Annotated in this window: 49 protein-coding genes (1 of these 49 running past the window's edge); 33 read left to right on the top strand and 16 right to left on the bottom strand. The window is 69.7% G+C overall.

Going from position 1 to position 57,671, the window contains the following annotated elements; translation table 11 throughout:
• The 4 genes from IF11_RS0128505 to IF11_RS0128490 form a co-directional block, all read right to left on the bottom strand.
• A protein-coding gene (locus tag IF11_RS0128505; protein WP_030354623.1) for a glycerol-3-phosphate dehydrogenase/oxidase crosses the window boundary here: on the bottom strand, positions 1 to 609 show its start. It extends 1,002 nt beyond the left edge of the window; the window shows 609 of its 1,611 coding nt (coding positions 1-609); it begins with the start codon at positions 607 to 609; the stop codon falls past the left edge of the window.
• A gap of 77 nt (positions 610 to 686) precedes the next feature.
• Complete coding sequence (gene glpK, locus IF11_RS0128500; protein ID WP_030354622.1) at positions 687 to 2,237, bottom strand: glycerol kinase GlpK; 1,551 nt, start codon at positions 2,235 to 2,237, stop codon at positions 687 to 689.
• Between the two features lie 36 nt (positions 2,238 to 2,273).
• Positions 2,274 to 3,065 (bottom strand): MIP/aquaporin family protein, encoded by a 792-nt coding sequence (locus IF11_RS0128495; protein ID WP_030354621.1) that lies wholly within the window; start codon positions 3,063 to 3,065, stop codon positions 2,274 to 2,276.
• A 223-nt stretch (positions 3,066 to 3,288) separates the two neighbouring features.
• Positions 3,289 to 4,053, bottom strand: coding sequence for an IclR family transcriptional regulator (locus IF11_RS0128490; protein ID WP_030354620.1), 765 nt, complete (start codon positions 4,051 to 4,053; stop codon positions 3,289 to 3,291).
• A gap of 236 nt (positions 4,054 to 4,289) precedes the next feature.
• Here IF11_RS0128490 and metH point away from each other — a divergent pair, with 236 nt between their 5' ends.
• The 3 genes from metH to IF11_RS0128475 all read left to right on the top strand — a co-directional run bounded on the left by metH (position 4,290) and on the right by IF11_RS0128475 (position 10,815).
• The gene (gene metH, locus IF11_RS0128485) at positions 4,290 to 7,799 is read left to right on the top strand and encodes a methionine synthase (protein WP_030354619.1); all 3,510 of its coding nucleotides are present in this window, start codon (positions 4,290 to 4,292) and stop codon (positions 7,797 to 7,799) included.
• 202 nt (positions 7,800 to 8,001) lie between these two features.
• A complete protein-coding gene (locus IF11_RS0128480) occupies positions 8,002 to 8,703 on the top strand; it encodes an HAD family hydrolase (protein WP_030354618.1) in 702 nt (233 codons plus the stop codon).
• Between the two features lie 507 nt (positions 8,704 to 9,210).
• Complete coding sequence (locus IF11_RS0128475) at positions 9,211 to 10,815, top strand: ABC transporter substrate-binding protein (RefSeq protein ID WP_030354617.1); 1,605 nt, start codon at positions 9,211 to 9,213, stop codon at positions 10,813 to 10,815.
• A gap of 94 nt (positions 10,816 to 10,909) precedes the next feature.
• Here the strand turns inward: IF11_RS0128475 and IF11_RS0128470 are convergent, their stop codons facing one another.
• Both IF11_RS0128470 and IF11_RS0128465 read right to left on the bottom strand, forming a co-directional pair.
• Complete coding sequence (locus tag IF11_RS0128470) at positions 10,910 to 11,581, bottom strand: response regulator (RefSeq protein WP_030354616.1); 672 nt, start codon at positions 11,579 to 11,581, stop codon at positions 10,910 to 10,912.
• 87 nt (positions 11,582 to 11,668) lie between these two features.
• The gene (locus IF11_RS0128465) at positions 11,669 to 12,544 is read right to left on the bottom strand and encodes a RecB family exonuclease (RefSeq protein ID WP_244888260.1); all 876 of its coding nucleotides are present in this window, start codon (positions 12,542 to 12,544) and stop codon (positions 11,669 to 11,671) included.
• Positions 12,545 to 12,650: 106 nt separating this feature from the next.
• Between IF11_RS0128465 and IF11_RS0128455 the strand changes: the two genes are divergently transcribed.
• From IF11_RS0128455 to IF11_RS0128445, 3 genes are all read left to right on the top strand, one after another.
• Entirely contained in the window at positions 12,651 to 13,898 is a 1,248-nt protein-coding gene (locus IF11_RS0128455) for a site-2 protease family protein (RefSeq protein WP_030354614.1), read from the top strand.
• A gap of 61 nt (positions 13,899 to 13,959) precedes the next feature.
• Positions 13,960 to 14,862: a tRNA (adenine-N1)-methyltransferase gene (locus IF11_RS0128450; protein WP_030354613.1), complete on the top strand. Its 903-nt coding sequence runs from the start codon at positions 13,960 to 13,962 to the stop codon at positions 14,860 to 14,862.
• A gap of 177 nt (positions 14,863 to 15,039) precedes the next feature.
• A complete protein-coding gene (locus IF11_RS0128445) occupies positions 15,040 to 15,633 on the top strand; it encodes a hypothetical protein (protein ID WP_030354612.1) in 594 nt (197 codons plus the stop codon).
• A 43-nt stretch (positions 15,634 to 15,676) separates the two neighbouring features.
• Here IF11_RS0128445 and IF11_RS0128440 read toward each other — a convergent pair whose 3' ends face one another.
• Positions 15,677 to 15,997, bottom strand: a complete 321-nt coding sequence (locus IF11_RS0128440) for a ferredoxin (protein ID WP_030354611.1) — start codon at positions 15,995 to 15,997, stop codon at positions 15,677 to 15,679.
• Positions 15,998 to 16,250: 253 nt separating this feature from the next.
• On the opposite strand from IF11_RS0128440, the gene arc reads away from it, so the two are divergent.
• The 5 genes from arc to prcA all read left to right on the top strand — a co-directional run bounded on the left by arc (position 16,251) and on the right by prcA (position 22,047).
• Entirely contained in the window at positions 16,251 to 18,017 is a 1,767-nt protein-coding gene (gene arc, locus IF11_RS0128435; protein ID WP_030354610.1) for a proteasome ATPase, read from the top strand.
• 242 nt (positions 18,018 to 18,259) lie between these two features.
• The gene (gene dop / locus IF11_RS0128430; protein ID WP_338119880.1) at positions 18,260 to 19,771 is read left to right on the top strand and encodes a depupylase/deamidase Dop; all 1,512 of its coding nucleotides are present in this window, start codon (positions 18,260 to 18,262) and stop codon (positions 19,769 to 19,771) included.
• A 134-nt stretch (positions 19,772 to 19,905) separates the two neighbouring features.
• Positions 19,906 to 20,124, top strand: coding sequence for a ubiquitin-like protein Pup (locus IF11_RS0128425; RefSeq protein WP_030354608.1), 219 nt, complete (start codon positions 19,906 to 19,908; stop codon positions 20,122 to 20,124).
• Positions 20,125 to 20,267: 143 nt separating this feature from the next.
• Positions 20,268 to 21,113, top strand: a complete 846-nt coding sequence (gene prcB, locus IF11_RS0128420) for a proteasome subunit beta (protein WP_030354607.1) — start codon at positions 20,268 to 20,270, stop codon at positions 21,111 to 21,113.
• Between the two features lie 52 nt (positions 21,114 to 21,165).
• Positions 21,166 to 22,047, top strand: coding sequence for a proteasome subunit alpha (gene prcA / locus IF11_RS0128415; RefSeq protein ID WP_240627575.1), 882 nt, complete (start codon positions 21,166 to 21,168; stop codon positions 22,045 to 22,047).
• An 84-nt stretch (positions 22,048 to 22,131) separates the two neighbouring features.
• Here prcA and IF11_RS0128410 read toward each other — a convergent pair whose 3' ends face one another.
• Complete coding sequence (locus IF11_RS0128410) at positions 22,132 to 23,169, bottom strand: LacI family DNA-binding transcriptional regulator (RefSeq protein WP_030354605.1); 1,038 nt, start codon at positions 23,167 to 23,169, stop codon at positions 22,132 to 22,134.
• A gap of 147 nt (positions 23,170 to 23,316) precedes the next feature.
• Here IF11_RS0128410 and IF11_RS0128405 point away from each other — a divergent pair, with 147 nt between their 5' ends.
• From IF11_RS0128405 to IF11_RS0128350, 12 genes are all read left to right on the top strand, one after another.
• Positions 23,317 to 24,576: an MFS transporter gene (locus IF11_RS0128405; protein WP_030354604.1), complete on the top strand. Its 1,260-nt coding sequence runs from the start codon at positions 23,317 to 23,319 to the stop codon at positions 24,574 to 24,576.
• 9 nt (positions 24,577 to 24,585) lie between these two features.
• Positions 24,586 to 25,947 (top strand): Pup--protein ligase, encoded by a 1,362-nt coding sequence (pafA, locus tag IF11_RS0128400; protein ID WP_030354603.1) that lies wholly within the window; start codon positions 24,586 to 24,588, stop codon positions 25,945 to 25,947.
• 121 nt (positions 25,948 to 26,068) lie between these two features.
• A complete protein-coding gene (locus IF11_RS0128395; RefSeq protein ID WP_030354602.1) occupies positions 26,069 to 27,004 on the top strand; it encodes an FKBP-type peptidyl-prolyl cis-trans isomerase in 936 nt (311 codons plus the stop codon).
• 43 nt (positions 27,005 to 27,047) lie between these two features.
• Positions 27,048 to 27,422: an FKBP-type peptidyl-prolyl cis-trans isomerase gene (locus tag IF11_RS0128390; RefSeq protein ID WP_030354601.1), complete on the top strand. Its 375-nt coding sequence runs from the start codon at positions 27,048 to 27,050 to the stop codon at positions 27,420 to 27,422.
• Between the two features lie 122 nt (positions 27,423 to 27,544).
• Complete coding sequence (locus tag IF11_RS0128385) at positions 27,545 to 28,501, top strand: helix-turn-helix transcriptional regulator (RefSeq protein ID WP_030354600.1); 957 nt, start codon at positions 27,545 to 27,547, stop codon at positions 28,499 to 28,501.
• A gap of 17 nt (positions 28,502 to 28,518) precedes the next feature.
• Complete coding sequence (locus IF11_RS0128380) at positions 28,519 to 29,475, top strand: helix-turn-helix transcriptional regulator (RefSeq protein WP_030354599.1); 957 nt, start codon at positions 28,519 to 28,521, stop codon at positions 29,473 to 29,475.
• Between the two features lie 41 nt (positions 29,476 to 29,516).
• A complete protein-coding gene (locus IF11_RS0128375) occupies positions 29,517 to 29,777 on the top strand; it encodes a hypothetical protein (RefSeq protein WP_030354598.1) in 261 nt (86 codons plus the stop codon).
• A 65-nt stretch (positions 29,778 to 29,842) separates the two neighbouring features.
• Complete coding sequence (locus IF11_RS0128370) at positions 29,843 to 30,040, top strand: hypothetical protein (RefSeq protein WP_030354597.1); 198 nt, start codon at positions 29,843 to 29,845, stop codon at positions 30,038 to 30,040.
• A 209-nt stretch (positions 30,041 to 30,249) separates the two neighbouring features.
• Positions 30,250 to 30,543 carry a Sec-independent protein translocase subunit TatA gene (gene tatA, locus IF11_RS0128365; RefSeq protein ID WP_030354596.1) on the top strand — a complete coding sequence of 98 codons (294 nt, stop codon included), beginning with the start codon at positions 30,250 to 30,252 and terminating at the stop codon, positions 30,541 to 30,543.
• A gap of 62 nt (positions 30,544 to 30,605) precedes the next feature.
• The gene (gene tatC, locus IF11_RS0128360) at positions 30,606 to 31,559 is read left to right on the top strand and encodes a twin-arginine translocase subunit TatC (RefSeq protein WP_030354595.1); all 954 of its coding nucleotides are present in this window, start codon (positions 30,606 to 30,608) and stop codon (positions 31,557 to 31,559) included.
• An 18-nt stretch (positions 31,560 to 31,577) separates the two neighbouring features.
• Positions 31,578 to 32,492, top strand: coding sequence for a diacylglycerol kinase (locus IF11_RS0128355; RefSeq protein WP_030354594.1), 915 nt, complete (start codon positions 31,578 to 31,580; stop codon positions 32,490 to 32,492).
• A 45-nt stretch (positions 32,493 to 32,537) separates the two neighbouring features.
• On the top strand, positions 32,538 to 35,366 hold the full coding sequence (locus IF11_RS0128350; RefSeq protein WP_030354593.1) for a DEAD/DEAH box helicase: 2,829 nt from the start codon (positions 32,538 to 32,540) through the stop codon (positions 35,364 to 35,366).
• Positions 35,367 to 35,509: 143 nt separating this feature from the next.
• Here IF11_RS0128350 and IF11_RS0128345 read toward each other — a convergent pair whose 3' ends face one another.
• Together IF11_RS0128345 and IF11_RS0128340 are read right to left on the bottom strand one after the other, a co-directional pair.
• Positions 35,510 to 37,090 (bottom strand): molybdopterin-dependent oxidoreductase, encoded by a 1,581-nt coding sequence (locus IF11_RS0128345; RefSeq protein WP_030354592.1) that lies wholly within the window; start codon positions 37,088 to 37,090, stop codon positions 35,510 to 35,512.
• A gap of 125 nt (positions 37,091 to 37,215) precedes the next feature.
• Positions 37,216 to 38,586: a cryptochrome/photolyase family protein gene (locus tag IF11_RS0128340; RefSeq protein ID WP_030354591.1), complete on the bottom strand. Its 1,371-nt coding sequence runs from the start codon at positions 38,584 to 38,586 to the stop codon at positions 37,216 to 37,218.
• A 244-nt stretch (positions 38,587 to 38,830) separates the two neighbouring features.
• On the opposite strand from IF11_RS0128340, the gene IF11_RS0128335 reads away from it, so the two are divergent.
• From IF11_RS0128335 to IF11_RS0128325, 3 genes are all read left to right on the top strand, one after another.
• On the top strand, positions 38,831 to 39,511 hold the full coding sequence (locus tag IF11_RS0128335; protein ID WP_051746328.1) for a PadR family transcriptional regulator: 681 nt from the start codon (positions 38,831 to 38,833) through the stop codon (positions 39,509 to 39,511).
• Between the two features lie 287 nt (positions 39,512 to 39,798).
• A complete protein-coding gene (locus IF11_RS0128330) occupies positions 39,799 to 40,842 on the top strand; it encodes a daunorubicin resistance protein DrrA family ABC transporter ATP-binding protein (protein ID WP_030354589.1) in 1,044 nt (347 codons plus the stop codon).
• A complete protein-coding gene (locus tag IF11_RS0128325) occupies positions 40,839 to 41,618 on the top strand; it encodes an ABC transporter permease (RefSeq protein ID WP_030354588.1) in 780 nt (259 codons plus the stop codon). Before IF11_RS0128330 ends, IF11_RS0128325 begins: the two co-directional genes overlap by 4 nt.
• Positions 41,619 to 41,690: 72 nt before the next feature.
• On the opposite strand, the gene IF11_RS0128320 is transcribed toward IF11_RS0128325, so the two are convergent.
• Both IF11_RS0128320 and IF11_RS0128315 read right to left on the bottom strand, forming a co-directional pair.
• A complete protein-coding gene (locus IF11_RS0128320; protein ID WP_030354587.1) occupies positions 41,691 to 42,536 on the bottom strand; it encodes a siderophore-interacting protein in 846 nt (281 codons plus the stop codon).
• A gap of 48 nt (positions 42,537 to 42,584) precedes the next feature.
• Entirely contained in the window at positions 42,585 to 43,490 is a 906-nt protein-coding gene (locus IF11_RS0128315) for a 5'-3' exonuclease (protein ID WP_030354586.1), read from the bottom strand.
• 309 nt (positions 43,491 to 43,799) lie between these two features.
• Here IF11_RS0128315 and IF11_RS0128310 point away from each other — a divergent pair, with 309 nt between their 5' ends.
• From IF11_RS0128310 to IF11_RS0128300, 3 genes are all read left to right on the top strand, one after another.
• Complete coding sequence (locus tag IF11_RS0128310) at positions 43,800 to 44,945, top strand: quaternary amine ABC transporter ATP-binding protein (protein WP_030354585.1); 1,146 nt, start codon at positions 43,800 to 43,802, stop codon at positions 44,943 to 44,945.
• Positions 44,938 to 47,574 carry an ABC transporter permease/substrate binding protein gene (locus tag IF11_RS0128305; protein WP_030354584.1) on the top strand — a complete coding sequence of 879 codons (2,637 nt, stop codon included), beginning with the start codon at positions 44,938 to 44,940 and terminating at the stop codon, positions 47,572 to 47,574. The genes IF11_RS0128310 and IF11_RS0128305 overlap by 8 nt, the downstream gene beginning before the upstream one ends.
• Positions 47,575 to 47,843: 269 nt before the next feature.
• The gene (locus IF11_RS0128300; RefSeq protein ID WP_030354583.1) at positions 47,844 to 48,389 is read left to right on the top strand and encodes a helix-turn-helix domain-containing protein; all 546 of its coding nucleotides are present in this window, start codon (positions 47,844 to 47,846) and stop codon (positions 48,387 to 48,389) included.
• A 56-nt stretch (positions 48,390 to 48,445) separates the two neighbouring features.
• Here the strand turns inward: IF11_RS0128300 and IF11_RS0128295 are convergent, their stop codons facing one another.
• Positions 48,446 to 49,597: a TDT family transporter gene (locus IF11_RS0128295; protein WP_051746319.1), complete on the bottom strand. Its 1,152-nt coding sequence runs from the start codon at positions 49,595 to 49,597 to the stop codon at positions 48,446 to 48,448.
• Between the two features lie 71 nt (positions 49,598 to 49,668).
• Between IF11_RS0128295 and IF11_RS0128290 the strand changes: the two genes are divergently transcribed.
• The gene (locus IF11_RS0128290) at positions 49,669 to 50,598 is read left to right on the top strand and encodes a LysR family transcriptional regulator (protein ID WP_030354581.1); all 930 of its coding nucleotides are present in this window, start codon (positions 49,669 to 49,671) and stop codon (positions 50,596 to 50,598) included.
• A 48-nt stretch (positions 50,599 to 50,646) separates the two neighbouring features.
• Here the strand turns inward: IF11_RS0128290 and IF11_RS0128285 are convergent, their stop codons facing one another.
• From IF11_RS0128285 to IF11_RS0128275, 3 genes are all read right to left on the bottom strand, one after another.
• On the bottom strand, positions 50,647 to 51,351 hold the full coding sequence (locus IF11_RS0128285; RefSeq protein ID WP_030354580.1) for a gamma-glutamyl-gamma-aminobutyrate hydrolase family protein: 705 nt from the start codon (positions 51,349 to 51,351) through the stop codon (positions 50,647 to 50,649).
• A gap of 66 nt (positions 51,352 to 51,417) precedes the next feature.
• On the bottom strand, positions 51,418 to 52,902 hold the full coding sequence (gene eat, locus IF11_RS0128280) for an ethanolamine permease (RefSeq protein ID WP_030354579.1): 1,485 nt from the start codon (positions 52,900 to 52,902) through the stop codon (positions 51,418 to 51,420).
• Positions 52,903 to 53,076: 174 nt separating this feature from the next.
• A complete protein-coding gene (locus IF11_RS0128275; RefSeq protein WP_030354578.1) occupies positions 53,077 to 53,808 on the bottom strand; it encodes a FadR/GntR family transcriptional regulator in 732 nt (243 codons plus the stop codon).
• A 99-nt stretch (positions 53,809 to 53,907) separates the two neighbouring features.
• Between IF11_RS0128275 and IF11_RS0128270 the strand changes: the two genes are divergently transcribed.
• The 3 genes from IF11_RS0128270 to IF11_RS0128260 are packed head-to-tail and all read left to right on the top strand — an operon-like array spanning position 53,908 to position 57,455.
• Positions 53,908 to 55,272 (top strand): glutamine synthetase family protein, encoded by a 1,365-nt coding sequence (locus IF11_RS0128270; RefSeq protein ID WP_030354577.1) that lies wholly within the window; start codon positions 53,908 to 53,910, stop codon positions 55,270 to 55,272.
• Between the two features lie 8 nt (positions 55,273 to 55,280).
• Positions 55,281 to 56,657 carry an aldehyde dehydrogenase family protein gene (locus IF11_RS0128265; RefSeq protein ID WP_030354576.1) on the top strand — a complete coding sequence of 459 codons (1,377 nt, stop codon included), beginning with the start codon at positions 55,281 to 55,283 and terminating at the stop codon, positions 56,655 to 56,657.
• A gap of 6 nt (positions 56,658 to 56,663) precedes the next feature.
• Positions 56,664 to 57,455, top strand: a complete 792-nt coding sequence (locus IF11_RS0128260; protein ID WP_030354575.1) for a 3-oxoacyl-ACP reductase — start codon at positions 56,664 to 56,666, stop codon at positions 57,453 to 57,455.
• Positions 57,456 to 57,671 lie beyond the last annotated feature (216 nt).

The raw sequence follows: 57,671 nt of genomic DNA, 5'->3' as shown, positions 1-57,671 counted from the left end.
GAGGACGGTGGCGCCCGAGTCGACGGCCGCGCGGACCGTCATCAGCGCCATCCGCGCGTCGTTCATCTGGTCGTCGCCGTAGACGGCCACGGCCTTCAGATTGTCCGTACGCAGCTCGGGCACGGCCTGCCGCGCCTTGGCCGGGCTGATCACATGGCCGACACCGTCACCGAACGCGGAGAGCGCGGAGTAGGCGAAGACGCCCGCCCCGAGCTTCGCCGCGCCGTGCGGCCCGCCCTTGTAGACCGGCAGATAGAACGTGAGCGGATTGGCCAGATGCGGTGCCACCTGCCGGGACACCGCACGGCGCTCGAAGTGGTTCTCCGCCACCAGCTTCACCGCGCCGGTCTGCAGATAGCGCAGCCCGCCGTGGAGCAGCTTCGAGGAGGCGGACGAGGTGGCGCCGGCGAAGTCGCCGCCGTCCACGAGGGCCACCCGCAGTCCCGACTGGGAGGCATGCCAGGCGGTGGAGATGCCCAGAATGCCGCCGCCGATCACCAGGAGGTCGTACGTCGCGTTGGACAGTTGATCCCGGGTCTCGGCGCGGGTCGGCAGGGAACCGCCGGCCGGGTGCGTCCCCAGTGCGGGAACGCGCTGCAGGGTGCTCATTCTTCACTCCTCTTCGGATCTCACCGGCTCACCGGACAGGACCTGGCCCTGTCCGGACCTGGTCGGCCGACGGCCGGTCAGCTGTCGTCGTCGTCGAGCCAGCCCATGGTGCGCTCGACGGCCTTGAGCCAGTTCTTGTACTCACGGGCGCGGGTGTCCGCGTCCATCCGGGGCGTCCACTCGGCCGCCCGGCGCCAGTTGGCGCGCAGCACGTCGGTGTTCGGCCAGAAGCCGACGGCGAGTCCCGCGGCGTAGGCGGCGCCGAGGCAGGTCGTCTCGGCGACCATCGGGCGCACCACGGGTGCGTCGAGGACGTCGGAGAGCGTCTGCATCAGCAGATTGTTGGAGGTCATTCCGCCGTCGACCTTGAGCGCGGTCAGTTCGACACCGGAGTCCTTCGTCATCGCGTCACTGATCTCGCGGGTCTGCCAGGCCGTGGCCTCCAGGACCGCGCGGGCGATGTGCGCCTTGGTCACGTAACGGGTCAGACCGGCGATCACGCCCCGGGCGTCGGCGCGCCAGTGCGGTGCGAAGAGACCCGAGAAGGCGGGGACGAAGTACGCGCCGCCGTTGTCCTCGACCGAGGACGCCAGGGTCTCGATCTCGGCCGCGGAGTTGATCAGGCCCATCTGGTCGCGCATCCACTGCACCAGCGCGCCGGTGATGGCGATCGAGCCCTCCAGCGCGTACACCGCCGGTTCGTCACCGATCCGGTAACCGACCGTCGTCAGCAGGCCGTTGTACGAGTTGACCGGCTTGTGCGCGGTGTTCATCAGCATGAACGTGCCGGTGCCGTACGTCGACTTGGCCTCGCCCTCGGCGAAACAGGTCTGGCCGAACAGCGCGGCCTGCTGGTCACCGAGCGCGGAGGCGACCGGAATGCCGTCCAGGACGCCGCCCTTGGCGTTCCCGTACACCTCGGCGGAGGAGCGGACCTCCGGCAGGATCGCGGCCGGGACCTCCATGGAGTCCAGGATCTTCGGGTCCCACGCCATGGTGTGCAGATTCATCAGCATCGTGCGGGAGGCGTTGGTGACGTCCGTGACATGCACCCCGCCGTCGGTGCCGCCGGTCAGATTCCAGATGACCCAGGAATCCATGGTGCCGAAGAGGATCTCGCCGCGCTCGGCGCGCTCGCGCAGCCCCTCGACGTTGTCGAGCAGCCAGCGGGCCTTCGGTCCCGCGAAGTAGCTCGCCAGCGGCAGGCCCGTCTCGCGGCGGAAGCGGTCCTGGCCGACATTGCGGCCGAGTTCGCGGCAGAGCGCGTCGGTGCGGGTGTCCTGCCAGACGATGGCGTTGTGGACGGGCTCGCCGGTGTTCTTGTCCCAGAGCAGGGTCGTCTCGCGCTGGTTGGTGATGCCGATCGCCTTGACATCGGCGGAGGTGATGCCCGCCTTCTCGATGGCACGGGCCACGACTTCCTGGACGTTCGTCCAGATCTCCGCGGCGTTGTGTTCCACCCAGCCGGGCCGGGGAAAGATCTGCTCGTGCTCCTTCTGGTCGACCGCGACGATACGGCCGTCCCGGTCGAAGACGATGCAGCGGCTGGAGGTGGTGCCCTGGTCGATGGCCGCGATGAACGGCCCCGTCCCGTGGGAGGACGTTCCGGTGGTGGTGGTGTCGCTCACGGTGTCTGCTCCTGTTCGATGCGGGGGTAAGGGGGCTTACACGAGGACCCAGTTGTAGTAACCGCCCGCCAGCGCGCCGCCGATCAGGGGCGCGACCACCGGGATCCAGGCGTACGTCCAGTCGGAGCCGCCCTTGTTCGGCAGCGGCAGGAGCGCGTGCACGATACGGGGGCCGAGGTCCCGGGCCGGGTTGATGGCGTACCCGGTGGGGCCGCCCAGCGAGAGACCGATGGCCACCACGACGAACGAGGTGATCAGGACACCGAGCGTGCCGAGGCCGTTGCCCGAGTTGTTCAGGCCCTGTGTGAGGATCGCGATGACCAGGACGAATGTGGCGATGATCTCCGTCAGTACGTTCTGCAGTGGGTTCCGCACCTCGGGTCCGGTGGAGAAGACACCGAGCACCGGCCCCGCCTTGGGCGCCGTCTTCTGGTCCACGAGCCCTTCGACCGCGGGCTGCGCCGCGAGGATCTCCGGGTCGGTCAGATGAGCCTTGAACTGGCCCATGTAGGCCACCCACACCAGGAAGGCGCCGATCATCGCGCCCAGCATCTGGGAGCCGATGTAGAGCGGGACATCGCCCCACTTGATGCCACCCTCGATCGCCAGACCAAGGGTGACCGCGGGGTTGAGCAGAGCGCCGGAGATGGGGGCCGACAGATACGCGCCGACCATGACGGCGAAGCCCCAGCCGAAGCTGATGGCGAGCCAGCCCGCGTTCTGAGCCTTGGAACGCTTGAGAACGACGCCTGCGACCACGCCGCCACCGAGGAGGATCAGCAGGGCGGTGCCCGTGACCTCACCTATGAAGATGTCGAAGTTGGACACCCGAGACTCCTTCGTCCAGGGAAAGACAAACCGCCGGCTCACACCAGTGGTCCGCGCCCTCGGGCGAGGGCTACCGGCCCTTGGCGTTGTCACACACTAACTCGTATTGCCGGTAAGTGTTCGACAATGCCGACCGCTGAACGGCAGTTTTGTCCTGTGGTGCAGCGTCGTCAAGGGTTCAGTGGCCGAAACCTCGATCAGTACCGATGATCCGGCATTCGGTTCAAAACCGCCCGGCGCCGATGTCCCTCGACACCGCGCGGGCGCATTCACGGACCGCGGCGACCAGTTCGGAGCGCAGTTCGCCGGCCGGGCAGAGCCGCTCGACCGCGCCGGTGATGGCGATGGCGCCCACCGGCATCCGCCGCCGGTCGTGAATGGGGGCGGCCACCGCCGCCACGCCCTCCCAGGTCTCCTCGATGTCCGCGGCCCAGCCACGCGCCCTGGTCAGTTCGAGCACCGATTCGAACTCCGCCAAACCGGTGATGGTCCGCGGTGTGAAGTCCTTGCGGTCGCCCTCCACCGCCTCGGTGTGCGCCACCGGGTCGTACGCCGAGAGCACCTTCCCCAGCGCGGTGGAGTGCAGCGGCTGCATGGCGCCCACCTCCAGCACCTGCCTGCTGTCGTCCGGGCGGAAGACATGGTGGACGATCAGGACGCCCTGCTGGTGCACGACCCCCAGATGGACGCTCTCGCCGCTGGACCTGGCCAGATCGTCCGTCCAGACCAGGGCGCGGGAGCGCAGCTCGTGCACGTCGAGATAGCTGTTGCCGAGACGCAGCAGTTCGGCCCCCAGCTGGTACCGGCCCGAGGTGGCGTCCTGTTCGACGAATCCCTCGGCCTGGAGCGTGCGCAGGATGCCGTGCGCGGTGCCCTTGGCCAGCCCGACCGAGGAGGCGATCTCGGACAGGCCGAGCCGGCGCTCGCCGCCCGCGAGCAGCCGCAGCATCGCCGCCGCCCGTTCCAGCGACTGGATGTTCTTCGCCATCGGACCCGGACCTCCACTACGTTCGACAATGCTGAACACTATCGGTCGATGCCGACCTTCTCTCTCCATCGAGAGGATCTGTCAAGACCGCGCGCCCCGGATCTTCCCGTGGACAGGATGCCGTCCGCCCGCTGGGATGCCGCACCGGAACGGGGCGCGCCCGGCTACGCTGGCCGGGTGCGCCCTCCGACAGGGGGCGCAAAGCCGACAGCCGTCGCAGCCCCGGGAGTACTTTCATGGCCTCGTCGCCGAGCCCCTCCACCGACAGCCGGACCCGTATCGAAGCCCTCCGTGAGGCGCTCGCCACCCGCGTGGTGGTCGCCGACGGCGCGATGGGCACGATGCTGCAGGCACAGGACCCCACCCTTGAGGACTTCCAGGACCTCGAAGGCTGCAACGAGGTCCTCAACATCACGCGCCCGGACATCGTCCGCAATGTGCACAAGGAGTACTTCGCGGTCGGCGTGGACTGTGTGGAGACGAACACCTTCGGTGCCAACCACTCGGCGGCGAACGAGTACGAGATCGCGCACCGGATCGTGGAGCTGTCCGAGGCCGGTGCCCGCATCGCCCGTGAGGTCGCCGACGAGTTCACCGCCGAGGACGGCCGCCAGCGCTGGGTGCTCGGCTCGGTGGGCCCCGGCACCAAGCTGCCCTCGCTCGGCCACATCGCGTACGACGTACTGCGCGACGGCTACCAGCAGAACGCCGAGGGCCTCCTCGCGGGCGGCGCGGACGCCCTGATCGTGGAGACCACGCAGGACCTCCTCCAGACCAAGTCGAGCCTCATCGGTGCCCGCCGCGCGATGGACGCGCTGGGCGTGAACGTGCCGCTGATCTGTTCGCTCGCCTTCGAAACCACGGGCGTCATGCTGCTCGGTTCCGAGATCGGCGCGGCGCTCACCGCCCTGGAACCGCTCGGCATCGACCTCATCGGCCTCAACTGCTCCACCGGCCCGGCCGAGATGAGCGAGCACCTGCGCTATCTGGCCCGCCACTCGCGCACGCCGTTGATGTGCATGCCGAACGCGGGCCTGCCCGTACTGACCAAGGACGGCGCCCACTTCCCACTCGGCCCGGAGGGCCTGGCGGAGGCCCAGGAAGCGTTCGTCAACGACTACGGACTGTCCCTGATCGGCGGCTGCTGCGGTACGACGCCCGAGCATCTGCGGCAGGTCGTCGAGCGGGCCCGCGAGCTCACCCCGGCCGTCCGCGAGCCACACCCCGAGCCCGGCGCCGCCTCGCTCTACCAGACCGTGCCGTTCCGCCAGGACACCTCGTACCTCGCCATCGGCGAGCGGACGAACGCCAACGGGTCGAAGAAGTTCCGCGAGGCCATGCTGGACGGCCGCTGGGACGACTGTGTGGAGATGGCCCGCGACCAGATCCGCGAGGGCGCGCACATGCTCGACCTCTGTGTCGACTACGTGGGCCGCGACGGCGTCGCCGACATGAAGGAGCTGGCCGGCCGGTTCGCCACCGCCTCCACCCTCCCCATCGTCCTGGACTCCACCGAACTTCCCGTTCTGCGGGCCGGTCTGGAAATGCTCGGCGGACGTGCCGTCATCAACTCGGTCAACTACGAGGACGGCGACGGGCCCGAGTCCCGCTTCACCAAGGTCACCGAACTCGCTGTCGAGCACGGTGCCGCCCTGATCGCGCTCACCATCGACGAGGAGGGCCAGGCCCGCACCGTCGAGAGCAAGGTCGCCATCGCCGAACGCCTCATCGCCGACCTCACCGGCAACTGGGGGGTGAACGAGTCCGACATCCTGATCGATGTTCTGACCTTCACCATCTGCACCGGCCAGGAGGAGTCCCGGGGCGACGGCATCTCCACCATCGGGGCGATCCGCGAGCTCAAGAAGCGCCACCCGGACGTGCAGACCACCCTTGGCCTGTCGAACATCTCCTTCGGCCTCAATCCGGCCGCCCGTATCGTCCTGAACTCGGTCTTCCTCGACGAGTGCGTCAAGGCCGGACTCGACTCGGCGATCGTGCACGCCTCCAAGATCCTGCCCATCGCCCGGCTGGAGGAGGAGCAGGTCAAGACTGCCCTCGACCTCATCTACGACCGGCGGGCCGAGGGCTACGACCCCCTGCAGAAGCTCATGGCGCTCTTCGAGGGCGTCAACATGAAGTCGATGAAGGCGGGCCGTGCCGAGGAACTCCTCGCCCTGCCGCTGGACGAGCGCCTCCAGCGCCGCATCATCGACGGCGAGAAGAACGGCCTGGAGGCGGACCTCGACGAGGCCCTCCAGGACACCCCGGCCCTCGATATCGTCAACAACACGCTGCTCGAAGGCATGAAGGTGGTCGGTGAGCTGTTCGGCTCCGGCCAGATGCAGCTGCCGTTCGTGCTCCAGTCCGCCGAGGTCATGAAGACCGCGGTCGCGTATCTGGAGCCGCACATGGAGAAGACCGACGACGACGGCAAGGGCACCATCGTGCTCGCCACCGTCCGCGGTGACGTCCATGACATCGGCAAGAACCTCGTCGACATCATCCTGTCCAACAACGGCTACAACGTCGTCAACCTGGGCATCAAGCAGCCCGTCTCCGCGATCCTGGAGGCCGCCGAGGAGCACCGGGCGGATGTCATCGGCATGTCCGGTCTGCTGGTGAAGTCGACCGTGATCATGAAGGAGAACCTGGAAGAGCTCAATCAGCGGCAGATGGCCGCCGACTACCCGGTGATCCTCGGTGGCGCGGCGCTGACCCGGGCCTATGTCGAGCAGGATCTGCACGAGATCTACGAGGGCGAGGTCCGCTACGCGCGCGACGCGTTCGAGGGACTGCGGCTGATGGACGCCCTGATCTCCGTCAAGCGCGGCGTCCCCGGCGCCGTCCTGCCCGAGCTGAAGCAGCGCCGGGTCAAGGCCAGGCCCCAGACGGAGGTCGAGGAGCGGCCGGAGGAGGGCGCGGCCCGCTCGGACGTCGCCGTCGACAACCCCGTGCCCACGCCGCCGTTCTGGGGCACCCGCGTGGTCAAGGGCATCCAGCTCAAGGAGTACGCGTCCTGGCTGGACGAGGGCGCGCTCTTCAAGGGCCAGTGGGGGCTGAAGGAGGCCCGCAAGGGCGGCCCCAGCTACGAGGAGCTGGTGGAGAGCGAGGGCCGGCCCCGTCTGCGCGGCTGGCTGGAGCAGCTGCACACCCGGAACATGCTGGAAGCCGCCGTCGTCTACGGCTACTTCCCCTGTGTGTCCAAGGGCGACGACCTGATCCTGCTGAACGACGACGGTTCCGAGCGCACCCGCTTCACCTTCCCGCGCCAGCGGCGTGGCCGCCGCCTCTGCCTGGCGGACTTCTTCCGCCCGGAGGAGTCCGGCGAGACGGATGTGGTCGGCCTCCAGGTCGTCACCGTCGGCTCGAAGATCGGTGAGGCGACCGCCGAGCTGTTCGAGGCCAACTCCTACCGCGACTATCTGGAGCTGCACGGGCTCTCCGTCCAGCTCGCCGAGGCGCTCGCCGAGTACTGGCACGCCCGGGTCCGCTCCGAGCTGGGCTTCGCGGGCGAGGACCCGTCCGAGGTCGAGGACATGTTCGCCCTGAAGTACCGGGGCGCCCGCTTCTCGCTCGGCTATGGCGCCTGCCCCGATCTGGAGGACCGCGCGAAGATCGCGGAGCTGCTGGAGCCGGAGCGGATCGGTGTCCAGCTCTCGGAGGAGTTCCAGCTCCATCCCGAGCAGTCCACCGACGCCATCGTGATCCACCACCCCGAGGCGAAGTACTTCAACGCTCGCTGAGGTCCGACCCGCACAGCGGTCCCCGAGACCGCCGCCGCGGCCCGCGCCGGGCCCTCGGTTCCCCTGCGCGGGGGAACCGAACGGCGCGAGCGGCGGACGAGTCGTACACTTATCGGTCCAGTGCAGGCCGGTCGCCTGTCCCGGAGGGGCAACCCCGCGGGCAAGGTGACCGGCCTTCTCGTCCCTCATGGAGGTGTGCCGGATGACCAGTACGGTCCCCGCGTCCCTGACCCGAACGGCCGAAGGCTCCGCGCTCCAGGCCGTCCTTCTCGACATGGACGGCACCCTGGTCGACACCGAGGGATTCTGGTGGGAAGCCGAGGTGGAGGTCTTCAAGGCCCTCGGGCACGTCCTCGACGAGACCTGGCGCGAAGTGGTGGTCGGCGGGCCCATGACCCGCAGCGCGAGCTTCCTCATCGAGGCCACGGGCGCCGCCATCACCCTCGCCGAGCTGACCGTGCTACTCAATGACACCTTCGAGGACCGGATCGGGCGCGACCTGCCCCTGATGCCCGGCGCGAACCGGCTGCTCGCCGAACTGGCCGCCCACGAGATGCCCACCGCCCTGGTCTCCGCCTCGCACCGGCGCATCATCGACCGGGTGCTGGCCTCTCTCGGCCCCGAGAACTTCGCGCTCACCGTGGCGGGCGACGAGGTGCCCCGTACCAAGCCGCACCCCGACCCGTATCTGCTGGCCGCACGGGGCCTGGGCGCCGATCCGGCGCGCTGCGCCGTCATCGAGGACACGGCCACCGGTGTGGCCGCCGCCGAGGCCGCCGGGTGCCGGGTGATCGCCGTACCCTCGGTCGCGCCGATCGCCCCGGCGGCCGGCCGGACGATCGTCGGCTCGCTCGAAGAGGTCGATCTGGTATTCCTGCACGGTTTGATGACACACGGGCACTGAACCGCGTACTCAGCGTCGCGGCGGAATGCCGAATGGAAACTCTCGGCATTGGCGCGGATATTTTCCGTGACCTTCGCCGGCCGCAATCCGGGGCGCTCCCAAACACCGTGGAAGTGACCTTTGTCACGCGCCCGCGCATCGACAGGGGAGGGCGGGGCTGATCCATGTCGCTCCGAGGCGGGGTTCCCTGTGCCCTTGTGTCCCGGTTTATGGACCGGTGTGTGAATCATTCCGCGGCCCGGATATCCACGCGCCGCTATTTCCGATCACTGTGTGATTACGTTTCAGATCGGGCCCGGTCCGGCATTCCCGGAGCCTCCGACTAATCTCATCGCGAGCACTTCGCCGCTTCAACGACGTGTCCCGACGACTCACCAAGTCGCCACGCACACAGGACCGATCGCCCTGTATCCCGGCCCGATCGCATCTGCCCCGAACGGGTGGGCGCGGCGGAGTCTCCCATTTGCACCGCTGTATCTCAGTGCCGGATGAGGGAGTACGTCCAGGATGAACCGCAAGACTTTGGCGCTGTCGGCCGTGATCGGCCTGCTTGCGCCCGTGCTCGCCGGTTGCGGTGGCTCGGACGGTGGCTCCGGCGGCGAGGCCATTGTCGTGGGCACCACGGACCAGTACATCGCGACGGACGAGGCCATCGCCCCGCTGGACCCGGCCGCCGCGTACGACACCGGTTCCTGGAACGTCCTCCGCCAGACCATCCAGACGCTGATGCACGTCCCGCGCGGTGGCGGCAAGCCGATCCCGGACGCCGCCTCGAAGTGCGCGTTCACGGACCGGGCGAACGAGAGCTACCGCTGCACCCTGCGCGAGGGGCTGAAGTTCGCCGGCGGCGACCCCATCACGGCCGACGATGTGAAGTACTCCTTCGAGCGGGTCCTGAAGATCAACGACCCCAGCGGTGTGGCCGGTCTGCTGACCAACATCGACACGATGGAGAGCGACGGCGCCCGCGAGATCGTCTTCCATCTCAAGACGCCCGACGCGACCTTCCCGTACAAGCTCTCCACGCCGCCGGCCGGCATCGTCAGCAAGAAGGACTACGAGCCGACGAAGCTCCGCAAGGGCTTCGACGTGTCCGGCTCCGGCCCGTACACCTTCAAGGCGGAGGTCAAGGGTGACACCGTCACCAAGGCGACCTTCACCAAGAACGCCGACTACACGGGTGAGCTGAACGTCCAGAACAACAAGGTCGAGCTCCAGCCCTTCACGGACGCCGACGAGATGGGCAAGGCGCTCGACTCCGGCGACATCGACGTGATGACCCGCGCGATGACACCCGAGCAGGTGGAGTCGATGGTCGAGAAGCCCAAGGAAGGCATCCAGCTCACCGAGATGCCCGGCCTGGAGATCCGTTACCTCGGCTTCGACACCGACGCCCCGACCGTCAAGGAGAAGGCGGTGCGCCAGGCCATGGCGTACACCATCGACCGCGGCGACCTGGTCACCAAGGTGTACGGCTCGGTGGCCGAGCCGCTGTACTCGCTCATCCCGTCGAGCATCGCCACGCACACCAACTCGTTCTTCAACAAGTACGGCGACCGCAACCTGACCAAGGCCGCCGACCTGCTGCAGACCGCCGGGATCGCCACCCCCGTGAAGCTTTCGCTGAACTACACGACCGACCACTACGGCGAGGCGACGGCGAAGGAGTTCGAGACCCTCAAGGACCAGCTCAACAGCAGCAAGCTCTTCGAGGTCTCCATCAAGGGCACGGAGTGGAAGAGCTTCCGCCCCAACCAGATCAAGGGCGACTACTCGGTCTACGGCATGGGCTGGTTCCCCGACTTCCCGGACCCGGACAGCTATATCGCGCCCTTCCTGGACAAGGACAACTTCCTCAACACGCCGTACAACAACGCCAAACTGCGCGGCGAGCTGATCCCGCAGTCGCGCCGCGAGGCCGACCGCAGCGCCGCCACGAACACCTTCAGCCAGATCCAGGACATCGTCGCCGATGACGTGCCGGTGCTGCCGCTCTGGCAGGGCAAGCAGTACGTCGCCTCGCGCGATGACATCGCGGGTGTGGAGTGGGCGGTCAACTCCTCGGCGGAACTGCTCCTCTGGGAGCTCCGCCGCGGCCCCGGCGCGTCCTGACCTTCCCGGACCACCGGAACTTCCCGAACAGCGGTCCGGCCGCGTGGGCGAGGCCCACGCGGCCGGACAGGTCATGGGCGGCGGCCCGCCGCCGTCACTGGGCGCCGGGGCGCACCAGCCCGCTCTCGTACGCGTACACCGCGGCCTGCACCCGGTCGCGCAGCCCCAATTTGGTCAGCACATGGCCCACATGCGTCTTGACCGTGGTCTCGCTGACGAAGAGATCCGCCGCGATCTCCGCGTTGGACAGGCCCCGGGCGACCAGCTTGAGCACCTCGACCTCGCGCTCGGTCAGTGTGTGCAGCGTGTTGGGCACCGGCTCCTCGCCGGACGGCAGATGATCCGCGTACTTGTCGAGCAGCCGGCGCGTGACGCTGGGCGCCAGCATCGCCTCACCCGCCGCGACCACCCGGATCGCCTGCACCAGCTCATTGGCGGGCGCGTCCTTGAGCAGAAAGCCGCTGGCCCCCGCGCGCAGCGCCTCCACCACGTACTCGTCGAGATCGAAGGTCGTCAGGACCAGCACCTTCGCCGGACCGTCCCGGCCGGGGCCGGTGATCTGGCGCGTCGCCTCCACCCCGTCCATCCGGGGCATCCGGATGTCCATCAGCACCACATCGGGCTGCAGCGCGCGGACCTGGTCGATGGCCTGGAGGCCGTCCCCGGCCTCGCCGACGACCGCGATGTCCTGCTCGGCCTCCAGGATCATCCGGAAGCCGGTGCGCAGCAGCGGCTGGTCATCGACCAGTAGGACGCGGACAGTCACAGGGAACTCCTTCACTAGACCGGCCCCATTCTGCCCTGACAGCCCCACCGCGCCCCCGCCGGGCGCGGCGGCCCCCCACACGCTCCCTCACGCGCTCCCCGGCACGCCGACCGTCAGCGGATAGACAGGAGGTGTACCGCCGAATTCCGGACAGAGCGCCTGGTGGTCGCACCAGCCGCACAGCTTCGTGGGACGCGGCCGCCAGTCCCCCGTCTCCGTGGCCAGCCTGATCGCCTCCCAGAGCGCGAGCAGCTTGCGCTCCACCCGCTCCAGATCGGCCTCCACCGGGTCGTACGTGATGACCTCCCCGCTGCCCAGATACACCAGCTGGAGCCGGCGCGGCACCACCCGCTTCAGCCGCCAGATCACCAGCGCGTAGAACGACATCTGGAACCGCGCCCCGTCCGCGTACTCGGGACGGGGCGCCTTGCCCGTCTTGTAGTCGACGATCCGCACCTCGCCCGTGGGCGCCACATCGACGCGGTCGATCACCCCGCGCAGCCGCAGCCCCGACTCCAGCTCCGTCTCGACGAACAGCTCCCGCTCGGCCGGCTCCAGCCGGGTCGGGTCCTCCAGCGAGAACCACCGCTCGACCAGCCGCTCCGCCTCCGCCAGCCAGCCCGCCAGCCGCTCGCCGTCCGCGTCCTGCGCGAACAGCTCGGCCAGCTCGGGACGGGACTCCAGCAGCCGGTCCCACTGGCCGGGGATCAGCGCCTTGGCCCGAGGCGCCGTACGCTCCACGGCCGGTGCGTCGAAGAGCCGCTCCAGCACGGCATGGACGAGCGTGCCGCGGGTCGCCGCCTCGCTGGGCTTCTCCGGCAGCTTGTCGATCACCCGGAACCGGTACAGCAGAGGGCACTGCATGAAGTCGCTCGCACGCGACGGCGACAGCGACGCCGGCGGCCCGCCCGACGGCGAAGTGGGCGGCGGGCTCGGCGAAGTGGGCGGCAGGCTCGTACTCATGACGCAGACCCTATGACCCGACACTGACAGCGATCCGAATACCATCGACTACAGAGCCTCTCGCACCGCATGATCGAGCGAGCGACGCTGCCGACGAAGGGAACCCGTGAAAGAGGACGACGAGCGCGGCGAGAGCAAGCCGTCGCAGCCCGGCAAGGGGGATACGGGCCCCGGCGGTAAGCCACCGCGCCGCGAAGACCCGGGCGGCGGCATTCTCATGGGCCGCCCCTTCGGAGTGCCGGTCTACGTCGCCCCGAGCTGGTTCCTGGTGGCCGCGCTCATCACCTGGATCTTCGGCGGCCAGCTGGAGCGGGTCCTCCCGCAGCTGGGCGGCCTGCGCTATCTGCTGGCGCTCTTCTTCGCCGTCGCCTTCTACGCCTCCGTACTCGTCCATGAACTGGCCCATACGGTGGCCGCGCTGCGCTTCAAGCTGCCGGTGCGCCGGATCCAGCTCCAGTTCTTCGGCGGCGTCTCCGAGATCGAGAAGGAGTCCGAGACCCCGGGCCGCGAATTCATCCTGGCCTTCGTCGGGCCGCTGCTCTCGCTGGTGCTCTCCGGGATCTTCTACCTCGGTCTGCTGGCCGTCGAGCCCGGTACGGTCCCCGGCGTCCTGCTCGCGGGGCTGATGGTCTCCAACCTGATCGTCGCCGCCTTCAATCTGCTCCCCGGCCTTCCGCTGGACGGCGGCCGGATGCTGCGCGCGGTCGTCTGGAAGATCACCGGCAAGCCGATGAGCGGCACCGTCGCCGCCGCCTGGGTCGGCCGGGCGCTCGCCGTCGCCGTACTGATCGGCCTGCCGCTGCTCACCCGTACGGGCGCTCTGGGCACCTCGGCCAGGAACGCCGGCGGCATGGAGACCGTCACCGACGCGCTGCTCGCCGCCATCCTCGCCGCGATCATCTGGACCGGCGCGGGCAACAGCCTGCGGATGGCCAGGCTCCGCGAACACCTCCCCGAACTCCAGGCCCGCGCCCTCACCCGGCGCGCGGTGCCGGTCGAGTCCTCCACCCCGCTCTCCGAGGCGCTGCGCAGGGCCAACGAGGCGGGCGCCCGCGCCCTGGTCGTCGTCGACGGCCACGGCGACCCGACGGCCCTGGTCAGGGAGTCCGCGATCGTCGGCGTACCCCAGCACCGCCGCCCCTGGGTCGCGGTCAGCGGCCTCGCCCAGGACCTCACGGAAGGCATGAAGGTCCCCGCGGACCTGGCGGGCGAGGCGCTGCTGGAGCGCCTCAGGGCCAGCCCCGCGACGGAGTACCTGGTGCTGGAGGAGACGGGCGAGATCTACGGGGTCCTGTCGACCGCCGATGTCGAACGGGCCTTTGTCGCGGCGATGGCCCGCCCACAGGGGAACTGACCGGCGCGGGGCCGCCCACCGGGCGAACCGAGCCCCCGGAAAAAGCGGCTAAGCTTCAAACATGTCCGAACCGACCGGTGCCGCCCGTCGTCGCGGCCCCTTCAAGGTCGGGGACCAGGTTCAGCTCACCGACCCCAAGGGACGCCACTACACCTTCACGCTCGAAGCCGGGAAGAATTTCCACACCCACAAAGGGTCCTTCCCGCACGACGAGCTGATCGGTGCTCCCGAGGGCAGTGTTGTCCGTACCACGGGAAACGTCGCCTATCTCGCGCTGCGCCCCCTGCTCCCCGACTATGTCCTGTCCATGCCCCGCGGCGCCGCGGTGGTCTACCCGAAGGACGCCGGCCAGATCCTGGCCTTCGCCGACATCTTTCCCGGCGCACGCGTCGTCGAGGCGGGCGTGGGCTCCGGCTCGCTCAGCAGTTTCCTGCTGCGCGTCATCGGGGACCAGGGCATGCTGCACTCCTACGAGCGCCGCCAGGACTTCGCCGACATCGCCCGGCAGAACGTGGAGCGCTACTTCGGCGAGCCGCACCCCGCCTGGCAGCTGACGGTCGGTGACCTTCAGGACAATCTGTCCGACACGGACGTCGACCGCGTGATCCTGGACATGCTCGCCCCCTGGGAGTGCGTCGAGGCCGTCTCCAAGGCGCTGGTGCCCGGCGGCATCCTCTGCGCGTATGTCGCGACGACCACTCAACTGGCCCGCACCGTCGAGACGATCAGGGAGTTCGGCACGTTCAACGAGCCGGCCGCCTGGGAGTCGATGATCCGCAACTGGCATGTCGAGGGCCTCGCCGTACGTCCGGACCACCGGATGATCGGCCACACCGGCTTCCTGGTGACCGCCCGTCGACTCGCGGACGGCGTCGAGCCGCCGCTGCGCCGCCGCCGTCCCGCCAAGGGCGCGTACGGCGACGACTACGACGGCCCGGGCAGCGGCAGCGGCTCGCGCGGCTGACCGAACACCGCGACAGCGCCGCCGAGTTCCCGTCCGGAAGGGGGGAACTCGGCGGCGCTTTCTTTACGTTGGTCATACGGACCCCGCTGTTCCGCCGCACTGTGACGTGTGGCACGATGCTGTCTCCCTCCCACCGTTGGTTATTCGCCGGCACGGCCTTCACAGGAGACACTCCGCGTGCAGCTCTCCGACGCTCCGGACCTCGCGCACACCCGGCCCCGCCCCGTGCACTGGCTCGCGACGGCCACCGCGATGGCCGCTGTCGTGGCCCTGGCGGGTCTGCTCCAGCCCGGCGCCGCCACGGCGTCCCAGTCGGGCTCGGGATCCCCGAAGGCCGCGGCCCCCGGCGGGGCCCCGCTGCCCGCCCCCGACCCCTCCGGCGTGGACTTCCCACTGGAGTGCGGGGGCGTGGGCACGACCCTCGCGAAGCAGGCCTCAGGTGATCTCGACGGCGACGGCAACCCGGAGACTGTGGCGGTCGTACGCTGCGCGGCCGGCTCAGGCACCCCGCCCAACGGCGTGTACGTACTGACCAGGACCGGCGGCGAGGGTGGGCCGGCCAGGATCGTGGCGACGCTGGTGGACCCGAAGGACAAGCTCACCATCGGCCCCGACTTCGCGGTACGCGATGGGGAGATCATCGCGACCCTGCTCGGCTACTCGGGACCCGCGGTCCCCAGCTGCTGTCCCGACGAGGAACAGCGGGTCTCCTGGCGGTGGCGGAACGGCGCGTTCGTACGCGGCGAGCGGCCCGTCGCGCGGAGTGTGTGAAAGATCACCTCGGTGGCGCCATGCGACGGGCCGTGACAGGGAGTTACGCCGCGTCGGGGCCGTACACCTCGACCCGGTCCGTCACGCGGCGTACATGAATGCAGTCACCGGGACACTCCTTGGCGGAGTCCACCACATCGCGCAGCAGGGGCAGCGGTACGCGCGTGGTGGCGCCCGGGGCTTGCAACAGCTCGTCGTCCGGGCTCTTCACATAGGCCAGGCCGTCGATGTCCAGCTCGAACACATCAGGGGCGTACTGCGCACAGATCCCGTCCCCGGTGCAGAGGTCCTGGTCGATCCAGACCTCCAGCGGCTCACCGTTCTCGGTGACGCCTTCGGTGGGAGCCTCCTGCTGCACGGTCATCTCTCCTGACGTTTACCGCGCCGGGCAGCGCATTATGGAGTAAGTCGCGGCGGCCCTGACGGGTGTTGAACGCTTCGACGATACAACCGACAGCTTTCCGATGTTCCTGGGTGGGTATTCCCCTGGCGTGAGGGAGGGCGCAAGGGTGAAGATCGGACCTACCCCGACAGTCTTTGTGATCTAGGGGTTTCAATCATCACCCACCCAGGTAGGGTCAGGAAGCGTCCAGCTCCCCTTGGAGGAGGTGAGGACCGTGGCAGCCCACGACGACGACATCAACCGCGGCATCCGGCCCGGGCGGGGGTCCGAAGACCCAGCCGGCCAGGTTGCCTATCTCGAGCAGGAAATCGCCGTCCTGCGACGTAAGCTCGCCGACTCTCCGCGGCATACGAGGATTCTCGAAGAGCGCATCGTCGAGTTGCAGACGAATCTTGCGGGTGTGTCCGCACAGAACGAGCGGCTCGCCAATACGCTCCGTGAGGCCCGCGACCAGATCGTGGCCCTCAAGGAGGAGGTCGACCGGCTCGCTCAGCCGCCGGCCGGTTTCGGTGTCTTTCTGCAGGCCAATGAGGACGGTACGGCCGATATCTTCACCGGGGGCCGCAAGCTCCGGGTGAATGTCAGCCCCGGCGTCGAGCTCGACGAGCTCAGGCGCGGCCAGGAAGTCATGCTCAATGAGGCGCTCAATGTGGTCGAGGCCATGGAGTTCGAGCGCGCCGGGGACATCGTCACCCTCAAGGAGATCCTTGAGGACGGCGAGCGCGCCCTGGTGATCGGGCACACCGACGAGGAACGGGTGGTGCGGCTCGCCGAGCCGCTGCTGGACATCACCATCCGTCCCGGCGACGCCCTCCTGCTCGAACCCCGCTCCGGCTATGTCTACGAAGTGGTTCCCAAGAGCGAGGTCGAGGAGCTTGTCCTCGAAGAGGTTCCGGACGTCGATTACGACAAGATCGGCGGTCTGGGCGGCCAGATCGAGATGATCCGCGACGCGGTCGAGCTTCCGTACCTCCACCCGGACCTCTTCAAGGAGCACGAACTGCGACCGCCGAAGGGCATCCTGCTCTACGGCCCGCCCGGCTGCGGCAAGACACTGATCGCCAAGGCCGTGGCGAACTCCCTCGCCAAGAAGGTCGCCGAGGTGACCGGCCGGCCCGCGGGGAAGAGCTACTTCCTCAACATCAAGGGTCCCGAGCTCCTCAACAAGTACGTCGGTGAGACCGAGCGCCATATCCGCCTGGTCTTCCAGCGCGCCCGGGAGAAGGCGAGTGAGGGCACGCCCGTCATCGTCTTCTTCGACGAGATGGAATCCCTCTTCCGCACCCGCGGATCCGGTGTCAGCTCGGACGTGGAGAACACCATCGTCCCCCAGCTGCTCGCCGAGATCGACGGTGTGGAGGGCCTGGAGAACGTCATCGTCATCGGCGCCTCCAACCGCGAGGACATGATCGACCCCGCGATCCTGCGGCCCGGCCGGCTCGATGTGAAGATCAAGATCGAGCGTCCGGACGCGGAGGCCGCGAAGGACATCTTCGCGAAGTATCTGACCTCCTCGCTGCCGCTGCACGTGGACGATGTCTCCGAGCACAACGGCTCCAAGGAGGCCGCCGCTCACGGGATGATCCAGTCCGTCGTGGAGCAGATGTACGCGGAGTCCGAGGAGAACCGCTTCCTTGAGGTCACGTACGCGAACGGCGACAAGGAAGTCCTCTATTTCAAGGACTTCAACTCCGGCGCGATGATCCAAAACATTGTCGACCGGGCCAAGAAGATGGCCATCAAGGCATTCCTCGACCACGACCAGAAGGGCCTCAGGGTCTCCCATCTCCTCCAGGCATGTGTGGATGAGTTCAAGGAGAACGAGGACCTGCCGAACACCACGAACCCGGACGACTGGGCCCGTATCTCCGGTAAGAAGGGCGAGCGGATTGTCTTCATCCGTACCCTGGTGACCGGAAAGCAGGGCGCGGACACCGGACGCTCCATCGATACGGTGGCGAACACCGGTCAATACCTGTAGAGCGCGGACCGGCTGCGGATGTCCGGAAGGGCATCCGCAGCCGGTTGCTTTCCATGTACCTTCCACCACACCAGGCCAATGACGGAAATGATCTCCCCACCGGCGCAGAGGCGTTCTAGGCTCTTTCGTACCGCCGCGTCGCGCAGTGCGGGGCCGGGCACCGCACACGCACACGCACCGGAGAGACAGCGGTACTTGAGCAGCGCTTCCGGAGGGGAGCGCCGCCGGGCAAGGAGGGCCGCATGACCGTACGGCGAGTAATGGGCATCGAAACGGAGTACGGCATCTCCGTTCCGGGTCACCCGAACGCCAATGCCATGCTCACCTCGTCCCAGATCGTCAACGCCTACGCGGCGGCGATGCACCGGGCGCGACGTGCCCGCTGGGATTTCGAGGAAGAGAATCCGCTGCGGGACGCCCGTGGCTTCGACCTCGCCCGCGAGACGGCCGATTCCAGTCAGCTCACCGACGAGGACATCGGCCTGGCCAATGTGATTCTCACGAATGGCGCGCGGCTGTACGTCGACCACGCCCACCCGGAATACAGCTCTCCCGAGATCACCAATCCGCGCGACGCCGTCCTCTGGGACAAGGCGGGCGAGCGCATCATGGCCGAGGCCGCGGAACGCGCGGCCCAGCTTCCGGGCGCCCAGCCGATCCATCTGTACAAGAACAACACCGACAACAAGGGCGCGTCCTACGGCACGCACGAGAACTATCTGATGAAGCGGGAGACCCCCTTCTCGGACATCGTGCGCCATCTGACGCCGTTCTTCGTCTCCCGGCAGGTCGTCACCGGTGCGGGCCGGGTCGGCATCGGCCAGGACGGGCATGAGCACGGCTTCCAGATCAGCCAGCGCGCGGACTATTTCGAGGTCGAGGTCGGCCTGGAGACCACGCTCAAGCGCCCCATCATCAATACCCGTGACGAACCGCATTCCGACGCGGAGAAATACCGCCGGCTCCATGTGATCATCGGCGACGCGAATCTGTCGGAGATCTCGACCTATCTCAAGCTCGGCACGACCGCGCTCGTCCTCTCCATGATCGAGGACGGCTTCATCAACGTCGATCTCGCCGTCGACCAGCCGGTCCGCACCCTGCACCAGGTCTCGCACGACCCCGGCCTCGGCCGGCTGGTCACGCTCCGCAGCGGACGGACACTCACCGCTGTCCAGCTCCAGATGGAGTACTACGAGCTGGCCAGGAAGTACGTGGAGGAGCGGTACGGCGTCGACGCCGACGAGCAGACCAAGGACGTCCTGGGCCGCTGGGAGGACACCCTCAACCGGCTGGAGAACGATCCGATGAGCCTGTCGGGCGAGCTCGACTGGATCACCAAGCGGGAGATCCTGGAGGGCTACCGGCGCCGGGACAACGTGGACTGGGACGCGGCCCGCCTGCACCTCGTGGACCTCCAGTACGCCGACGTACGCCCCGCCAAGGGCCTCTACAACCGTCTGGTGGCCCGCGGCAAGATGCAGCGGCTCCTGGACGACCAGGACGTCGAGCGGGCCAGGACGAAGCCTCCGGAGGACACCAGGGCGTATTTCCGGGGACGGTGCCTGGAGCAGTACGCGGACGATGTGGCGGCCGCCTCGTGGGATTCGGTCATCTTCGACCTGCCCGGCCGTGACTCGCTCCAGCGCGTACCCACCCTGGAGCCGCTGCGGGGCACCCGGAACCACGTCAAGGAGCTGCTCGACCGCTGTCGTACGGCGGAGGAGCTGGTCCGGGTGCTGTCCGGAGGCTGAAATGGTCCCTGTCCGGGAATGATCGAGGTGGTACCCGGACGTTGTCAGAAGTGCGGGGCCGATGTCGGACCCTCCTTGTAGGGTCTGATCTTGTAGGTCACATCGAGCGGGGCGAACCGAGCGGGGTGAGGGTTATGGCGACCAAGGACACCGGCGGCGGACAGCAGAAGGCGACGCGTTCCACCGAGGAGACCGAGGAGCAGGCGCAGGAGGCGCAGGCGACCGAGGACCTCAAGGAACGCCAGGAGAAATTGTCCGACGACGTGGACTCCGTCCTGGATGAGATCGACGACGTCCTTGAGGAGAACGCCGAGGACTTCGTGCGCTCCTTCGTCCAAAAGGGCGGCCAGTAGCAGCGGTTGTCCGTTCCGGTGCGCCGGTGAAAGCCGGTCGCACCGGGACGGATGACACGCGGCGGCGCGGGTAAGGTCCGTGCACAGTTCCTAAGATCGGCCCGACGCGAGCGGCGGGCCGCCGCCCATCCGGAAGGAAACGCGTGGAAGCCAACCCTCGTAGCACCGGGCGTCTGCCGGCAGCCTTCCTGACGCCCGGCTCGTCCTCGTTCATGGACTTCCTGTCCCACCACTCGCCGGACATGCTGCCCGGCAAGCGCTCGCTGCCGCCCCTCCAGGGCGCCATCGAGGCGCCGCACGGGACGACGATCGTCGCGGTCAGCTTCCCCGGTGGCGTGGTGCTCGCCGGTGACCGGCGCGCGACGATGGGCAACATGATCGCCCAGCGCGACATCGAGAAGGTCTTCCCGGCCGACGAGTACTCGGCCGTCGGTATCGCGGGCACCGCGGGTCTCGCCGTGGAGATGGTCAAGCTCTTCCAGCTGGAGCTGGAGCACTTCGAGAAGGTCGAAGGAGCGCAGCTCTCCCTGGAGGGCAAGGCCAACCGGCTCTCCACGATGATCCGCAGCAATCTGGCCATGGCCATGCAGGGCCTGGCCGTCGTCCCGCTCTTCGCGGGCTGGGACGTGGACCGCCAGAAGGGCCGCATCTTCTCGTACGACGTGACGGGCGGCCGTTCCGAGGAGGTGGGCTACGCGTCCACCGGCTCCGGCTCGATCTTCGCCCGTGGCGCGATGAAGAAGCTCTACCGCGAGGATCTGACCGAGGAGCAGGCCACCACCCTGGTCATCCAGGCGCTCTACGACGCCGCGGACGACGACTCGGCGACGGGCGGCCCCGATGTGGCCCGCCGGATCTATCCGATCGTCACCGTCATCACCGACGAGGGCTTCCGGAGGGTGAGCGACGCGGAATCCGCCGAGATCGCCCGCGCGATCCTGGAGCGCCGGCTGGAACAGCCCGACGGCCCGCGCGCCGCGCTGCTCTGATGCCGCTCTCTTCTGAATAAACATGCCTCTGACAGAAAGGGACGGATAGCCGGTGTCGACGCCGTTCTATGTCTCACCCCAGCAGGCCATGGCCGACCGGGCGGAATACGCCCGCAAGGGCATCGCCCGCGGTCGCAGCCTGGTCGTGCTGCAGTACGCCGACGGCATTGTCTTCGTCGGCGAGAACCCGTCCCGTGCACTTCACAAGTTCAGCGAGATCTACGACCGGATCGGCTTCGCGGCCGCCGGCAAGTACAACGAGTACGAGAATCTGCGTATCGGCGGCGTGCGCTACGCGGATCTGCGCGGATACACCTACGACCGCGACGATGTGACCGCCCGCGGTCTCGCCAACGTCTACGCCCAGACGCTCGGCACGATCTTTTCCAGCGCCGGTGAGAAGCCGTACGAGGTGGAGCTGGTGGTCGCCGAGGTGGGGGCCACACCCGACGGCGACCAGATCTACCGGCTGCCGCACGACGGCTCGATCGTGGACGAGCACGGCTCGGTCGCGGTCGGCGGCAGCTCGGAGCAGATCAGCACCTATCTGGACCAGCGCCACCGCGACGGCATGTCGCTCGCCGAGGCCCTGAAGCTGGCCGTCCAGGCGCTCTCCAGGGACACCAACGGCGGCGAGCGGGAGATCCCCGCCGAGCGGCTGGAGGTGGCGGTCCTGGACCGTACGCGACCGCAGCAGCGCAAGTTCAAGCGGATCGTCGGCCGTCAGCTCTCCCGGCTGCTGGAGGCGGACGGCGCGGCCTCCACGCCGACGGACGCCCCCTCGGACACCGAGGAGCCGGACGGCGCCACGCCCGCCCCCGCCGAGGCGCCCTCGGAGGCACCGGAGGTGTCGGAGACCACCGAGAAGCCTGAGACCAAGGCCCCTGAGGGCAAGGACAGCGGCAAGCCGGACGGCAAGGACACCGGCAAGTAGCCCTGGCGGAAACGTCTCACCATGCCCCGGCGCGCTCGCACGCGCCGGGGCATCGTCGTGTCACTGATCGCGTCGCCGGTCTTGTCAGGGGACGGGCCGTGCGGGCGGTGGGGGCGCCGTGGAGTCCCGGACCACCAGTGAGACCGGGAGGTCGCCGGTCTCCGGCCGGCGGCCGTCCAGGACCGCCAGCAGGGCCGACATCCCGCGCTCGCCCACCCGCTCGGCGGGCAGCCGTACCGTCGTCAGTTCCGGCTCGACCGCGGTCGCGAGCGCCAGATCGTCGAAGCCGCTCACGGAGATGTCCTCCGGCACCCGCAGACCGAGCCGCCGTACGGCCTTGCAGGCGCCCGCGGCCAGGATGTCGTCGTCGCACACCAGCGCCGTCGGCCGGGGCCCGGTGCCGGTGAGGGCGCGCTCGGTGGCCTCCCGCGCGGCGTCCACTTCCAGCGCCGCCGAGACCGTGCTCAGGACCGCGTCCGGCACCCCCCGTACCGTCTCGGCCAGTGCCGCGGCCCGTACGTCGAAGGTCCAGGAGGCGACGGCGGAGGAGAGATGGACCAGCCGCCGGTGGCCGAGGCCCAGCAGATGCCCGGCGATCTGCCGCATGCCGTCGGCGATGTCGAGATTCACCCGGCCGGCGGCTCCGGGCGCCGCCGGATCGCTGTCGAGCATCACCAGCGGCAGATCCGCGCCGTCCGAGCCGCGGATCGCGTCCAGCGCGCCGGTCGCCATCGAGGAGGCGATCACCCCGTCCAGCGCGGCCCGCGCCGAGGCGAAGGGGTCCTTGGCGGGGCCCACCCCGGCCGGTGAGGGGTACAGGACGACCCCGAAACCGTGCTCCGCGGCGACCCGGGCCGCGCCGGTGTAGACACGGGCGAAGAACTCGTTGGTGAGCGCGGGCACGACCAGGAGCGCCGTTCTGGTGGTGCCGAGCCGCAGATTGCGGGCCGCGAGATTGGGCCGGTAGCCCAGGGCGCGCGCGGCGTCCCGCACCAGTCCGGCGGTCCGCTCCGAGACCCTGCCCCGCCACTTGTCGCCGAGGACGAGGGAGACCGTCGCCTGGGACACGCCAGCGGCGCGCGCCACGTCCTTGCTGGTGGGCCTGGCGGACTGCTCTGTCATGACTGCCGTTCTCCGTCGCGCGGTGCGAATCGCGGTGGACCCGCGGGCTGCGCACATGGTACGTATGGCGCTGCACGTTATACGTAAAACCCCGGACGGGACCGGATGGCGCGGCCCGGGGACGAGCTGAGGGAAAGAGGGGGCGACATGGCCACGGGGTATCTGGACATCCTCAAGGCGCCGCACGCCGCACGGCTGCTCACCGGCACGCTGGTGGGCCGGCTGCCGAGCGCCACGGGCCATATCGCGATCGTCCTGTTCATCCGCGCCGAGGGCGGCAGCTACACCCTGGCCGGGGTGTTCGCGGCGCTCTACGGCATCGCCACGGCCATCGGCCAGCCGCTGCTGGGCCGGGCCGTGGACCTGTTGGGCCAGCCCCGGGTGCAACTCCCCGCCGCGCTGGTCTCGGCCCTCGGCATGGTGCTCTTCGCGGCCGTCGGAACGGGGGCGCCGGTCCTCGCGTACCCGGCCGTGGCGATCGCGGGTCTCTTCACCCCGCCGCTGGAGGGCGGGCTCCGGGCGCTGTGGCCGAGCGTCCTGGGCAGCGAGGACCGGGTGCACCGGGCGTACGCCATGGACGCCGTGGCCCAGGAGGTCATGTTCACGGTCGGCCCGCTCTTCGTCACTCTGCTGGTCGCGCTCTGGTCCCCGGCCGCCGCGCTGCTCGTCATCAACGTCATCGGCGTACTCGGCGCGCTCTCCGTCGTCCTGTCCGGGCCCTCCCGGGCCTGGCGCTCCGCGCCCCGTGAGGCGCACTGGCTCGGCGCCCTGCGCTCGCCGGGGCTGCTCGCCCTGCTCGGCGCGTTCCTCTTCATCGGCATGGCCCTCGGCTCCATCACCGTCGCGGGTGTCGCCTACGCCGACGACCACGGCGACGAGTCCGTGTACGGCTGGCTGATGGCCGCCCTCGGCCTCGGCGCGCTGATCGGCGGCGCGGTGTACGGATCGCGGCAGTGGGCCGGCGTCCCCGAGCGCCGTCTGCGGGGCATCGTCGCCCTGCTGGCCCTCTGCTACCTTCCGCTGACGCTCACGCCCGGAGTGGTCGCGATGACCGCGCTCTCCGCCCTCGCCGGGGTCTTTCTGGCACCCGCGCTGGCCTGCGCCTTCATTGTCGTCGACCGGCACGCCCCGCGCGGCACCGTCACCGAGGCGTTCTCCTGGCTCGTCACCACGTTCGGTGTCGGCACCGCGCTCGGCACCGGCGCGGCAGGACCCGCCGTGGAGCTCGGCGGCACCGCGGCGGGCTTCGCCGTAGCGGGGGCCGGCGGCATCGCCGCGCTGCTGGTACTGCTGGCCACCCAGCGGGTCCTGAAGGCTCCCACCGGCCCTTCGGATGCCACCATCCGGACGGAAAATGATCGAAGCGGTGCGGCCCAACCCGGTTTCAGCTCTGGCCATCAGGCGTAATGTTCAGACATGGACCGCCGCATTTTCGGGCTGGAGAACGAGTACGGCGTCACGTGCACGTTCAGGGGACAGCGCCGACTGTCACCTGACGAAGTGGCGCGCTACCTCTTCCGCCGTGTTGTCTCATGGGGCCGCAGCAGCAATGTCTTCCTGCGGAACGGCGCCCGTCTCTACCTCGACGTGGGCTCGCATCCGGAATACGCAACTCCCGAATGCGACAACATCTCCGAGCTGGTCACGCACGACAAGGCGGGCGAGCGCATTCTGGAGGGGCTGCTCGTCGACGCCGAACGCCGCCTGCACGAGGAGGGAATCGCGGGCGACGTCTATCTCTTCAAGAACAACACCGATTCGGCGGGAAACTCCTACGGCTGCCACGAGAACTATCTCGTCGCCCGCCACGGGGAGTTCTCCCGGCTCGCGGACATCCTCATCCCCTTCCTCGTCACCCGTCAGCTGCTCTGCGGCGCCGGCAAGGTACTCCAGACCCCGCGGGGCGCGGTCTACTGCGTCAGCCAGCGCGCGGAGCACATCTGGGAGGGCGTCAGCTCCGCCACCACCCGTTCCCGTCCGATCATCAACACCCGTGACGAACCGCACGCGGACGCGGAGCGCTACCGCCGGCTCCATGTCATCGTCGGCGACTCGAACATGTCCGAGACGACCATGCTGCTCAAGGTCGGCGCCACCGATCTCGTCCTGCGCATGATCGAGGCGGGCACGGTGATGCGCGATCTCACCCTGGAGAACCCGATCCGGGCGATCCGCGAGGTCAGCCATGACCTCACCGGCCAGCGCAAGGTGCGCCTGGCGAGCGGCCGCGAGGCCTCCGCCCTGGAGGTCCAGCGCGAGTACTACGAGAAGGCCGTCGACTTCGTGGAGCGCCGGGGCATCCGCACCGGCACCGTCGACCAGGTCCTGGAGCTCTGGGGCCGCACGCTCGACGCGATCGAGGCCGAGGATCTCGACCGTATCGGCACCGAGATCGACTGGGTCATGAAGTACCAGCTCATCGAGCGGTACCGGGCCAAGCACAATATGACGATGTCGCATCCGAGGGTCGCTCAGATAGACCTCGCCTATCACGACATCCACCGCCGCCGCGGTCTCTACTACCTGCTGGAGAAGAAGGGCCAGGCCGCCCGTATCTGCAACGACATGAAGATCTTCGAGGGCAAGTCGGTGCCCCCGCAGACCACCCGGGCGCGGCTGCGCGGCGACTTCATCCGCCGGGCCCAGGAACAGCGCAGGGACTTCACCGTCGACTGGGTGCATCTCAAGCTCAATGACCAGGCACAGCGCACGGTGCTCTGCAAAGACCCGTTCCGTTCGGTGGACGAACGGGTGGAGAAACTGATCGCCGGTATGTGAGCGGGCGAAGACACACGCATTGGTGGAATGTGCCAAGGGCCCTGTACGTATCGCGTACGGGGCCCTCGGCACGCCTTAGAGTGGCGGGCAACTACTGTGCCGTCTGAGATCTGAGGAACACGTGCGCCGACTTGCCGGCCTCATCGTCGTCCCCTTGCTGCTGTTGTCGACAGCGGCCTGTGGCAGCGATGGAGGCTCCGACTCCACCTCGTCCAAGAACGGACTTCCCGCGATCAGCTCGGGTGCCAAGTTCGGTCAGAAGCCGACCCTCGACAAGGGGGAGGGCACGCCGCCCAAGGAGCTGAAGGTCGATGTCCTCAGCAAGGGTGACGGAGCGACGGTCAAAAAGGGCGATGCGATCCAGGTCAACTATCTGGGCCAGAGCTGGGACTCCGACAAGCCCTTCGACAACAGCTTCGACCGGAAGCAGCCGTTCGATCTGACCGTCGGCGCCGGCATGGTCATCAAGGGCTGGGACCAGGGTCTGGAAGGCCAGAAGGTCGGCAGCCGCGTCGAGCTGGGCATCCCGCCGGAGCTCGGCTACGGCGCCCAGGGCCAGGGCGACATCAAGCCCAACTCCACGCTGGTCTTCGTCGTCGACATCCTGAAGGCCACCCAGGTCCCGGCCTCCGCCAAGGGGACCGCGGTCGCGCAGGACAACACCGACCTGCCCAAGGTCGGGACGAACGACGACGGCAAGGAGCCGACCGTCACCGTCCCGAAGAGCGACCCGCCCAAGAAGCTGGTCTCCAACTATGTGCTGGAGAGCAATGGCGAGGCCGTCAAGGACTCGGACACCGTCGTGCTGAACTACGCCGCGTACATCTGGAAGGACCGCAAGCAGTTCGACAGCACGTACAAGACCGGCCGCACGCAGACCTTCCCGCTGCCGCAGCTCACGCTGAAGGGCCTCAAGACGGGCATCGTCGGCAAGAAGGTGGGCAGCCGGGTCCTCATCGTGATCCCGCCGGACCAGGCCTTCGGCAACCAGGAGCAGCAGGGCATCCCGAAGAACTCCACGCTGGTCTTCGCGGTGGACATCCTGGCGAAGGTGTAAGACTGTCCCGGTTGCCCCGTTCATCATTTAGAGGAGCAGTTCAGTGAGCATCGACAAGCCCGAGGTCGACTTCCCGGGTGGCGAGCCGCCGGCCGATCTGGAGATCAAGGACCTCATCGAAGGCGACGGCCCGGTGGCCAAGGCGGGCGACTCCGTGTCCGTCCACTACGTGGGCGTGGCGTTCTCCACCGGTGAGGAGTTCGACTCCTCCTGGAACCGCGGTACCCCGCTCCAGTTCCAGCTCGGCGCCGGCCAGGTCATCAAGGGCTGGGACGAGGGCGTGCAGGGCATGAAGGTCGGCGGCCGTCGCCAGCTGATCATCCCCTCGCACCTGGCGTACGGCGAGCGCGGCGCCGGCGGCGGCCGGATCGCTCCCGGCGAGGCGCTGATCTTCGTCTGCGACCTGGTCGCTGTCTGATCACATCCGGACACCCGAGGGCCCATGCTGTCCGGCATGGGCCCTCGGCTTTTACCGCGACACCCCGGGGCGGTACGGTCAGCGGGGGAGCGCGGCACGATCAAGAGGGGTGCGAGGCGTCGATGGCCATTGCCAAGGCCGAGCGGCTGATGAATCTGGCGCTGTGTCTGCTCGGGACCCGGCGTCCGCTCAGCAAGCGTGAGCTGCGGGGCTCCATCGAGGCATATCTGGAGGCCGGCACCGACGACTCGTTCAACCGGATGTTCGAGCGGGACAAGGACGATCTGCGCGAACTCGGGCTGGTCATCGAGACGGTGGAGAACCTCGACGGTGACACCGGCTATCTCGCGCGGCGCGACAGCAACCGGCTGCCCGCCATCACCCTCGACGCCGAGGAGGCCGCCGCCCTCGGGCTCGCCGCCAAGGTCTGGCAGCAGGCGCGGCTGGCCGGCGCGGCGAGCGGCGCCCTGCAGAAGCTGCGCGCCGCCGGGATGCCGGAGGCGGAGGACACCTACGAGGCGCACCACGGCGCGCTCGAACCCCGTATCCCGGTCCATGAGGCCGCCTTCGAACCGCTGATGCTCGCCTGCCGCGACCGGCGTCCCGTCGCCTTCGACTACCGCAAGGCCAACGCCGCCCGCCCCGAGCAGCGCCAGGTCGAGCCATGGACGCTGGAGTGCTGGCGCGGCCACTGGTATCTGGCCGGCTGGGACCGGGACCGCGGCGCCGAGCGGGTCTTCCGGCTCTCCCGGATCACCGGCCGGGTCCGCTCGCGCGCGGGCGTCTTCAGCGCGCCCGTACCCGATGTCGTCACCGTACGGGAGACCGTGGAGAGCTGGGCGGGGGAGACCGCGACCCGCTCCGCGCTGATCAAGCTGCGCTCCGGGTGCGGCTATCCGCTGCGTGCCAAGGCGCTGTCGTCTCGGGAACTGGGCGACGGCTGGGACGAGCTGGAAGTCCCGTACGGCCACGGGCTGGACGCCTGGCTGGTGGAGTTCGGCCCGGACGCGGTCGTACTGAAGCCCGCGGATCTGCGGGCCGATGTCCTGGACCGGCTGCGCGCCGTGGCCAAGGGCTGAGGGGGACTCGTACAACCATGGCAGCCAACGCCATCGACCAGACCCGGCGGATGCTCTCGCTGGTCACCTATCTGCGGGAACGCCCCGGCGCGCATGTGAGCGATGTCGCCCGCGCCTTCGGCATCACCGAGGACGAGCTGATCTCCGACCTCGATGTGCTGCCCATGTGCGGGACCAGTTTCCGCGGCGGCGATCTGCTCGACATCGACACCGACGGCGACCGCATCTGGTGGCACAACCCCGACGATGTCGCCGAGCCGCTGCGGCTCGCCGCCGACGAGGCGACGGCGCTGCTCGTCGCGGCCCGCGCCGTCGCCACCCTGCCGGGGCTGCGCGAGGGCGACCGGCAGGCGCTGCTGCGTGCCACCGCCAAGCTGGAGGCCGCCGCCGGTGAGGTCGCGGGCGCCAGCTCCCGGCTCTCGGTGACCTTCGAGTCCGAGGGCGGGGTGTTCGCCGAGGTCGACCGGGCCATCTCGGAGCGCCGCCGGCTCTGGCTGCGCTACTACTCACCGGCGCGTGACGAGCTGACGGAGCGCGAGGTCGACCCGATCCGGCTGTTCGCCGTAGGGCACACCTATATGGAGGCCTGGTGCCGGCTCTCCGAGGCGCGGCGTACGTTCCGCCTCGACCGCGTCGCCGAGATCAAGCTGCTCGACGCACCGGCCGCGCCTCCGGAACTGGAGCTGAGGGATCTGTCGGAAGGGCTGGTGCAGCCCTCGGCCGAGGACCCCGAGGTGGTGATCGAGGTCGGGCCGGGCGGCCGGTGGGTGGCGGAGTACTACCCGCACGACAGCGCGGTCGAACTCCCCGACGGCGGGCTGCGGATCACTCTGCGTACCCCCGCGCCCGCCTCGCTCAGACGGCTGGCGCTGCGGCTCGGCGGGGACGGCCGGATCGTCTCCCCGCCGGAGCTGGCGGACAGCGCGCGGCTGGCGGCGGGCGAGGCACTCGCGGCCTACGACGGCCACGCGTGACCGGCTGAGGACGAGGACGAGGACAAGGAGAACCACGCGCAATGTCGACCATAGCTGGGCTGTCCGGACTTTCGACCGTCGCTCCGGTCCTCTTCAGGGCGGCCTGTCCCGAGTGCCGCGCCCGCTTCGAACTCTCCGCGGGCGCCCTGCGCCTGGCGATCGGCGCCAGCGCCAAGACCACCTTCTACTCCTTCACCTGTCCCGAGTGCGAGGCCATGGTGCGCAAGCCCGCCGGGGAGCGCATCGTGGAACTCCTCACCGGCGGCGGGGTGCGCACCCTGCGCCTCCACTCGGCTCCCTGAACCACATCCCGGCCCTGAATCACTCCCCGAAGCCCCCACTCCCTGGAACGGTCTAGGCTCTGCCCATGTTCTGGCCCATGCTCGCCATCGCCCTGGGTTTCTGTGGTATCGCCGTGCTCGGCGTGCTGGCCGTCCGCGTCTTCGTGGCAGCCCAGCGGCTCGGCCGCCAGGTCGCCGCCACCACGGAGACGATCAACCGGGCCGCCGAGGACCTGGAGCGCGCTGCCACCCGGCTGGCCGCCACCGGTGAGGCGTTGAGGTAGCGACGCCCCCTGCTCACCAGCGAAAGAGCGGGGTACGCTGCTGAGCGTGGCCCCGGCAGCGAGGCGCGGGCCGCCGACGGAAGTACGCACAGGGATTGCCCCGTGTTCACCCCTGCGCGTTACGATCGCTGCGCAACCACGTCGGACAAGAGTCCGGCCGAATCTGTGCAGGCCCCTCCCATGCCGCCTCGGTGAGAAGGTAAAAGCTTATGTTCGGAAGGCTCGGTCCCACCGAGATCATTCTCATCCTCGTCGTGATCGTCCTGCTGTTCGGCGCGAAGAAGCTTCCGGACATGGCGCGTTCGCTCGGCAAGTCGGCCCGCATCCTCAAGAGCGAGGCCAAGGCCATGAAGTCGGAGGGCCAGCAGCCGGCCCCGGCGGAGCCGAAGGGTGACGAGACCGCTCAGGACCACGTCGTGCCGCGTACGATCCAGGCCGCGCCCGGTGACGTGACCAGCGCGCGTCCGGTGACCGAGCCGACGGACTCGACCACCAAGCGCTGACACCTGGGCCGAAGCGGGCACCGCTGTCGCCGGGGGCCCGCCGCACGAGATGAGGACGTGGGTTGCTTAAGTCTGCCCGCAAGAAGGAGACCGATCCCGAGGGGCGGATGCCCCTGGTGGAGCACCTGCGTGAGCTGCGCAACCGGCTCGCCAAGGCGCTGGTGGCGATCGTCGTTGTGACGATCGTCGCCGCGTTCTTCTACAAGAACATCATCGAGTTCTTCACCGACCCCGTACTGAAATCGGTCGGATGTGAAGCGAGCTTCGCGGAGCTGGCCAAGCGGGAGGACGGCACCTGCGCCCGCATTGTGCTGAACGGTCTGCTGACGCCCTTCACCCTCGCGCTCAAGGTCTCCTTGATGGCCGGTGTCGTGGTCTCCTCACCGATTTGGCTCTACCAGCTGTGGGCCTTTGTCGCTCCGGGGCTGCACAAGGCGGAGAAGAAGTACTCGCTCGCCTTCGTGGCCGCGGGCTTCCCGCTCTTCCTGGCCGGCGGCTTCTTCGCGTACAAGACGCTGCCGACGATGGCGAAGGTCCTGCTGGAATTCTCGCCCGCCAACCTGGACAACCAGCTTCCGCTCGATGATCTGCTCGATCTGATCACCCGCATGGTCGTCGTCTTCGGTCTCGCCTTCGAGCTGCCGCTGCTGCTGGTGATGCTCAACCTCGGCGGGGTCATCACCGGCAAGCGGATGGCCGGCTGGTGGCGCGCCATGATCATGGGCATCACGATCTTCGCCGCGGTGGCCACGCCCAGCACGGACCCGCTGACCATGATGGCCCTGGCGGTGCCGATCTGGGTGCTGTACTTCGTCGCCACGGCGATCTCGCTCCTGAACGACCGTCGCAAGGCACAGCGCGACGCCATGGGGCCCGCCGACGACGAGGCCTCGGATCTGGATCTGACCCCGGAGGCCGTCGGCGAGATCGAACCGGTCTCGGCGCCGCCCGCTCTTCCCGAGCAGTCGGACAGCGGCGGTACGAAGCGACTGAACGGTTACGACGACGTCACCTGACCTTGTAGGGTCCGCCGGGTGACCAGCGAGATCACCCTGTTCGTCAATCCCACCGCGGGGCGCGGCCGGGGCGCGCATGCCGCGCAGCCGGCCGCCTCCGCGTTCCGGGACGCGGGATTCTCCGTACGTACGGTCCTCGGCTCGGACGCCGCCGACGCGCTGCGGCGGGCGCGGGCGGCGGTCGACGGCGGCACCGGCGCGCTCATCGCCGTCGGCGGGGACGGACTGGTCTCGCTCGCGCTCCGCGCCGTCGCCGGTACGCCCACCCCGCTCGGTGTGATCGCCGTCGGGACCGGCAATGACTTCGCGCGGGCGCTCGGGCTGCCCGTACGCGACCCGGCGGCCGCGGGACGGCTGGCCGCGCGGGCGCTCAAGGACGACGGAGCGCGCGCCGTGGATCTGGGCCGTGTCGGCGACGGCTGGTTCGGGACCGTTCTGGCCTCCGGTTTCGACTCCCGGGTCAATGACCGGGGGAACCGGACGCGGCTGCCCGTCGGCCGGTTCCGCTACGACCTGGCGATGATCGCCGAGCTGGCCGCGCTGCGTCCCGTGCCGTACCGGATGACCCTCGACGACGGCACGGAGCGGGAGACCGAGGCGATCCTCATAGCCGTCGGCAACGGCTCCTCGTACGGCGGCGGTATGCGGATCTGCGCGGACGCGGAGCTGGACGACGGGCTCTTCGACGTGACCGTGGTCGGGGCGTGCTCGCGTACGGAGCTGCTGAGGGTCTTCCCGACGGTCTACCGGGGGACGCATCTGCGCCACCCCAAGGTGACCACGTACCGTACGGCGCGAATCACGCTAGCCGCGCCGGGGCTCACCGGATACGCGGACGGTGAGGCGCTCGGCCCGCTGCCGCTCACCGCCGAGTGCGTGCCCGCGGCGGTGCGGGTCCTGGCCGCGCGGCGGGGGCTGTCCAAGGGCGATTAAAGATCGGGCTGACTGTCAGGGGTGGCGGGTAGGCTCGACTTCAAGATGACAGAGGACCTCTCACCAGCCGAGCGCTACGCCGCTTCCCGGATCCGCGCCGTCGAGCAGGCCACGGCGCTCGCTCCCTTCCGCGAGATGTACGACTTCGGCCTGGACCCCTTCCAGATCGAGGCATGCCAGGCCCTGGAGGCGGGAAAGGGCGTGCTGGTCGCCGCGCCCACCGGCTCGGGCAAGACGATCGTCGGCGAGTTCGCCGTGCACCTGGCTCTGGCCGAGGGCCGCAAGTGCTTCTACACCACGCCCATCAAGGCGCTCTCCAACCAGAAGTACGCCGATCTGGCCAAGCGCTACGGCGCCGCCAAGGTCGGCCTGCTGACCGGGGACAACAGCGTCAACGCGGACGCCCCGGTGATCGTCATGACCACCGAGGTCCTGCGCAACATGCTCTACGCGGGATCCCAGGCGCTCACCGGGCTCGGCTATGTGGTGATGGACGAGGTGCACTACCTCTCCGACCGCTTCCGGGGCGCCGTCTGGGAAGAGGTGATCATCCATCTCCCCGAGTCGGTCACGCTGGTCTCGCTCTCGGCGACGGTCTCCAACGCCGAGGAGTTCGGTGACTGGCTGGACACCGTCCGTGGTGACACGGAAGTGATCGTCTCCGAGCACCGGCCCGTGCCGCTCTGGCAGCATGTGATGGCCGGACGCCGGATGTACGACCTCTTCGAGGAGGAGACCGACCACGGCGGGCGCGGCGTCGGCAAGCGCGAGGTCAGCCCGGATCTCGTCCGGCTGGCCCGGATGGAGAACCAGCGCACGTACAACCCGCGCGAGCGCCGGCGCGGGAAGATGATCCGCGAGGCGGACCGCGAGCGCGAGCGCCGCCAGCGCTCCCGGATCTGGACGCCCGGCAGGCCCGAGGTCATCGAGCGCCTCGACGCCGAGGGCCTGCTGCCCGCGATCACCTTCATCTTCAGCCGGGCCGGCTGCGAGGCCGCCGTACAGCAGTGCATGTACGCGGGGCTGCGGCTCAACAACGACGAGGCGCGCCGCCGGGTCCGCGAGATCGTCGAGGAACGTACGGCTTCGATCCCCGGTGAGGACCTCCATGTCCTCGGCTACTACGAGTGGCTGGAGGGCCTGGAGCGCGGTATCGCCGCGCACCACGCCGGAATGCTGCCGACCTTCAAGGAGGTCGTGGAGGACCTGTTCGTCCGCGGTCTGGTCAAGGCGGTCTTCGCCACCGAGACCCTGGCGCTCGGCATCAATATGCCGGCCAGGTCCGTGGTGCTGGAGAAGCTCGTCAAGTGGAACGGCGAGCAGCACGCCGACATCACCCCCGGTGAGTACACGCAGCTGACCGGGCGGGCGGGGCGGCGCGGCATCGACGTCGAGGGCCACGCCGTGGTGCTCTGGCAGCGCGGTATGGACCCGGGCGCGCTCGCCGGGCTAGCCGGGACGCGCACCTATCCGCTGCGCTCCAGCTTCCGGCCGTCGTACAACATGGCCGTCAATCTCGTGCAGCAGTTCGGCAGGCACCGCTCGCGCGAGCTGCTGGAGACCTCCTTCGCCCAGTTCCAGGCCGACAAGTCGGTCGTCGGGATCTCCCGGCAGGTCCAGCGCAACGAGGAGGGGCTCGACGGTTACCGGGAGGGCATGACCTGCCATCTCGGGGACTTCGAGGAGTACGCGCGCATGCGCCGCGACCTCAAGGACCGCGAGACCGAGCTGGCCAAGCAGGGAGCGGCGCAGCGCCGGGCCGCCGCGGCCTCGTCGCTGGAGAAGCTCAAGGCGGGCGATGTCATTCATGTGCCGACCGGGAAGTTCTCCGGTCTCGCGCTGGTGCTCGACCCCGGGCTGCCGGCCGGGCGCGCCAACGGCCACCGAGGGCTGGAGTACCAGGACGGGCCCCGGCCGCTCGTGCTGACCGCCGAGCGGCAGGTCAAGCGGCTGGCCTCGATGGACTTCCCGGTTCCGGTGGAGGCGCTGGAGCGGATGCGGATCCCCAAGTCGTTCAACGCGCGCTCCCCGCAGTCGCGTCGGGATCTGGCGTCCGCGCTGCGTACGAAGGCCGGGCACATCGTCCCCGAGCGGCACCGCAAGCAGCGTGCCGCCGCCGCGGACGACCGGGAGATCGCCCGGCTCCGTACGGAACTGCGCGCCCACCCCTGCCACGGCTGCGACGAGCGGGAGGACCACGCCCGCTGGGCCGAGCGCTACCACCGGCTCAAGCGGGACACCCGGCAGCTGGAGCGCAGGATCGAGGGGCGGACGAACACCATCGCCCGTACCTTCGACCGGATCGTCGCGCTCCTCACCGAGCTGGACTATCTGCGCGGGGACGAGGTCACGGAGCACGGGCGCCGGCTGGCCCGGCTCTACGGCGAGCTGGATCTGCTGGCGAGCGAGTGCCTGCGCGACCGCGTGTGGGAAGGGCTCTCCCCGGCCGAGCTGGCCGCCTGTGTCTCGGCGCTGGTGTACGAGGCCAGGCAGTCGGACGACGCGGTGGCGCCCAAGGTCCCGTCGGGCGCGGCGAAGGCGGCGCTGGGCGAGATGGTCCATATCTGGGGCCGGCTCGACGCCCTGGAGGAGGACCTGAAGATCAGTCAGGCGGAGGGCGTCGGGCAGCGCGAGCCCGATCTCGGCTTCGCCTGGGCGGTCTATATGTGGGCCTCGGGCAAGGGGCTGGACGAGGTGCTGCGCGAGGCGGAGATGCCGGCCGGTGACTTCGTGCGCTGGTCCAAGCAGGTCATCGACGTGCTGGGCCAGATCGCTGCCGCCGCGCCGCGCGAGAACAGCACGGTCGCGAAGAACGCCCGGAAGGCGGTCGAGGCGGTGCTGCGCGGGGTGGTGGCGTACAGCTCGGTCGGCTGACCGTGTGCCGAGGGTCGTACGTACGGTGCCCCGCCGGGTGAACTCCGGCGGGGCACCCGCGTGTTCGGAGGCGGTGAGGGCCGGCGGCAAGAAGGTCCGTTGAGGACTGGCGCGGGGTTTGGCGGGCGGTGCTCGCCGGTCCGTCAGGTCACGTCGACCACCACCGAGTGCCAGCCGGTGGCGCCGTCGGGCACGGTCCCGACGCGCTTCTCCGTCTGCGTGTAGCCGTCCAGGTCGGTGGCGCGGACTTCGAGGGTGTGGCTGCCGGTGGTGGCCCGCCACTCCCACACCCACTGGCGCCAGGTGTCCTTGGTGTCCTGGGCCGCCAGCCGCGCCGTATGCCAGTCGCCGCCGTCGACCCGTACCTCCACCCGGGCGATACCGCGGTGCTGCGCCCAGGCCACCCCGGCGACCGGCACGACGCCCGCCTTCGGAGCGGCGAACGGGCGCGGGGTGTCGATCCGCGACTCGGTCTTGATGGGGGCCCGCTGGGACCAGCTCCGCTTCACCCAGTACGCGTCGTAGTCGGCGAACGTGGTGAGTTCCAGGTCCTGGAGCCACTTGCAGGCCGAGACATAGCCGTAGAGCCCCGGCACCACCATCCGGACCGGGAAGCCATGGTCGAACGGCAGCGGCTCGCCGTTCATCCCCAGCGCCAGCATGGCGTCGCGGCCGTCCATCACCGTCTCGACCGGCGACCCGATGGTCATGCCGTCCACCGAGCGGGCCACCAGCTGGTCGGCGGGCCCGCCCTTCGAGGGCGGCTCGACCCCGGCCTCGCGCAGCAGATCGGCCAGCCGTACGCCGATCCAGCGGGCGTTGCCGACATACGGGCCGCCGACCTCGTTCGAGACACAGGTCAGGGTGATGTCCCGCTCGATCAGCTCGCGGCGGAGCAGATCGTCGAAGCTGACCGTCAGAGGCCGGGTGACGCCCTTGCCGTGGATCCTCAGCCGCCAGCTGTCGGCATCGATCCTCGGCACCACCAGTGCGGTGTCCACCCGGTAGAAATCCTTGTTGGGGGTGGTGAACGGTCCCAGCCCCCGGACCCGCAGCTCCGCCCCGGCCGACACCGGACGGGCCGGTGACGCCGGTGCGGGCAGCACGATGCCGGCACGCGAGGCGACGGCCTCGGCCGCGCCCGGGCCGTTGAGCCGGCTGCCCAGGACACCGATCCCGGCCGATGCCGCCACCGCCGCCGTCGCGACGATCACGAAACCACGCCGGTCGAACGATCCGTCCGGGGGGCCGTCCGTTCCGTCCGGGGTTCCGTCCGCCTCCTCGGCCGCCGGGGACGGACGGAACGCGAGCTTGCCGACCAGCAGTTGAAGCACCCCGCAGGCCAGCACGGCGCCCACGACCGAGGGCAGGGCGTCGAGCGGCCCGCCACCGGGCCGCCCCACCGCCGCCACCGCCCCGACCGCGCCGAAGGCCAGCACCGCCGCGAAACCGGCCGGCCGGTGCCGCAGCGCGACCACTCCGACCGCCATGGCGAAGACCGCCAGGACGGCCAGGATGCCGAGCTGGAGCACCAGCTTGTCGTTGGTCCCGAAGTTCCGGATGGCGAAGTCCTTCAGCCACGGCGGGGTGCGGTCGATGAACGCGCCGCCCACCGCGTTGACGGGACTGGCCTCGGGCCGTACGGCCGCCGCGACCAGTTCCGCCACCGCCAGCGCCGAGGCGCCGGCGATCAGCCCGCTCAGCGCCCCCAGTGCGGCACGCACCAGTCGCGCCGTGGGGCCGGGGTAACCACCCTCCGGCGTCGGGACCTTCAGATCTTCGCTCACACTCGCCATTCGGCACCGGAACGACGGCGGATTGGTCCATGACTCGAAGGAGTTAAAAAGTCCTACCGCCGGAAGACGAGCCCCCGGGCCCGGGAGAAGCGGTCCCGGCCCTCGGCGAGGTCCACGATCGGGTCCGGATAGCCGAGCCGGTCCCGGTCCCGGGCGTCCAGCAGCCACGGCTGATGGACGGCGGCCCCTGCCACCCCGGCCAGCTCCGGCACCCAGCGCCGTACGTAATCGCCGTGCGCATCGAACCGCTTGGCCTGGGTGAGCGGATTGAGGACCCGGTTGGGGCGGGTGTCCGTGCCGGTGCCCGCCGTCCACTGCCAGTTGAGCTGGTTGTTGGCGAGGTCGCCGTCCACCAGCAGATCCAGGAAGTGCCGCGCGCCGACGCGCCAGTCCGCGTACAGCGTCTTGGTCAGGAAGCTCGCCACCAGCAGCCGCCCCCGGTTGTGCATCCAGCCCTCGTACGCCAGCTGGCGCATGGCCGCGTCGATGACCGGATATCCGGTGCGCCCTTCCCGCCAGGCGCTGATCTCCCTCGCGTCCGTACGCCAGTGATCCCCGCGCGGCCGGTAGTCCGACCACGCGGACGCGGGGCGCGCCGCCAGCACCTGATGGTGGAAGTCCCGCCAGGCCAGCGGCCGTACGAAGGCCGCCGCCCCCGCGCCGCGCTCGCGCCGCGCCCGGTCCACCAGCTCCACCGGGGAGAGACAGCCGAAGTGGAGGTACGGCGAGAGCCGGGAGGTCGCGTCGCCGGCCAGATCATCGTGGCGGTCCTCGTACCACTCGATCCCGTCGGCCAGCCAGGCCGCCAGCCGTTCACGCGCCACCTCCTCGCCGCCCTCGGCCAGACCGGGCGAGACCCCCTCGACCGCACCGCGCTCGGGCAGCGGCTCACCGCCGATCCGTGGCACCCGTACGCTCCCGGGCGCGGCCGTCACCGCGCGTCGGCCCGTCTCGTCCCAGCGGTGGAAGTACGGGGTGAACACCGCGAAATGGTCACTGCCCGCCGGGGCGAGCTGCCCCGGCGGCACCGCCGTGACCACCGCGTCGTGCACGGTCAGGGTGGCCCCGGCGGCCGTCAGCTCCGTACGCAGCCGCTCCTCCCGGCGCGTCGCGTACCGGCTCACCCCGGCCGCCACATGGACCTGCCGGGCGCCGCTCTCGCGTACCACCCGGCAGACCTGCTCGGCGGGTTCACCCGAACGAATGACCAGCCGGCCGCCGCGCTCGCTCAGGGCGGTGTCCAGTGAGGCCAGGCAGTCGGCCAGGAAGGCACGGCGGTTGGGGGCGTCGAAGCCCGCCGCCGCAATCCCCGGATCGCGGACGAAGAGCGGCACGACCTCCTCGGCTCCGTCCAGGGCGGCGCGCAGTACCGGCTGGTCGTGCACCCGCAGATCGGAGGTGAAGAGCACCACCGCAACGCTCATGTCGCTGTTCCTCGCTGTCCCTCGCTGCCACTCGCGCACGGCCTGTCCGTGAGCCTCCTGTGTTCGGTTCCACCGTGATGCCCATCCCCGACGCCACTCCGGCGGATTGGTCCGTTCCGCGCATTGATTCCGTGTTGGATGGTGCCAAGATTTGCGATGTATCGCGATTGACGCCCGTAGGAGATTCGAGATATGTTCGTTGCCGAGTATTTGGGGTGGGGTAACAGAGGGTGGGGTGGTCGCGATGGGGGCGAAGCGGCGCAAGCTGGGTAATCCGCTGGCGCTCGCGGTGATGGCGCTGCTCTCGGAGCGGCCGATGCACCCGTACCAGATCGCGCAGACGCTGCGGCAGCGCGGCAAGGAGAACAGCGTCAAGATCAACTTCGGGTCGCTCTACACCGTCGTCCAGAACCTGGAGAAGCACGGCTTCGTCGAGGTGGCGGAGGTGCAGCGGCAGGGCAACAGGCCGGAGCGCACGCTCTACGGCCTCACCTCCGCCGGACACGAGGAGATGCTGGAGTGGATGGCGGATCTGCTGGCCGTCCCCGCCCGCGAGTTCCCGCTGTTCGAGACCGGCCTCTCGCTGATGGGCGTCCTGCCGCCGGACGAGGTGACCTCGTTGCTGGAGGACCGGCTGTCGGCGCTGCGCGTCCAGGCCGCGGGGATACGGGGTGTGCTGGAGCAGCTCTACGGGACGCTGCCGCGGCTGTTCGTCATAGAGACCGAGTTCCAGCTGCACATGATCGAGGCCGAGGAGACCTGGGTCCAAGGGTTCCTCAAGGAGATCGGTGAGGGATCACTCTCCGGCCTCGACGGCTGGCGGACCCTGCACGAGACCGGCCGGCCGCCGCCGGAGTGGCAGGAGTTGGAGCACGAGCAGCCGTTGGACACCGAGGGGGAGGGGGGCCGCTCCCGGAAACCCTGACCCACCCCGACCCTGACCCCGACCCTGACCCCGACCCTGACTCGGCCGACTTCGGCCGCGGATCCCTGACTCGGCCGACTCCGGCCGCGGAACGGAAACGACCCCGGCGGTCGCTGTTGCAGCAGCTCCCGCCAGGGTCTCTCACCCCGGACCGGACCACCGTGAAGGCGCCCCGGCGATCGAGGCGCGGCACGCCCAGGATAGCCCGGCGCTCTTCGCGTGGACCGGCTCGGCCTGCCCGAGCAACCCGCTCATCACAGGAGAGCCCCTACATGAGTACCGGAACCATGAGTACCGGATCCACGCGCACCGGAACGCCCGTCGTACGGGCGGACAATCTGGTTAAGACCTATCCCGGCGGAGTCACCGCCCTGAACGGTCTGGCCCTCACCGTCGAGGCCGGCACCGTCCTCGGACTGCTCGGCCCCAACGGCGCCGGCAAGTCCACCACCGTCAAGATCCTCACCACCCTCGCCCGCCCCGACAGCGGCACGGCCACGGTCGCGGGCCACGATGTGCTGCGCCACCCCGGCCGGGTACGCCGCGCGATCGGCGTCGTCGCCCAGAAGTCCGGCGCCGATCCCGCCGCCACCGGCCGGGAGAACCTCGTCCTCCAGGGCAGGCTGTACGGCCTGAGAGGCAGGGAACTGAACCGGCGCGTCGATGAACTGCTGGAGCGGTTCGTCCTCACCGACGCCGCGCGACGGATGGTCAAGGAATACTCCGGCGGTATGCGGCGGCGGCTCGATGTGGCGCTCGGTCTGGTCCACCGGCCCGAGGTGCTCTTCCTGGACGAGCCGACGACCGGGCTCGACCCGGAGGCCCGTACCGCCATGTGGGACGAGATCACCCGGCTCGCCGGTGACGAGGGCCTGACCATCCTCCTCACCACGCACTATCTGGAGGAGGCCGACCGGCTCGCCGAGCGCATCGCGATCGTCGACCGCGGCCGGATCGTCGTCGAGGGCACCCCCGACGCGCTCAAGGGCGAACTGCGCGGCGACGCCGTCCATCTGGAGCTGCGCGCCGACGGCGACCGGGCGGCCCTCACCGCCGTACTCGCCGGGCTGGCCGGTCTGCACGATCTGGCGGTCGACGGCCGCCGGGTCAGCGTCCGCGCCGACGACGGCGCCGCCGCCGTGCCCGTCCTGCTCGCCGCGCTGGAGCGCGCCGGAGCGGCCGTGGCCGCCGCCACCGTGGCCCGTCCCTCGCTGGACGATGTCTATCTGCGGTATGCGGGACGCCGGTTCTCCGAGGCCGAGGCCGAGGCCCAGGCGGACAGCGCCGGTGCCGGCACACCCGTCCAGGCCACCGCCGGAGGCGCCCGATGAGTACGGAAACCCTCGCCCACACCTGGTATATGACGCAGCGTCAGCTGATGGCGATCGTGCGCCAGCCCATCTTTCTGCTGATCTCCTTGATCCAGCCGGTGATCTGGCTGTTCCTCTTCGGCAATCTCTTCAAGAGAGTGGTCGAGCTGGGCGGCTTCGGCACCACGACCTATCTGGACTATCTGGTGCCCGGCATCGTGGTGATGAGCGCGCTCGGCTCCAGCATGTGGGCCGGGATGGGCACGCTGGAGGAGATCGAACGCGGCACGCTCAACCGCTTCTTGACCACCCCGGTCAGCCGCAGCGCCCTGATGAACGCCAATGTCGTGCAGAACGGCATCAGCACGGCCTGCCAGTCCGTGATCATCGTGCTGCTCGGTCTGCTCGGCGGGGCCCGCTACCCGGGCGGGGCGGGCGGGCTGATCGTGCTGGTCGCCGCCTCGATCCTGCTCGGGACGGTCTTCGGAGCGCTCTCCAACGCGCTGGGCATGCTGGTGCGCGAGCGTGAGTCGATCATCGGCATCAATACGTTTCTGCTGCTGCCGCTGACGTTTCTCTCCTCGGCCTTCATGGCGCCCGCCCAGATGCCGTCCTGGATGGCCGCGATCGCGGACTTCAACCCGGTCAACTGGGCGATGGTCGCGGGACGTTCCGCGCTGGCGGCCGATCCCGACTGGGGCGATGTGCTGACCAGGGGCGGCGCGTTGCTGGCCCTGGCGGTGGTGGCGGTCTGGCTGTCGACCCGTACGTTCCGCTCGTACCAGAAGTCCGTCTAGGCCCTGTCCACAAGACGGACCCCCGGCTCTCGGCCCCGTTGCTCGCACGGGGCCGAGGGTGCGGGACCGCGCTCAGGCCGCCCGGGTCTCCTGCTCGCGCTCCACCTGCTCGTTCCACTCCCGCTTGACGGTCCGCCAGGCCTCGTCGGTCTGGCCGAGCCGCCAGTACCCCGAGACCGACAGCCGCTCACGCGGCACGTTCCGCTCCAGCCGCAGATGGCGGCGCAGCTCCTTCACGAAGCCCGCCTCGCCGTGCACGAACGCGTGGACGTCCCCAGCGGGGAAGTCGAGGCCGCGGACGGCGGCGATCAGCGCTTCGCCCACCGGACGCTCCCCGCGGTGCAGCCAGGTGATCCCGGTCCCGTCGGGCGTCGTGATCTTCTGCTCCTCCTCGGCGCCCGAGATCTCGACGAAGGCATGGACAAGCGCGCCGGCCGGCACCCGCTCCAACGACGCGGCGATCGCGGGCAGGGCGCTCTCGTCCCCCACCAGCAGATGCCAGTCAGCCGCCGGGTCCGGTACGTAGAGACCGCCGGGGCCGAGGAACCGTACCGTCTCGCCCGGCCGCACCCGCGCGGCCCAGGGACCCGCCAGCCCCTCGTCGCCGTGCACGACGAAGTCGATGGCCATCTCCCGCGCCGCCGGGTCCCAACTGCGCACCGTATACGTGCGGTTGGTGGGCCACTGGTCGCGCGGGAACTCCGCGCGGATGCGCTCGATGTCGAACGGCTCGGGGTAGCTCACGCCCTCCGGGGCGAACAGCACCTTGACGTAGTGATCGCTGAATTCGCCGCACTCCACCCCGGCCAGTCCCTCACCGCCCAGGACCACGCGCACCATGTGCGGGGTGAGCCACTCGGTGCGTACGACCTGCCCCTCGTGGGCCTTCGGCGACGTGCGGGCCGGCTTTTCTGCCACGGCGGTCTCCCTGACGGTAGCGCTGCTTAGGTTTACCTAAGTTAACACTCACTGCTGGAGGGTGGCGAGCAGACGCCGCAGGGCGCCACCCAGCCCCCATCGGGTGGCGAGCGCGTCGACCATGGCCGGATCGCGCGGCCCGGTGGGCAGCGCCGGGTCGAAGTCCGGCAGCGGTACGTCGCCGGCCACCCGGACCACCGTGGGCGCGACCGCCACATACTCCCGGGCCTCGTCCAGCCGCTTGCGCTGGGACGGGGTGAGCTTCGAGCGCGGGTCATCCACCGCCGCCATGATCCCGGCCAGATCACCGAAGGCGTCGAGCAGCTTGGCCGCGGTCTTCTCGCCGATCCCCGGCACCCCGGGCAGCCCGTCGCTCGGGTCACCGCGCAGCAGGGCCAGATCGACATAGCCCGGGCCGTCGACGCCGTACTTCTCCCGCAGCGCCGCCTCGTCGGTGAGGTGCAGCGACCCCACCCCCTTGAGGGGGTAGAGCACGCGCACGCCGCGCTTGTCGTCGATCAGCTGATAGAGGTCGCGGTCGCCGGTGACGATGTCCACCGGACCCGTCGCGCGGCCGGCGAGCGTGCCGATCACATCGTCCGCCTCGTATCCCGCGACGCCCACCCTGGCGATGCCCAGCGCGTCGAGCACCGCCTCGATGATCGGGACCTGTGGTGCCAGCGTGTCCGGGATCTCCTCCTCGTCGGGCACTCCCTCATGGGGGCTCGCCACGCGGTGGGCCTTGTAGGACGGGATCAGCTCCACCCGCCACGCGGGCCGCCAATCGGCGTCCATGCAGGCCACCAGCTCGTCCGGGCGGTGATCCTGGACCAGCCTGCCGATGAAGTCCAGCAGACCGCGCACCGCGTTGACCGGGGTGCCGTCGGGGGCCCGTACGGAGTCGGGGACCCCGAAGTAGGCCCGGAAGTAGAGGGAGGCGGTGTCGAGGAGCATCAGGCGTCGCGTCACACCCCCGATGATGCCCCAGCCCACTGACAACGCCGTCGCCGCGCGGGGACATGCCGGGGTGACCGTCGGTGATCGGACCGTCTCGGAAAGAGCCTTTCACGCCGAAGTGTTCCCCCGGGGGAGTGACCTGGGACACCTTTCTGTTTGGTCCGTGTAAGCGCGGGCAGGCGCGCGACTGGAGCGAACCAGGTCGCAATTTCACACAGCGCGTCCGGTAAGCGGACAGAATCCGCCCGCTCCACGGCCTGCCCGCGGGGGTGACGGGCCGTTTTCCGTTCAACGCGTGAGGTGTATGTGTCCAGGCTGCAAGCCGAACACTTGTACAAGGTATTCGGCAGACGACCAGACGAAGCCGTGACGAAGCTCGAAAACGGTATCGACCGTGATGAGCTGCGCACCGACGGTACGACCGCAGCGGTGATCGACGCCTCGTTCTCGGTCGAGCCCGGCCAGATATTCGTCGTGATGGGTCTGTCGGGATCCGGCAAGTCCACGCTGCTGCGCATGCTCAACGGGCTGCTGGATCCCACCTCGGGACGGGTGCTCTTCGACGGCCAGGACCTGACCGCACTGAGCCCGCAGGAGCTGCGCCACGTCCGCTCCACCAAGATCAGCATGGTCTTCCAGCACTTCGCGCTCTTCCCGCACCGCAGCGTTCTGGAGAACGCCGGGTACGGCCTCGAAGTGCAGGGCGTGCCCCGTGCCGAGCGCGAGAAGCGCGCGGCCGAGGCGCTGGAACTCACCGGCCTGGGCGGCTGGGAGGCGTCCTGGCCCGATGAGCTCTCCGGCGGTATGCAGCAGCGCGTAGGGCTCGCCCGCGCGCTCGCCACCGACGCCGATCTGCTGCTGATGGACGAGTCCTTCAGCGCGCTCGACCCGCTGATCCGCCGCGATATGCAGGATCAGCTGCTCCAGCTCCAGAAGAGGCTCAAGAAGACCATCGTGTTCATCACCCACGACCTCAACGAGGCCATGCGCCTCGGCGACCGGATCGCGGTCATGCGCGACGGCGAGATCGTCCAGCTGGGCAGCGCCGAGGACATCCTCGTCACCCCGGCCAATGACTATGTCGCCTCCTTCACCCAGGACGTCGACCGCTCCCGGGTGCTCACCGCCGGTGCGATCATGGCCGACCCGGAGACCGCCTTCGGCGTCCGTACGGACGGCGGCAAGGAGCTGCGTACCGCGCAGCAGGTGCTCGACGCGGCGCCCGCCAGCGTGGCCGAGTCCACCCCGATCATCGAGCTGTTCACGCCCTGCTCCACCAGCGCGATCCCCGTCGCCGTCACCGACGACACGGGCAAGCTCGTCGGAGTCGTCCCGCGCGCCAGGCTGCTGGCCGTCCTCGGTGAGCCGATGACACCCTCCGTGCCCGTCGACGCGCCCGCCGGTATCGCGGTCTCGAAGGCCACGACCGGCAAGGCGGTAGCCAGTGCCTAGGCTCCCTCTCGGCGACTGGGTCGACAACGCGGTCGACTTTCTCCAGAACCACCTCTCCTGGCTGTTCGACGCGATCGGTTCGGTCGTCTCGGGCATGTACGACGGCATCAACGCCGTGCTCTCCGCCCCCGAGCCGCTGCTCCTCGCGGGCATTCTGGCCGTGCTCGCCTGGTGGCTGCGCAGCCTCGTCGCGGGTGTCCTCACCTTCGGCGGGTTCGCGCTGATCGACTCCATCGAGCTGTGGGACGAGTCGATGGAGACTCTCTCGCTGGTGCTCGTGGCGACCATCATCGTGCTGGTCATCTCGATACCACTGGGCATCTGGGCCTCGCGCTCCAAGACGGTCAGCTCCATCGTCCGGCCGGTGCTCGACCTGATGCAGACCATGCCCGCCATGGTCTATCTGATCCCGGGCGTCGTCTTCTTCGGGATCGGCGTGGTGCCCGGCATCATCGCCACGATCATCTTCGCCCTGCCGCCCGGCGTCCGGATGACCGAACTCGGTATCCGGCAGGTCGACGAGGAACTGGTCGAGGCCGCCGAGGCGTTCGGCACCAGCCCCCGTAACACCCTGATGCGGGTCCAGCTGCCGCTGGCCCTCCAGACGATCATGGCGGGGATCAACCAGGTCATCATGCTGGGCCTGTCCATGGTGGTCATCGCCGGCATGGTCGGCGGCGGCGGCCTCGGTGGCGCCGTCTACCGCGCGCTCGGCAACATCGACATCGGTCTCGGCTTCGAGGCGGGTCTCTCCGTCGTCATCCTGGCCGTGTACCTCGACCGGATCACCGGCTCGCTCAGCCTCCAGGTCTCCCCGGTCGGCCGCCGCGCGCTGGCCAAGGCGAAGGAACTGACCGGCGGACTGAAGATCTGGAACCACCGCCCCCAGCCCGTCGTCGCGATCGCCGGTGTGGTCGTCCTCGCGCTCGTCGCGGGCGGCATCGGCATGTTCGGCGGCTCCTCGTCCGGCAGCACCACCGCCGACGCCAAGAACGTCGGCCAGGGCAAGAAGATCAGCATGGGGTACATCCCCTGGGACGAGGGCATCGCCTCCACCTTCCTCTGGAAGGAGCTGCTGGAGCAGCGCGGGTACGAGGTCGACGCCCGGCAGTACGAGGCCGGCTCGCTCTACACCGGCCAGGCGGCCGGTCAGATCGACATCCAGACCGACTCCTGGCTGCCGGTCACCCACGCCACCTACTGGGCCAAGTACAAGGACAAGCTGGAGGACATGGGGGCCTGGTACGACAAGACCTCCCTGGAGATCTCCGTGCCCTCGTACGTCAAGGGCATCAACTCCCTGGCCGACCTCAAGGGCAAGTCCTCCACCTTCAAGGGCCGGATCGTCGGCATCGAGCCCAGCGCGGGCGAGATGGGCCTGCTCAAGGACAAGGTCCTCAAGGCGTACGGCCTCGACACCGAGTACAAGCTCATCGACGGCTCCACGTCCGGCATGCTCGCCGAGCTGAAGCGGGCGTACGCGAAGAAGGAGCCGATCGCGGTCGTGCTCTGGTCCCCGCACTGGGCCTACAACGACTACGACCTGACCAAGCTCGCGGACCCGAAGAAGGCCTTCGGTGCGGAGAGCGACGGCGTCCACACCCTGGCCCGTAAGGGCTTCTCGGCCGACAACCCGCAGGTGGCCACGTGGCTCAAGGACTTCTCGATGACCGAGAAGCAGCTCACCAGCCTTGAGGCCAAGATCCAGGTGACCGGCAAGGACAAGGAGCAGGAGGCCGTCCGCGCCTGGCTCAAGGAGAACCCCGGCGTCGCCGACAAGTGGACCCCGGTCGCCCCGTCCGGGAAGCCGGGCAAGGCAGCGAGCGGCAAGGACGAACGCGAGCGGCCGTTGCAGGTCGCGTGGTTCCCGTGGGAGGAGGACATCGCCGCCACGTATCTGTGGAAGGCGGTCCTGGAAGAGCGCGGGTACACGATGAACCTCAAGCAGTTCGAGGTCGGTCCGATGTACGCCGCGATGGCCCGCGGCCAGATCGATGTCCAGTTCGACGGCTGGCTGCCCAATACGCAGAAGAGATACTGGGACAAGTACCACGAGAGTCTGCACAACCTCGGGTCCTGGTACGGCCCGACCTCGCTGGAGATCGCCGTCCCCTCGTATGTCAAGGGCGTCGATTCCCTCGATGACCTCAAGGGCCGCGAGGACGAGTTCAAGGGCCGTATCGTCGGGATCGAGGCCGGCACGGAGACCATGAACATCCTCAAGGACAAGGTCCTGCCGGAGTACGGGCTCGACAAGTCCTACCAGGTCGTCGACAGCTCCACGCCCAGCATGCTCGCCGAGCTGAAGCGGGCGTACGCGAAGAAGGAACCGGTCGCGGTCATGCTCTGGACCCCGCACTGGGCCTACAGCGAGTACGAGCTGACCAAGCTGAAGGACCCGAAGAAGGCCTTCGGCGAGGGTGACCGGCTCACCACCGTCACCAACAAGGCCTTCCCGGAGAACTACCCGCAGCTGACCAAGTGGTTCAAGGACTTCAAGCTGAGCGAGCAGCAGCTCGCCGGACTGGAGAACGAGATCCAGAAGCGCGGCACGGGCCACGAGGAAGAGGCGGTCAAGGCCTGGATGGCTGATAATCCGGGCATCGCGGACACCATGGCCCCGCAGTAGCGGTTGGCTGAGGCGCGTTCGAGCGAGCGCGCTCATCGGAGCGCGTTCGCGGGAGGGGTGGGCATCGCCTGGGGCGAAGCCCACCCCTCCCGCACGTTCCGCTTCGGCCCGCTCGCGCGCATCATTGTTCCAGGGGCCATACGCCCCCTTTCGCTCGTGTGTGCGCACGGACGGCGGATTCGCCGGGTCCGGCACCGGGTGAGGCAGGACAGCTCTTGTCCGGGCGTCAACTCTGAGAGGATGACGATCCGGGCGGGAGGGAGCCAGTCATGGACGACAAGGAAGCGCTCAGGGTGGGCGCGGCCGTCCGCAGGAGGCGCAGGTCCCTGGGCCTGACGCTGGCGGCGGTCGCCGGCCGGAGCGGACTGTCCGTGCCGTTCCTCAGCCAGATCGAGAATGAGCGCGCCCGGCCGAGCACCCGCTCATTGGAGCGGGTGGCGGACGCCCTGGAGACGACCCCCGCCCAGCTGCACGCCGCCGCCGACTCGGCCCGTACCGTCGATGTCGTACGAGCCGCCCCCGGGCCCGGGGTCCGCCGCGTGGTGCGCGGCGGGCACCAGCTGAACGCCAAGGAATTCACCGGTGAGCAGGACACCGGCCGGGAATACCAGCACCGCAACGACGAGGTGATGTACATCGCCGACGGCGCCGCGGAGGTCGAGGCCGAGGGCCGGGCGTACCGGCTGGAGCGCGGTGACACGCTGTATCTGTCCGGTGGCGTACGGCACCGCTGGCGCGCCACCGAGCCCGGCACCCGCATCCTGGTCGTCGCCGTCGCCGAACACATCGACGCGACCATCGACCCGCGGCGCTGAGGGCGCGCGTCGCTGCGGGCGCGCGCAGGGGGCCGCACTGGTCGACGGGCGCGTCCTCACCCGGTACGGACCGCCGCCGGCCTCGGCACCGGCGGCGCCGCGGGCAGTGTTCCGCCGATCACCCCGCGCAGTGTGTGCCACCCGGCCGCCGACCAGGCCGCCACCAGCAGGGCGAACAGCCCCACCGCCAGCCACTCCAGGGCCACCAGACCGGTGTGCCGGCCCAGCCCCGCCGCGCCCGTCACACACGTGCCGAGCGGGAAGGTGAAGGCCCACCACGTCATCGTGAACCGCATCCCGAGCCGGACGGCCCGTACCACCAGCGCCGCCGACAGGGTCAGCCACAGCAGGGCGAACCCCATCACCGGCACCCCGTACACCACGGCGAAGGCGCCCAGCGCGCCCGCGTACGGAGCGCCGATCGCCCCGGGCGCCGCGTCGGCCAGCTGGCTGACGGCGGTGGTCGACTGTCCCAGCGGGCCGAGCACCAGAAAGAGCAGTGGGGTCATCGCGAGCGGGAGCGGGCCGTGCGCCACCAGCCGGCCGAAGACCAGCGGCAGCATCATCAGCGTCGCGAGCAGGCTCACCCCGAACAGGGCGTAACAGCCGAGCAGCAGCGCCTCGCGTCCCTGGCCCGCCGCCAGATGCGGCACCAGCAGCGGGCCGACCGCCGCCGAGACCATGGGGGACACCACCGGCAGCAGCCAGACGGGCGAGGCGTCCGCGGGGCCGACGCGATGGCGTACGACCATCAGATACGGGATCGCCACGGCGATCACGAGACCGAGCAGCGTTCCCGCGCCGAACAGCACCGCGTCCACGGCGACCGCCGCCCGCTCGCCCAGTACATCGCGCCCCACCAGCAGCGTGGCGCCGCCGACGGCCAGCAGCGCCATGGCCGCGCAGCCGTAGAACGGCGCCACGGCCGGATCGAGCAGATCGGCGCGCGCCCGGTCGCGGTGGTACAGCCAGTGCCCGGCGCGGGCGGCCAGGACGACGGCGAGCAGCACCGCCGACAGCGCCCACACCACGACACAGGCGGCCCGCAGCCCCGGTATCTCCAGCGGCAGCCCGGCACCGGCGCTCGCCACGATCGCCGTGCCCATCACCGTCGCGTACCAGTTGGGCCCGAGATACCGGAGCGCCGGCAGCCGTACGCGCGCGGTGGTGCGCGTGGCGAGGGTGGTGGGGTGCGCGAGGGTGGTCATGGCTTCCACCCTCGTCGTCGCGTACGGCCCCCACCAGCCCCGTTGTCTCTATGAGGTCATAACCTGGGCTTATGGCCGATGTACCGCTCGCCGCTCAGCTCGCCCACCGGGTGCCGGATCTCGGCGCGCTGGAACTGCTGCTCGCCGTCGCCAGGCTCGGCAGTCTGGGCCGGGCCGCCCGCGAGCTCGGGATCTCCCAGCCCGCAGCCAGCAGCCGGATCCGGGCCATGGAGCGGCTGCTCGGGGTGGCGCTGGTGGACCGTTCACCGCGCGGCTCCCGGCTCACCGACGCCGGCACGCTCGTCACCGACTGGGCCCGGCGCGTGGTGGAGGCCGCCGAGGCCTTCGACGCGGGGGCGCAGGCGCTGCGCGACCGCCGGGACTCGCGGTTGCGGGTCGCCGCCTCCATGACGATCGCCGAATATCTGCTGCCCGGCTGGCTGATAGCGCTCCGCCGGGCCCGGCCCGACACCGCCGTCTCGCTGCACGCGGGCAACTCCGTCGCGGTCGCCGAGCGGTTGCTCAGCCATGAGGCGGACCTCGGTTTCGTCGAGGGCGTGGCCGCGCCGGAGGGGCTCGACTCCGCTGTCATCGGCCATGACCGGCTGCTGGTGGTCGCGGCCCCCGGCCATCCCTGGGCCCGCCGCCGTACCCCGCTCGACCCGGCGGAGCTGGCCGCGACCCCGCTGATCCTGCGTGAACCCGGCTCCGGCACCCGTCAGGTGCTGGACGCCGGGCTCAGCGCGTACGGCGGTCTCGCCGAGCCGCTGCTCGAACTGGCCTCCACCACCGCGCTGAAGGCCGCCGCGGTGAGCGGGGCCGGTCCGTGCGTGCTGAGCGAACTCGCGGTCGGTGAGGAACTGGCCGCCCGCCGGCTCGTCAGAGTGCCGGTCGAGGGCATCCGGCTCCGCCGCGATCTGCGCGCGGTCTGGCCGGTCGGGAACCGCCCCGCGGGCCCGGCCCGCGATCTGCTGTCCCTGACACGCGGAGCGCTGGACTGACCGGCCGGTCCGGGGGACCCCGTCGGGGCTGCCGGTTCAAGTGACCCGTCAGGGCCCGGAGTCCGCGCCGGGGGCGGCAGCCGCTTCGACCAGCGCGGTCATGACGCGGGTGTCCTCGGCCATCTCGGGATGCCACTGAACGCCCAGGACCCAGCGTGGACCGGGCAGTTCGACCGCCTCGACCGTGCCGTCCGCCGCGACCGCCGAGACGGTCAGCCCCTCCCCGAGCCGGTCCACCGTCTGGTGATGGTGGGTCGGTACGGCGAACTCCGCCGGCACCAGAGCCCCGTAACGGGTGCCCGCCACCGGTGTCACCGGATGCTCGCCGAAGGTGCCGGCCACCGGTGAGGTATGGCCGTCCACATGCTGGCGGAGCGTCCCGCCCAGCGCCACATTGAGCAGCTGCATCCCCCGGCAGATCCCCAGCAGGGGGGTGCCGGACGCCAACGCGGCCTCGATCAGGGCCAGTTCCCAGGCGTCCCGCTCCCGGGCGGGCGGTCCGGTACGGGGGTCCCGCTCGGCTCCGTACCGTACGGGCTCCACATCAGGACCGCCCGCGATCACCACCCCGTCGAGCCGCGCCACCAGTCGGGCCGCGGCCGACGGAGCGTCCGGCGGCAGCATCGCGGCCAGCCCGCCCGCACGCTGGACGAGCCGGGGATAACCGGCCGGCAGCAGTGCCGCGGGCAGGTCCCAGACGCCCCACGCGGCGGACTCCTCCAGATAGGTGCTGACGCCGATGAGCGGCTTCATCGATCCGGCCTCCGTCGTTCGTTGTTCTCGTTCCCGTACGCGTTCTCATGCGCGTACGTGCCTGCGTCAGTCGCGTTCGAGCTCGGCCTCGGCCGCCGCCAGCGCCGCGAACTCCTCTTCCGGGGCCGCCGCGACCAGCCGGTGCCGACTGTAGAAGGTGAAGTAGGCGAGGGCGACGACATAGACGCCCAGCGCGATGAACGCCGCGTCCTTGTCCACCAGGAACGTCGCGACCAGCGCCGACAGCGCGAGTACGAACGCGACGCCGGAGGTGAGCATGCCGCCGGGCGTGCGATAGGGGCGGGGCAGCTCCGGCTCGCGGCGGCGCAGCACGAGGTGCGACAGCGCCATCAGCGCGTACGAGATCGTCGCGCCGAACACCGCGACATTGAGCATCCGGCCGCCGTCGCCGGTGCCCGCCGCGAGGGCGAAACCGATCGCGCCCGGGATCAGCAGACCCAGATAGGGGGCTTTGCGGCCGCTCGTGAGGGACAGGAACCGGGGCAGATAGCCCGCCCGGGAAAGCGCGAACAACTGCCGGGACCCGGCGTAGATGAGGGAGAAGAAGGAGGCCACGAGACCCGCGAGCCCCGCGTAGTTCACGAACCGGCTCAGCGCGGTCGGATCCCCGTCCCCCTGGAGCGCCACCACCAGCGGATTGCCCGCGTCCTGGACGGCGGCCGAACCGCGGGCCCCCGTCGCCGCGAAGAAGGTGATCAGCGCGAGCAGTACGAGCACGCCCATGGCGATCGACAGCGCCTTCGGCATCGACCGGACCGGGTCCTTGGCCTCCTCGGCGGCCAGCGGTACGCCCTCCACCCCCAGGAAGAACCACATACCGAAGGGGAAGGCCGCCCAGATGCCCAGGACTCCGTACGGCAGCCAGGAGCCGGAGCCGAACGCGTCCTGGTCGACGGGGATGTCATTGAGCCCACTGGCGTCGAACTCGGTGAAGGCCCCGACCGCGAAGATCAGCAGCGCGGCCACCGCGATCGCCGTCACCACCAGGCTGAAGCGCAGCGCCTCGCCCACACCCCAGAGATGGATCCCGATGAAGATCACGAAGCAGGCGAGATAGACCGGCCAGCCGGCCGCCAGGCCGAAGAGATTGAGGGACTCGACATATTCGCCGATGAAGATGGAGATGGCGGCCGGCGCGAGGATGTACTCGATGAGGATGGCCGTACCGGTCAGGAAGCCGCCCCAGGTGCCGAGCGCGCGGCGGGCGAAGCCATAACCGCCGCCCGCGGTGGGCAGGATGGCGGACAGTTCGGCGAGCGAGAAGACCAGGCAGGCGTACATCACCCCCATCAGCAGCGTGGCGATCGCGAGACCGCCGAAGCCTCCCTCGGAGAGACCGATGTTCCATCCCGAGAAGTCCCCGGAGACGACATAGGCGACCCCGAGGCCAGTGAGCAGCAGCCAGCCCGCGCTGCCCCGGCGCAGCGTGCGCCGTCGCAGATACTCGGCGTCCCCCTGGGGCGTGTCCCGCTCGGCGGCGCCGTCGGCCGCGGCGGCCGGTGGGACGCGCGAGTCCGTGCCTTCGGACATGATCCGCTCCTGCCTCGGAGTAATGGTGTGGGGCCATACCATTGCTCCATGAGCGGCCCGGCGCAAGACCCATGCGTTAAACGGCTGTTACGGATCGGGAAAGCCACCGGCTCGGGCCGGCCGGCTGCCGGCCCCGGCCGCCGGAGCGCCGGTTCGGGCCGCCCGGCCCACCGCTCAGGCCAGGAAGCCGCGCAGCAGCGCCGCCGTACCGCCGCAGTGCTCGCGCGCGATCTCGCGCGCCCCGTCCGCGTCGCCGTCGAGCACCGCCTCGACCAGCGCCGTGTGCTGCTGCTGGGAGTGCTCCAGATTCCGTACCAGCAGCGGGATGCAGTCCAGCAGATCGTTCACCGTCGCCCGCACGGCGGCGTACTGCGCGGTCAGGGTCGCGGAGCCGGACAGCTCGGCGAGCGTCAGATGCAGCATCGTGTCCAGCCTGCGGTACTCCGTCAGCGGCGCGTCCTGCGTCGCGGCCAGCGCCGAGCGCAGCCGCTCCGGCTGGTCGCCGGTGAGTCCGTGCGCTGCGCACAGCCCGGCCGCGCCCACTTCAAGCACCTCGCGGAAGCGCAGTACGTCCTCGATGTCCACGCCCGCCACCCGGCGCCGCAGCTCTTCCTCCGCCCCCCGGGCCGGTGCGTCGGGCCGTGGCCGTACGAACGTGCCCCCGTATCTGCCGCGCCGGCTCTCCAGCAGCCCCTGGTCCTGTAGGACCTTGAGGACATCGCGCAGCGTGACCCGGCTGATCCGCAGCCGCTCCGCGAGCTCCCGCTCGGCGGGCAGCCGTTCACCGCTCGCCACCAGCCCGAGCCGTACCACCTGGAGGATCTGCTCCAGCGCCTCCTCGAAGCCGTTTCCCGCCCGCACGGGCCGCAGCACCGGCGTCAGCGGGTCCGCGTCCGGCGGGTCCATCGGCTCGTCCGTCTTCGCCACGTGGCCGTTTCCCCTTCCCAACCAAAGGTCTTCAGGAATACCTTATGGCTTCCGGCTGACCGAAGGAGGAGTAATCCCGTGGCAGACCGCACACCCCCGCTCCGCGTCGAGGAGCTGCGCGTCCTCGTGGAGGGCGGCGAGATCGACACGGTCGTCCTGGCTTTCCCCGATATGCAGGGCCGACTCCAGGGAAAGCGGTTCGCCGCACGGTTCTTCCTTGACGATGTCCTGGAGCACGGCACCGAGGGCTGCAACTATCTCCTCGCCGTCGACACCGAGATGAACACCGTCGACGGATACGCGATGTCCTCCTGGGACCACGGATACGGCGACTTCGCGATGCGCCCCGACCTCTCCACCCTGCGCCGCGTCCCCTGGAACGACGGCACGGCCATGGTCATCGCCGACCTCACCTGGAACGACGGCGCCCCCGTCGTCGCCGCGCCCCGCCAGATCCTCCGCCGCCAGCTGGAGCGCCTCGCCGCACACGGCTACTCCGCGTACGCCGGTACGGAGCTGGAGTTCATCGTCTTCAAGGACACCTATGAGCAGGCCTGGGACAGCCACTACCGCGGACTGACGCCCGTCAACCAGTACAACGTCGACTACTCCGTCCTCGGCACCGGCCGTGTCGAACCGCTGCTGCGCCGGATCCGCAAGGAGATGGCCGCGGCCGGACTGACCGTCGAGTCCGCCAAGGGCGAGTGCAACCCCGGCCAGCACGAGATCACCTTCAAGTACGACGAAGCCCTCGTCACCTGCGACCAGCACGCCATCTACAAGAACGGCGCCAAGGAGATCGCCTCCCAGGAGGGCGTCTCGCTCACCTTCATGGCCAAGTACAACGAGCGTGAGGGCAACTCCTGCCATATCCATCTCTCGCTCCAGGACGAGGACGGCACCAACGTCATGGCCGGGGACGGGCCCGGCGGGATGTCGCCCGTGATGCGCCACTTCCTGGCGGGCCAGCTCGCCGCGCTCCGGGACTTCTCCCTGCTGTACGCGCCCACCATCAACGCCTACAAGCGCTTCCAGCCGGGATCCTTCGCCCCCACCGCCGTCGCCTGGGGCTATGACAACCGCACCTGTTCGCTGCGGGTGGTCGGCCACGGCCGGTCCCTGCGCTTCGAGAACCGCCTGCCCGGCGGCGACGTCAATCCGCATCTCGCCGTCGCGGGCCTGGTCGCCGCCGGTCTGTACGGCATCGAGAACGAGCTGGAACTCCCCGAACCCTGCGCGGGCAACGCCTACGCGTCCACCTACGAACAGGTCCCGACCACCCTGCGCGAAGCCGCCGAGCTCTGGGAGAACAGCCCCATCGCCCGCGCGGCCTTCGGCGACGAGGTCGTGGCGCACTACCGCAATATGGCACGCGTCGAGGTCGAGGCCTTCGACGCCGCGGTGACCGACTGGGAGCTTCGCCGCTCCTTCGAACGTCTGTGAGGAACGACGTGCACGAGCACCACGCCGCCGGACATCAGATCCTCAACCCCGCCACCGGCGAGACCATCGCGACGGTCGCCGCGACGACCGCGGCGGAGGTCGACGCGGCGGTACGCCGGGCCGCGGCGGCCCAACGCGGCTGGGCGGCCACCGCCCCCGCCGACCGCGCGCGGCTGCTGCGCCGCTTCGCCGTCGTCGTCGACGAACACAACGAGGAACTGGCCCGGCTGGAGGTCCGCGAGGCGGGGCACACCCTCGGCAACGCCCGCTGGGAGGCGGCCAATGTCCGCGATCTCCTGGACTACAGCGCCGGGGGAGTGGAGCGGCTGACCGGCCGGCAGATCCCGGTCGCCGGCGGACTCGACATCACTCTCCTGGAACCACTCGGCGTCGTCGGCGTGATCGCCCCGTGGAACTTCCCCATGCCGATCGCCGCCTGGGGCACCGCCCCCGCGCTCGCGGCGGGCAACGCGGTGCTGCTCAAGCCCGCCGAGACCACCCCGCTCACCGCGCTGCGGCTGGCCGAACTCGCCCTGGAGGCCGGGCTTCCCGAGCAGCTCTTCCAGGTCCTGCCCGGAGCGGGCGACATCGCGGGCAACGCGCTGGTCGAGCACCCGGGCGTCGCCAAGATCGTCTTCACCGGATCCACCCGCGTCGGCAAGCAGATCATGGCGAAGGGCAGCGCGCTGCTGAAGCGCGTGACTCTCGAACTCGGCGGCAAGAGCCCCAATATCGTCTTCGCCGACTCCGATCTGGAGCGGGCCGCAGCGACCGCCCCCATGGCCTTCCTCGACAACTCCGGACAGGACTGCTGCGCCCGTACCCGCATCCTCGTCCAGCGCGAGGTCCACGACCGGTTCCTGGAACTGCTCGCCCCCGCCGTCGAGTCGGTCGTCGTCGGCGACCCGTCCGACGAGAAGACCCAGATGGGGCCACTGATCTCGGCGGTCCAGCTGGAGCGCGTACGGTCGTACGTACCTGACGGCGCGAAGGGCATCCGGGGCACCGCGCCCGGGGGACCCGGGTTCTGGTTCCCACCGACCGTCCTCACCGATGCCGCCGTTGACTCCCCGGTCGCCACCGAGGAGGTCTTCGGCCCGGTCGCGGTCGTCCTGCCCTTCGACGACGAGGAAGACGCCGTCCGGCTCGCCAACGCCACCGACTACGGACTCGCCGGGTCGATCTGGACCCGCGACGTGGGCCGCGCCCTGCGGGTCTCGCGCGCCGTCGCCGCCGGCAATCTCTCCGTCAACTCCCACAGCGCCGTCCGGTACGGGACACCGTTCGGCGGCTACAAACAGTCCGGACTCGGCCGAGAACTGGGCCCCGACGCCCTGGCCGCCTTCACCGAAACCAAGAACGTCTTCATCAGCACGGAGGCCTGAGCCATCATGACCGCCCCCACCAATGACGCCATCTGCCGCCGACTGGTCGGCCGCACCGCAGTGATCACCGGAGCCGGCAGCGGCATCGGCCTGGCCACCGCGCGCCGACTCGCCGCCGAGGGCGCGCATATCGTCTGCGGCGATATCGACGAGACCGCGGGCAAGGCCGCGGCCGAACAGGTCGACGGCACCTTCGTACGCGTCGATGTCACCCACGCCGACGAGGTCGACGCCCTGTTCAGGATCGCCCACGAGACCTATGGCAGCGTCGACATCGCCTTCAACAACGCGGGCATCTCGCCCCCCGAGGACGACTCGATTCTCACCACCGGCCTGGACGCCTGGCGCAAGGTCCAGGAGGTCAACCTCACCTCCGTGTATCTGTGCTGCAAGGCGGCCATTCCCTATATGCGGCAGCAGGGCCGGGGCTCGATCATCAACACCGCCTCCTTCGTGGCGCGCATGGGAGCGGCGACCTCCCAGATCTCCTATACCGCGTCCAAGGGCGGGGTGCTCGCGATGTCCCGTGAGCTGGGCGTGCAGTTCGCCCGCGAGGGGATCAGGGTGAACGCGCTGTGCCCGGGGCCCGTCAACACCCCTCTGCTCCAAGAGCTGTTCGCCAAGGACCCGGAGCGGGCCGCGCGTCGGCTCGTGCACATTCCGGTGGGCCGGTTCGCCGAGGCCGACGAGATCGCGGCGGCGGTCGCCTTCCTCGCCAGCGACGACTCCTCGTTCGTGAACGCCACGGACTTCCTCGTCGACGGCGGTATCTCGGGGGCTTACGTCACGCCCGTCTAGCCTCCGCCCGGGCACCCACCTCTAGGGCCTGTCTTCAAAGTCCCGCCTGCCTGGCGACGCCCGGCACGCACGCTCGCGGCGTTGTCGGGATCTCCCCAGTACGTCCAGTACTGGGGAGACCCTCCGCCTTGCGATCGCCGCTCGGCATCCGAAGGAGGAATCAAGGCGCCGAGACGGAGAGAGCGCAGCGAACGCAGTGCACCGGACGCCGCCAGG

This window comes from Streptomyces scopuliridis RB72 (assembly GCF_000718095.1).
Taxonomy (GTDB): Bacteria; Actinomycetota; Actinomycetes; order Streptomycetales; family Streptomycetaceae; genus Streptomyces; species Streptomyces scopuliridis.
This window is presented reverse-complemented; position numbering and strand designations above follow the sequence as displayed.

Bases quoted from the DNA above. Each gene is read 5' to 3' on its own strand.
- IF11_RS0128465 (WP_244888260.1), bottom strand. From the start codon at position 12,544: ATGAGTACGAGCCTGCCGCCCACTTCGCCGAGCCCGCCGCCCACTTCG.
- IF11_RS0128370 (WP_030354597.1), top strand. From the start codon at position 29,843: ATGTTCTGGCCCATGCTCGCCATCGCCCTGGGTTTCTGTGGTATCGCC.
- IF11_RS0128325 (WP_030354588.1), top strand. From the start codon at position 40,839: ATGAGTACGGAAACCCTCGCCCACACCTGGTATATGACGCAGCGTCAG.
- IF11_RS0128450 (WP_030354613.1), top strand. From the start codon at position 13,960: ATGTCCGAACCGACCGGTGCCGCCCGTCGTCGCGGCCCCTTCAAGGTC.
- IF11_RS0128340 (WP_030354591.1), bottom strand. From the start codon at position 38,586: ATGAGCGTTGCGGTGGTGCTCTTCACCTCCGATCTGCGGGTGCACGAC.
- IF11_RS0128385 (WP_030354600.1), top strand. From the start codon at position 27,545: ATGGCCATTGCCAAGGCCGAGCGGCTGATGAATCTGGCGCTGTGTCTG.
- IF11_RS0128285 (WP_030354580.1), bottom strand. From the start codon at position 51,351: ATGAAGCCGCTCATCGGCGTCAGCACCTATCTGGAGGAGTCCGCCGCG.
- IF11_RS0128260 (WP_030354575.1), top strand. From the start codon at position 56,664: ATGACCGCCCCCACCAATGACGCCATCTGCCGCCGACTGGTCGGCCGC.
- IF11_RS0128315 (WP_030354586.1), bottom strand. From the start codon at position 43,490: ATGCTCCTCGACACCGCCTCCCTCTACTTCCGGGCCTACTTCGGGGTC.
- pafA (WP_030354603.1), top strand. From the start codon at position 24,586: ATGGACCGCCGCATTTTCGGGCTGGAGAACGAGTACGGCGTCACGTGC.
- metH (WP_030354619.1), top strand. From the start codon at position 4,290: ATGGCCTCGTCGCCGAGCCCCTCCACCGACAGCCGGACCCGTATCGAA.
- eat (WP_030354579.1), bottom strand. From the start codon at position 52,902: ATGTCCGAAGGCACGGACTCGCGCGTCCCACCGGCCGCCGCGGCCGAC.
- IF11_RS0128290 (WP_030354581.1), top strand. From the start codon at position 49,669: ATGGCCGATGTACCGCTCGCCGCTCAGCTCGCCCACCGGGTGCCGGAT.
- IF11_RS0128490 (WP_030354620.1), bottom strand. From the start codon at position 4,053: ATGGCGAAGAACATCCAGTCGCTGGAACGGGCGGCGGCGATGCTGCGG.
- IF11_RS0128275 (WP_030354578.1), bottom strand. From the start codon at position 53,808: ATGGACCCGCCGGACGCGGACCCGCTGACGCCGGTGCTGCGGCCCGTG.
- IF11_RS0128380 (WP_030354599.1), top strand. From the start codon at position 28,519: ATGGCAGCCAACGCCATCGACCAGACCCGGCGGATGCTCTCGCTGGTC.
- IF11_RS0128300 (WP_030354583.1), top strand. From the start codon at position 47,844: ATGGACGACAAGGAAGCGCTCAGGGTGGGCGCGGCCGTCCGCAGGAGG.
- IF11_RS0128375 (WP_030354598.1), top strand. From the start codon at position 29,517: ATGTCGACCATAGCTGGGCTGTCCGGACTTTCGACCGTCGCTCCGGTC.
- IF11_RS0128295 (WP_051746319.1), bottom strand. From the start codon at position 49,597: ATGACCACCCTCGCGCACCCCACCACCCTCGCCACGCGCACCACCGCG.
- IF11_RS0128350 (WP_030354593.1), top strand. From the start codon at position 32,538: ATGACAGAGGACCTCTCACCAGCCGAGCGCTACGCCGCTTCCCGGATC.
- IF11_RS0128425 (WP_030354608.1), top strand. From the start codon at position 19,906: ATGGCGACCAAGGACACCGGCGGCGGACAGCAGAAGGCGACGCGTTCC.
- tatA (WP_030354596.1), top strand. From the start codon at position 30,250: ATGTTCGGAAGGCTCGGTCCCACCGAGATCATTCTCATCCTCGTCGTG.
- IF11_RS0128330 (WP_030354589.1), top strand. From the start codon at position 39,799: ATGAGTACCGGATCCACGCGCACCGGAACGCCCGTCGTACGGGCGGAC.
- IF11_RS0128335 (WP_051746328.1), top strand. From the start codon at position 38,831: ATGGGGGCGAAGCGGCGCAAGCTGGGTAATCCGCTGGCGCTCGCGGTG.
- IF11_RS0128480 (WP_030354618.1), top strand. From the start codon at position 8,002: ATGACCAGTACGGTCCCCGCGTCCCTGACCCGAACGGCCGAAGGCTCC.
- dop (WP_338119880.1), top strand. From the start codon at position 18,260: ATGACCGTACGGCGAGTAATGGGCATCGAAACGGAGTACGGCATCTCC.
- IF11_RS0128405 (WP_030354604.1), top strand. From the start codon at position 23,317: ATGGCCACGGGGTATCTGGACATCCTCAAGGCGCCGCACGCCGCACGG.
- IF11_RS0128440 (WP_030354611.1), bottom strand. From the start codon at position 15,997: ATGACCGTGCAGCAGGAGGCTCCCACCGAAGGCGTCACCGAGAACGGT.
- IF11_RS0128410 (WP_030354605.1), bottom strand. From the start codon at position 23,169: ATGACAGAGCAGTCCGCCAGGCCCACCAGCAAGGACGTGGCGCGCGCC.
- IF11_RS0128475 (WP_030354617.1), top strand. From the start codon at position 9,211: ATGAACCGCAAGACTTTGGCGCTGTCGGCCGTGATCGGCCTGCTTGCG.